This is a genomic window from Curtobacterium sp. ER1/6 (genome assembly GCF_001742745.1).
GTDB classification, from domain to species: Bacteria; Actinomycetota; Actinomycetes; order Actinomycetales; family Microbacteriaceae; genus Curtobacterium; species Curtobacterium citri.
This window is the reverse complement of sequence record NZ_MJAK01000014.1, coordinates 1-45,236: the sequence shown is the minus strand read 5'-3', so window position 1 is coordinate 45,236 and position 45,236 is coordinate 1. Positions and strand designations below refer to the sequence as shown.

Genomic DNA, 45,236 nt, shown 5'->3' with positions numbered 1-45,236 from the left:
GCGTCATCCAGGACGCCGCCGCGTTCACAGCGTTCGAGCGGTACGTTCTGCCCGGTCTCCGTGGCGCCGACCCTGCGGTGATGGACCGCATCGCCGCCGACTACGCATTGGATGCCCTGCCGGAGGAGCTCCATCCGGAACCGTTCACCGCTCCGGCCCTGCACCTGTTCGGTCGGCAGGACGACGTCGTCGGCTACGAGAACGGGCTCGCACTCCGGGACCACTACCCGCGAGGCAGCTTCGTCGTCCTCGACGGTGCTGGACACAACGTGCACCTCGAGCAACCCGGGATCACCGCCGCCCTGATCCGGGACTGGCTCGCGCGGATCGACCGATAGCCGATCGGTCACCGAACGCGCGCCGTGGTTAGCGTGTGACCATGCTCCCTCTCTCAGTCGCCCTGCGCCCAGGGGGTGGAGGCTCACTCCCTGTCTGGATTTGGATTCCGATCGTCGCGGTCGTGATCGTCGCCGCAGTCGTCCTGTTCCTCCGGAGGAGCCGCTGATGACGTCTCGGTAGCCGATCGCCTACCGGACAGTGAGTTCGGCTGCATCGGGTCGTATCCGCTTAGCTCCGTCACCCGGAAGGGGGTTGCAGGCGCGACCGGGTTGCTCGCTAGCTTCTAGCCAAGTTCACAACCTGGGGGTCTCGTGGGAAAAGCATCACTGGCTGTCGCTGCAGTAACGGTCATCGGTTGCGTCGTGGCCTTGAGCGTGCCGACTGCAGCATCAGCTGATCCGGCCGGTCCGCCGGCGATTCGCGTTGACGTGCAACATCCCGACCGATTCGTCGATGTTGACGGCGGCGAGTTGACCGTCAGCGAGGACTCGGGAACCGCGGCCAAGACGCGTGTGGTGACAGGTCACACCTCTGACGGTCTGCCATTCACCGAGACTCTGTACTACGGCGCGAACATCACGCACGCACAGGAGACTCCCGCTGATGATTCCGGCGACGCCGAATCGGACCCGGACCCCGAGATCAGTGTGCAGACAATCGTTGCTACCACGCCCACAACGTTGTCGATCTCCTGGAGAGCACAATCGGACGCAAGCAGGTTCGAGCTGTTCGTCGATGGGACGTCACAGGGCGTTCAGGATGACTCGTCCTTCGTCGTGACTGGGTTGGACGCGGATACGTCCTACGCGCTGCGGACCACTGCGACGACGGTCGCTCGCACGGTGACGGCGGACACCTTCGATCCGGAGGCCTGGGCGGACAAGATCAATGCAGAGACCGCCGCGGAGGAAGCTGGCACCTCTGCGGATCCGACGGGAGATCCGACGGCGGGAGCTCCGACGGCGGACCCAACCGCTGACCCGACCGGAGATCCGACGGCTGAGCCGACGGCTGAGCCGACCGCCGAGCCGACGGCTGATCCGACGGCTGATCCGACGGCTGATCCGACCGCGGAGCCGACCGCCGACCCAACCGCTGATCCGACCGCCGACCCAACCGCTGACCCGACCGCCGACCCAACCGCTGACCCGACCGCCGACCCAACCGCTGACCCGACCGGAGATCCGACGGCTGATCCGACCGCGGAGCCGACGGCTGATCCGACCGCGGAGCCGACGGCTGATCCGACGGCTGATCCGACGGCTGATCCGACGGCGGACCCCAGCCCCAATGAGGCGCAGACCCCTGAATTCTCGACGTCTCAGAACCTGTCGGTACGCACGCCCTCTGCCCCTGCCACAAACTCAGCGCGGAAGCTGAACAAGGCGGCGCGAGCAGCGGCGCCGACACCGGTCAGCACCACAGACTTCAAGTACCGCACCTTCATCCCTTGGTCCACAATCGAAGATGGTGGTGACTGGTCGGATCAGGCAATTCAGAAAGCGTGCATCGCGCAGTCCAACGTCCGACGGCACGCGAACGAGTCAGCGGCTGACGCTGCGCACGAGACCTTCCTGGGGGACAACCGGAGCTTCCAGCAGCCCGCTGACGACGACGATCACCCCTACCGCACACAGACTGCCGTGCACGTCGATTGGGGCGAAGGTCATGTCATCACCGACAAAGACACCGGATACACCCGGATCCTCGACGAGAACACTGGGAAGGTTGTCGCCACCCGCCAAGCCGGCACCGACCACATCACCTTCAAGGTCAATTCCGACTTCGCCGAGGGCTACGCCCACGTGAACATCAAGCACTTCGCCAACGATCCGTTCTGCCCGGCTGTCAAGCAGTTCGGCTCCATCTCGTACCACGCGTTCGTGGACTTCTATGTCACCGGACTCGTCCGCGTTGCTGGCTGGCAGTACACCATGCCCTCGCATGAGGCGTGGGTGCGATGGAACGGTACGCAGAACTGGTCGAACCTGTTCCACTCCAGCGCCACCCATCTGTACTGCCTCGTGGTCGGTGGCGCTGAAGTACCGGTCGTTATCGTCCGAGGCGGTCAGCCCAGTGAGCACCCGACGTGGTGCGCGCAGCCCCTGAAAGCATTGACGAACAGGTCGACAGACCGATGGGCGGACGTGCAAAACGGTATGGGGATCACCCGTTCGGGCCAGATCTGGGGAGTCGGCGACACCGGCGTCCTCGGCAAATACGCCTACTACGGCTGCTCCGTGAACACGCTGGTCAACCCGTTCCAAGTAAAGGGCCTGCAGAGCCCGAAGCTCACCAACGCCAGCCGCGCCGCCTACCTGCTCACCTCGAACGGGCAGCTGTACTCATGGGGTGGCTGGTACGGCATGAACGGGCACGACCCGGACAGTGGCACCCCAACGGACAGTCCGCAAGGCGTCGATGGATCCTGGCGGTACTTCGACGCTCCGAGTGACGGCCGAACCGCGATCGGAGTGACCGACGACGGAACGATCAAGGTCTGGGGCGCCAATCCGGACTACGACTATGACGGGTACCCAGCGGACCCGTACCAATTCACAACACCTACCGCGATTAGCTCCGGTATTGACTTCGTGCAGGCCGCCGTCTTCTACCACGACGTCATCGGGCTCGATAGCGCCGGCAACATTTGGCACCGCGTCGACAACTACGACGCCGACTACGACGGCCACGCACATCACTACACGTGGGAGCAGTACGACGTCGGCGGGAAGACCTTCGACGAGATCGCGCAGGGCAGCGGTCGTGGTTGGGCGTTGCGAGGGGACGGGGAGATCTACTCCTTCCCCGACACCGGGGGCGACGTCGACGACGTCCCCACCTACGACACGACCATCGATGGCGCCACCAACCTGCGGTCCTCGGGCTACTCCGTCTCCGTCCTCAGCGGCGACAGCATCTCGGGCTGGAGCAGCTGGAGCGCGCTCAACGACGACTCGTACTGGACGGATGCCGCTCCTAACGTGCCCGGCAAGCTGACGTCAGCGAATGACTTCCTCGCTTCCGATGGCGACTGGTACTCCTTCACGGTGGCCTATAACGACATCACTGGCGAGTCGGTCGGTAGCTGGAGCAACGTAGGACTTCCGCCCTCGAGCTCACTCGCTCCAGATGAGGCGACTTTCCCGTGCCCGGTCAATACGTGACGCCACTGCCCGCAGCCTCTGGTGCGCCGGCCGGGCTACCGCCCGCCCGGCGCACCATCGGCGATCTCGTCGCATGGCCACTGGCTGCGATCGCGACGGGGATGTGGGTTGGTGTGATGGCCACTGTTCTCGAGGGGCTGCGAGACTCGTCGTTCAGCTCCGCGACAATCGGCCGCGACATTGGTGATGCCCTGCAGGCCAGCCTGATCGCAGCGATCCTCCCTGGGAGCCTCATCGGTGCCGTCTTCGCCCTCTTCTTCGCTCCTGCAGGTTTTGCAGCGTTCGGTTTGTGGCAGGCCGTCCGCCATACGCAGTCTCGTCCTGGTCAGAGGTGGCTCGTCGCTGCGACCGTCGCCTGCTTCTGCATGCCCGCACTAGTCGGATCGATCGTCGAGAATGCCTTCGACGGTTTCGACACACAAGGATGGTTGATCGTCCTCCTCAGCGTCGCTGCGTCCGCAGCGGTCGCGGCGGGAACAGCGTTCCTCCGGCGACCTTGTCGCTGACGGGATGAAGAGACCGAGCGGTGCCAGCTAGTGCCCGACCTCGCGTCGTTCCTTCTGGGCTTGGTGAGAGGCCAGCAGCGGTACCTGTAGCCGGCTCCTCGTCGACCTGCGTCGACCTGCTAGTCACGTGCCCGGTCAACGACCGGCTGGCGGGCGCTCGACGGAGGGTCGTGTCAGGATGCTGTTCGTGACGACCGTTCGCGTTACCGCCCAGGCGGACTTCATCGACCGCCTCATCAGCACACCAAGGGTTGGGCTGCTCGAGTTGATCTGGAATGCCCTCGACTCGGACGCCTCGCGCGTCGTCGCGGATCTGCATTTCGGCGCGCTCGGAGGGGTCATGGCCGTGTCGGTGACCGACGATGGTGTTGGGCTTTCAGCGGACCGAGCCGAGGAAGAGTTCGGATCAGAAGTCCCAGTCCTCGTCCTCCGTCACGACGGCCTTACCGATGACGTACGACGAGCCCGACCCCGAGAAGAAGTCGTGGTTCTCGTCCGCGTTCGGCGACAGCGCCGACAGGATCGCCGGGTTCACGTCCGTCGTCTCCTTGGGGAACATCGGCTCGTAGCCCAGGTTCATCAGCGCCTTGTTGGCGTTGTAGTGCAGGAACTTCTTGACGTCCTCGGTCAGCCCGACACCGTCGTAGAGGTCCTGCGTGTACTGCACCTCGTTCTCGTAGAGCTCGAAGAGCAGGTTGAACGTGTAGTCCTTGATCTCCTGCTTGCGCTCCTCGGAAGCGCCCTCCAGGCCCTTCTGGAACTTGTAGCCGATGTAGTACCCGTGGACGGCTTCGTCGCGGATGATCAGGCGGATGAGGTCGGCAGTGTTGGTGAGCTTGGCGCGCGAGGACCAGTACATCGGCAGGTAGAAGCCGGAGTAGAACAGGAACGACTCGAGCAGCGTCGAGGCGACCTTGCGCTTCAGGGGGTCGTCACCGGTGTAGTAGTCGAGGACGATCTGGGCCTTCTTCTGCAGGTTCACGTTCTCGGTGGACCAGCGGAAGGCGTCGTCGATCTCGGGCGTCGAGGCGAGCGTCGAGAAGATCGACGAGTAGCTCTTCGCGTGCACCGACTCCATGAACGCGATGTTCGTGTAGACGGCCTCTTCGTGCGGGGTGATCGCGTCGGGGATCAGGCTGATCGCGCCGACGGTGCCCTGGATGGTGTCGAGCAGCGTCAGGCCGGTGAAGACCCGCATGGTGAGCTGCTGCTCCTCCGGCGTGAGCGTGTTCCACGACTGCACGTCGTTCGACAGCGGCACCTTCTCGGGCAGCCAGAAGTTGTTGACCAGACGGTTCCAGACCTCGACGTCCTTGTCGTCCTGGATGCGGTTCCAGTTGATGGCACTGACCGCGCTGATCAGCGGGATGGACTTGCCCGTGGCGTGGACCGGGTCGGTGAGGGTCATGGGATTGTCTTCCGGATTCGAGATGGTGGTCTGATGACGGACTGGAGGCGCGGGGCGGGGCCCGCCCCGCGCCTCCAGGAAGAGAGCAGCAGCTCTACAGCATGCAGCTGACGCAGCCCTCGACCTCGGTGCCCTCGAGGGCGAGCTGGCGCAGACGGATGTAGTAGATCGTCTTGATGCCCTTGCGCCATGCGTAGATCTGCGCCTTGTTGATGTCGCGCGTGGTGGCGGTGTCCTTGAAGAACAGCGTCAGCGACAGGCCCTGGTCGACGTGCTGCGTCGCCGCGGCGTACGTGTCGATGATCTTCTCGGCACCGATCTCGTACGCGTCCTGGTAGTAGTCCAGGTTGTCGTTCGTCATGAACGGCGCCGGGTAGTAGACGCGGCCGAGCTTGCCTTCCTTGCGGATCTCGATCTTCGACGCGATCGGGTGGATCGACGACGTCGAGTGGTTGATGTACGAGATCGAACCGGTCGGCGGGACGGCCTGCAGGTTCTGGTTGTAGATGCCGTGCTCCTGGATGGACGCCTTCAGCGCCTTCCAGTCGTCCTGCGTCGGGATCGCGATGTTCGCGTCGTCGAACAGCGAGGCGACGCGCTGGGTCGCCGGCGTCCACGCCTGCTCGGTGTACTTGTCGAAGAACTCACCCGACGCGTACTTCGAGTCACGGAAGCCGTCGAACGTCTCCCCCGTCTCGATCGCGATGTTGTTCGAGGCACGCAGGGCGTGGAACAGCACCGTGTAGAAGTAGATGTTCGTGAAGTCGATGCCCTCTTCGGAGCCGTAGTACACGCGCTCACGAGCGAGGTAGCCGTGCAGGTTCATCTGGCCGAGGCCGATGGCGTGCGACTTGTCGTTGCCGTCCTCGACCGAGCGGACCGACGAGATGTGCGACATCTGCGACACCGAGGTCAGGCCCCGGATCGCGGTCTCGATGGTCTTGCCGAAGTCCGGCGAGTCCATCGTCAGCGCGATGTTCAGCGAGCCGAGGTTGCAGGAGATGTCCTTGCCGATCTCCTTGTAGGACAGGTCCTCGTTGAAGGTCGTCGGGGTGTTGACCTGCAGGATCTCCGAGCACAGGTTGGACATGTTGATCCGACCCTTGATCGGGTTGGCCTTGTTCACCGTGTCCTCGAACACGATGTACGGGTAGCCCGACTCGAACTGGATCTCGGCGATCGTCGTGAAGAAGTCACGCGCCTTGATCTTCGTCTTCTTGATGCGCGGGTCGTCGACCATCGCGCGGTAGTTCTCGGAGATCGGGACGTCGCCGAAGGGGACGCCGTAGACCTTCTCGACGTCGTACGGCGAGAACAGGTACATGTCCTCGTTGTTCTTCGCGAGCTCGAACGTGATGTCCGGCACGACGACACCGAGCGACAGCGTCTTGATGCGGATCTTCTCGTCGGCGTTCTCGCGCTTGGTGTCGAGGAACTTCATGATGTCCGGGTGGTGCGCCGACAGGTAGACGGCGCCGGCACCCTGACGCGCACCGAGCTGGTTCGCGTAGGAGAAGGAGTCTTCCAGCAGCTTCATCACGGGGATGATGCCCGAGGACTGGTTCTCGATCTGCTTGATCGGGGCGCCGGCCTCGCGGATGTTGGAGAGGAGCAGGGCCACGCCGCCGCCGCGCTTCGAGAGCTGCAGCGAGGAGTTGATGCCGCGGGAGATCGACTCCATGTTGTCCTCGATGCGGAGGAGGAAGCAGGAGACGAGCTCGCCGCGCTGGGCCTTCGCGGTGTTGAGGAACGTCGGGGTCGCGGGCTGGAAGCGGCCGGCGACGATCTCCTCGACGAGGTCGATCGCGAGCTGCTCGTTGCCCTGCGCCAGGCCGAGGGCGGTCATGACGACGCGGTCCTCGAAGCGCTCGAGGTAGCGCTTGCCGTCGAACGTCTTGAGCGTGTAGCTCGTGTAGTACTTGAACGCACCGAGGAACGTCTGGAACCGGAACTTCTTCGAGTACGCCAGGTCGTTGAGCTGCTGGATGAACTCCAGCGAGTACATGTCGATCGTCTCGCGCTCGTAGTACTCGTTCTCGACCAGGTAGTCGAGCCGCTCCTTCAGGTTGTGGAAGAAGACGGTGTTCTGGTTGACGTGCTGCAGGAAGAACTGCTTGGCAGCCTCACGATCCTTGTCGAACTGGATGTTCCCGTTCGCGTCGTAGAGGTTGAGCATCGCGTTGAGGGAGTGGTAGTCCATCCCCGTCTGCGGCGACGTCAGATCGACGTCTGCAACTGCTGCGTCCAAAATGCATCCAATCCTTGGTTGACCGCCTGGACGTCGTCCGGCGTTCCGAAGAGTTCGAACCTGTAGAGCAGAGGGACGCCGCACTTCTGCGCGATGACGTCCCCGGCGAGCCCGTAGGCCTCGCCGAAGTTCGTGTTGCCCCCGACGATCACGCCACGGATGAGCGAGCGGTTGCGTTCGTCGTTGAGGAACTTGATGACCTGCTTGGGCACCGCGCCCTGCCCGTTGCCGCCCCCGTACGTCGGCAGGACGAGCACGTAGGGCCCGTCGGCCTGGAGGAACGGATCACGCGGGTGGAGCGGGATGCGGTCCGCTTCCCTGCCGAGCTTCTCGACGAAACGGGCCGTGTAGCCGGAAACGCTCGAGAAGTAGACGAGGCGACTCATGCGCGCGCTCCTTGGTAGAGGTGCGGACAGCAGATCGGGGGTGGCCCGTCGGAGGCGGTGTGTGCCTCCCGGCCGGCGGAGGTGCGGGTCCCGTGACGGGACCCGCACGCATCACGCGAGTTCGGCGCTGAGCGTCGCGATCTTGTCGGGACGGAAGCCCGACCAGTGGTCGTCGTCGGTGACGACGACGGGAGCCTGCATGTAGCCGAGGCTCTTGACGTGCTCGAGCGCTGCCTCGTCCGCGGAGACGTCGAGGACCTCGTACTGGATGCCCTTGTTGTCGAGGGCGCGGTACGTCGCGGTGCACTGGACGCAGGACGGCTTGGTGTAGACGGTGACGGCCATGATCTCCCCTGGTTCTTGCTGGGTGTTCCGTTGCTGTGGAGGTGGTGCTGATGCTTGTCCGCAGACACGGTCCGGGAGGGGCCGCTGCGATGACTCCACACTACATCTAGTGGCTGGCCGCCGCACCGACCACAAGAGGAAGTGTTACAGCCGTGTAGTTCTCCACAAGCTCTCCACAGTGTGAACACCTCGGGGAGGCCCGTGATTCCGCCAGTCTGGGGCCGACCACCGACACTTCCCCACACACGTGGACAGGTTCGATCCACATGTGTGGAATCCGACGATCGGCGTGTCGCGGAGGGCCCTCCGGAGGTCGCTCGTCCCCAGTGCCCCCGGACGGGTGACAGCCCCTTCCGTCCGGTCCGTACACTCGTCTCGTGAGTGCCTACGGACCCCTGCTGAAGACCCCCGGCGTCGGTCGCGTCATCGCTGCGCAGCTCACCGCCCGGTTCCCGTTCGGCATGCTGTCGCTCGCGTACCTGCTGCACGTCGAGCACATCTTCGGCTCGTACGGCGCCGCCGGTCTCGTGCTCGCGACGACCAGCATCGGCCAGGCGATCGCCGGACCGCTCACCAGCCGGTGGATGGGCAGCTGGGGCATGCGCCCGGTGCTCGTCCTGACCAGCGCGGTCGCGCTCGTGAGCATGGGCGTCGTCGCGTTCGTGCTCATGCCGCTCTGGGCCTACGTGGTCGTCGGGTTCCTCGGCGGCCTCGCGGTGCCGCCCGTGCAGCCCGCGGTGCGCACCATCTACCCGAAGATGGTGACGTCGTCGCAGCTCACGCCCCTCTTCTCCCTCGACGCGAGCGCGCAGGAGCTCATCTGGGTGGCCGGGCCCGTCATCACGACGTTCGTCGCGACGCAGATCGGGACCGTGCAGGCGATCGTCGTCGCGATGGTGTTCCTGGTCGTCGGCGGCGTGTGGTTCATCGCCTCCCCCGAGCTCGGCCGCGTCCGCATCCCCCGGTCCAAGCGCGCGTTCGGCGTCGTGCTCCGGCGGCCCTCGGTCGTCGTGGCGACCCTGACCGGCCTGCTGCTCATCGGCGCGTGCTCCGCGGTCGAGGCGAGCGTCACGAGCGTCTTCGGCGAGGGCAGCCCGAACGCCGGCATCGTCCTCGCCGTGTTCGCGGTCGGGTCGCTCGCGGGCGGGCTCGCGCTCGGACACCGCCCGATCTCGCGCAACACCCTCTGGGCCCGCATGTCGATCGTCTTCGTCGGCCTCGCCCTGGCGGTCGGCGGCACCGACTTCTGGTGGCTCTGCCTGGCGCTCGTGATCGCCGGCGCCGGCATCGCGCCCGCCCTCGCGGTCATGTTCGGCTCGGTGTCGGCGACGGTGAAGTTCTCCGACACCGCCGAGGCCTACGGCTGGATGGGAACCGGGCAGCTCATCGGCGCGGCCGGCGGCTCCGCGGTGGCCGGGTTCCTCATCGACGCGAACGGCCCCACCGGCGGCATGACCGTCGGCGCCGTGATGGCCGCGGCCGGGGTGCTGCTCCCGCTGTTCACGAAGCGGTGGCTGCCGGACCTGCGTGGTCGCGACGCGAGCCCCCTGCCGGACACCGAGCCGGTCACGCTGCCGAGCTGACGCGACACGCCGACGGGGCGGACGCGCGTGGTCGAACCGGGCGTACCTGGTCGAACCGGGCGTCCCTGGTCGGATGATCCGACCAGGTACGCCCGATTGCACCTGCCAAAGCAGGCGTCATGGGAAGGATCGGGCGTCCGGCCCGTCGTCGATCCCGGAGCGGCCCGGCGTCAGGCGCGCGTGGCGTAGAACGGCGTCCAGAGGTCGGCCATCGGCATCAAGGAGCCGAAGAAGTCCTCGCCGAAGCGCAGCGCGTAGTCCTGCGACGGGCGGTCGCCCTCGGTCGGGAAGCGGATCTCGAACGACCCGTCGGCGGCGACCGGCGCCTGCGTCTGGTACCCCTTGCCCGCCGCCGCCTGGACGGCCTGCGGCTTGTTCTCCTGCGTGACGACGCCGCGCACCAGCACCTCGTCGCCCTGGATGACGCTCGTGGTGATCGTCACGTTGCGGTAGGCGATCGTCGGGCCGGTGTGATCGGCCTGCGCGCCGGCGGCGGCGACGGTCGGCGCGGCCTCGTGGGCGGTCGCCGCGGTGGCCGGGGTGGCGGCCAGGAGCGAGGCGCCGAGCGCGAGGGCGACGCCGGCGGTCGTGGCGAGTCGGGCGGACTTCTGCATGGGGTACTCCTCCAGGGTGACGGCCCGCTCCGTCGGCGGGCCGGGACGATGATGGCGGGCAGCGACTGTGGGTACTTCGTATGTCATGTCTTCGAAGGAGGACGGTCCCAGCAGGTCCGGGCAGGATGGCGGGATGCTGCCCGCGATCACCCTCCGTGACGGCGCGACGATCCCCGCGATCGGGTTCGGCGTCTACAAGGTCGACGACACCGAGGCAGAGACGGCCGTCGGTCTCGCGCTCGATGCCGGGTACCGGCACGTCGACACCGCCGAGATGTACGGCAACGAGACGGGCGTCGGGAAGGCGATCCGTGCCTCCCGGCTGGACCGCGACGACGTCTTCGTCACCACCAAGGTGTGGAACGACCACCAGGGGCGCGACGCGACCCTGCGGGCGTTCGACGCCAGCCTGGGACGGCTGGGACTCGATGCGGTCGACCTCTACCTGATCCACTGGCCGGCGGCGGCGAACGACCGCTACGTCGAGACCTGGCGGACGCTCGTCGAACTGCGCGAACAGGGTCGGGCGCGGAGCGTCGGCGTCTCGAACTTCCAGGTGCCGCACCTGCAGCGGGTGATCGACGAGACCGGCGAGGTACCGGCCGTCAACCAGGTCGAGCGGCACCCGTGGCTGCCGCAGCGGGAGCTGATGGCGTTCCACGAGCAGCACGGCATCGTGACCGAGGCGTGGTCGCCGCTCGGACGCGGGCGGCTCGTCGACGACCCGGTGCTCAGCGGCATCGCGGCGGCACACGGGGTGAGCGTCGCGCAGGTCCTCGTGCGGTGGAACGTGCAGCAGGGGGTCGTGGTGCTGCCGAAGTCGGTCACGCCCGCGCGGATCCGGTCGAACCTCGACGTCGACGGCTTCGTGCTGACCGACGAGGACCTCGCGGCCATCGCGACGCTCGAGTCCGGCCAGCGCACGGGGTCGCACCCGGACGCCGTGTCCTGACGGGGCAGGACCGGCGCCGACGCGCCGGACCCTGACAGCGTCGAACCACGGACACGACTCCGAACCAGGCCGCGGGGGTGGTTCGACGTCGCTTCCGTGGTTCGACCCCGGATCGGCTCGGGCTGACGAGCGGCGTACGACCCGCGCCGGTCAGCCCTTCCGGTCCTCCTCGGACTGCCACGGCAGGTGCAGGTCACCGGGCTCGGGCTCGACGTCGCCGGCGTCGTCCGCACCGCCGGTGCCCGGCGCAGCGACGACCCGCGACGGGTCGATCCCGTCCTGCTCGAGGTCCTCGTCGCTGCGCTGCTGCGTCTGCGACGCGACGGTCTCCCGTTCGCTCGACGGGCTGTAGGAGGTGTCGGCGGCGCGCTGCTCGGACTCGTTCACGCCGTCGCGGTCGTCACTGTGCGCAGCGTCGCGCAGCGCGTCGTTGCGCGCGCGGTCGTCGGATGGCTCGGGGCCGCGGACGTCGGGGGTGTTGTCGCTCATGCCCCGCACAGTAGGCGTCGACCCTGGGGTACCGGTTCGGTCACGACGGCGCTGATCCGGTTCCCGTTCGGGTACTGCCGCCCCGACGAACGGTGACGTCCATGGGTCGGACGAGGACACGAGGCGCGACGGCCGTCGCACCCGGTGGGCGTGACCACGCTGCGGTTGACGGGCTGCTCGGTGTTCGGCGACGACGCACCGTTGCCGGCGCCCACCGGCCACGCGGCACCGAGCGCCTCCGCGACACCGGCTCCCGTCGACGGGTCGGCTGCCGCCGACGACACCGCTCAGCCCGTCGCGGCGCCGCAGGCGGTCCCGACCGGCACGGTGGTCGCGGAGACCGACGCCGTGTCGAAGTCCGGCGACACCGCGGTCCACGTCGAGGTCGTCGCGAACGACCACGGCACCTTCGACGCGGAGCTCTCCGGCTACCGCACCACGCAGCCGCAGCCGATGTCGGTGGAGTTCCGGCGCACGGCGCAGTACGGGGACGGCTACGACGGCCGCGCCGTGAGCACGACGAGGTGGGGCGCGCAGGCGCAGCCCCCGGCCGTCGTCAGCCTGTCCGCAGCAGGGGCGGATCCGGACTGGCTGCGCACCGTCGTCCTCGTGCCCGACCAGTCCGACGGTGACGACAGCGACCGCCCGTGGGTCCACAAGGTGCTCGCGATCGGCACGCTGTCGTGGTCAATCCCGGACCCGGAGCCGGATCTCCACGTCACGCTCGGTGAGGCTCGCCCGGGCGCCTACGGCTACGCGTTCGACGCCGCCGACGAGACCCTCCGCGGGACCACCGGCACGCCGGTCAGCTACCGCGTCAACCAGGGTGACGACCTGATCACGATCGCGAAGCGCTTCGGCGTCACCGTCGCCCAGTTGCGGTGGCTGAACCCGCAGATGGAGACGGAGGGTGACGACTGGGTGATCAAGGGGACCCTGCTCAACCTCGACCCCGCCACGCGCTGACACCGGGCGCGGGCGCTGGTCCGTTACGCTCGACGGGCAGTCCGCACCACCCAGGAGGTCCCACCGTGACGATCGTCGCAGCCGCAGACGGCTCCGCACTCGGCAACCCCGGCCCGGCCGGCTGGGCCTGGTACGTCGACGACGACCGGTGGGCAGCCGGCGGGTGGCCGAAGGCGACGAACAACATCGGTGAGCTCACGGCCGTGCTGCAGCTGCTCCTTGCCACGAAGGACACCGGCGAGCCGCTGCACATCCTGTGCGACAGCCAGTACGCGATCAAGGCGTGCACCGAGTGGCTCGCCGGGTGGAAGCGGAAGGGCTGGCGCAAGGCCGACGGCAAGCCCGTGCTGAACGTCGAGATCATCAAGGAGCTCGACGCCGAGCTGCAGGGCCGGAAGGTCACGTTCGAGTGGGTCCGCGGGCACGTCGGTCACGAGATGAACGAGGCGGCCGACGTCCGTGCCCGCGGCGCTGCGACGGCCTACCAGAACCGCACCGAGGTCCCGACGGGGCCGGGCTGGCCGGGCGTCGAGGTCACCGAGCCGTCCGCGCTCCCCGAGGCGACTCCGCCTGCGACGCTGTTCTGACGCGCACGATGGCGGTGCCCGGGTGGCGGTCGCTGACGACCCCGACCGTGGACTTGCTCGTCCCGGAGCAGTGGGAGACGGTCGACCCTCGCGGTGCGGTCCTCGCCGTGGCCGAGCCCGGCGTCCGACGAGGTCGAGTTCCGTGCGAGCGCCGTCCTGGACGTCCGTCGTGCTGACGAACCCGTCGAAGCACTCGGAGCACGAGCGATCCGCGAGGCGCTCGCCCGTCCGGGGTGGACGCACGTCGTCGCCGACCAACCCTGGCTGTACGCGGACGACAACGAGGGTCGCGTGCTCGAGGCCCTCTACGAGGACTGCGGCATCTGCGTCAACCTCACCCGGTTCCTCTTGTCGACCGGATCCGTCATCGTCGACCTGCAGATGCGTGCGTCCGTGCGCGATCGCTTCCGCGTGGAGTCGCTGTTCGAGATGATCGCGGGCAGCCTCTCTGTGCAGGAGGACCGGTGACGGAGATCGAGCTCGACGTCCGCGCCACACAGCGTCGTGGCGCTCCGCGCGAGGCCCTCGAGTGGACAGCGGCGCAGCAGCGGTACCCGCACACCGGACCGCGGGCATCCGCAGCCGGGTGGGAAGCCCTGTGGCGTGCCAGGAAGGGAAGGTTCTCTCGCGTGCGGCCGACGTCGCCGGTGTCGAACGAGCTGCGGGAAGCGGGCCTCGTCACCGATGCCGGCGCCCCCGGTGCAGCTGCCCGGACGTACCTCGATGTCCGCGAGCGCGGGGTCCTCGCGATCAGTGCCGTGGCGCAGAGCGGGGCAGTCACGAGCAGATGGTCGTGCTGGGTCGCGCCAGACCGCGCGCTCGTCCTCGCCGGGCCGCAGCTGACCTCGCTCGGACTCCCGGTCGACCACCGCGAGACCCTCACCCTCACGACCGAGTCCCTCGCGACCGGCCTCCTGGTCTCGTGGATGGGCGACGGCCCCACGTGGACGTTCGATCACGGAGCTGGTCCGGACACGTACCTCCGTCGTGCTGTGCAGGCCCGCGTGGCCGCGGTGACGACGTTGCCGGCGACACCGGAGCGCGCGAGTTGGAGTGTCCGGCGCGCGTGGCAGGAGGGCCGCTGGACGGAGTTCGACCTGGGCAGCCGTCGAGCCGGAGTGCGTCAGCGACTCATCCGCGCCGGCGACCTCGACTGGTTCCGACCGGTCGACCGCCGCGGCGGACTCGTCGAGCTGCAGACCACGGCATCGACCGACGTGATGCGCGAAGTCCTGGCCGTGTACGAGAGCGTGAGGGGCGTCAGTACGTCCCGTCCCGCCGGTCCTGCCGCGTGATCTGCTCCCCCGACGCCGGGTCGACGCCCGACCGGGTGGTGGTCGTGGTCCGACGTCCGCCGAAGCCGACGGCGAGACTGATGATGAGCAGCACGACCCCGGCCGCCATCAGGATGTAGCCGATCAGGCGCAGGTCGACGCCCGCCACCTGGAAGTCCAACGCGAACGCGACGATCGCGCCGATGACGATCAGGGCGATGCTCGAGCCGATGCGCATGGCAGGTCCTTCCGATGGTCCCGTCCGCCGGGTGGCTCGGGGGTTCCCACCGAACCTACCGAGAGTTCAGCAGGGACGTTCCCACAGGGCGACGGTGCTCCGCAGGTGGTCGTACCGGTACGGCTTCGTCTCCCCGGTCGGCTCGTAGCCGAGGGCCCGCCAGAACGGCTCGGCCACGGCCGCGTTCGTCGCGACGATCCCGAGCCGCAGCCGGGTCACCGTGGGTGCCGAGCGCGCCAGGTCCACCACGGCGTCGTGCATCCGACGACCGAGCCCCCGGCGGTGGTCACCGCCCCGCACGACGAGCAGGCCGACGAACGCGACGGCAGGGTCCGGGTACCCGACGAGCACGTCCGCGAACGCCACGAGCTCGTCCCCGTCCCACAGCCCGAGGCCGCGCTTGCCGGACGGGTCGAAGCCGTCGGGCACGGTGATCAGGGCACTCAGCCCGTCCGACCGCCCAGGCGGGTACCCGGTGATGCGCTCCGCGTACGACGGCACACTCTCGAGCAGGCCCTGCAACGCCTCGACGTCGTCGGGACCCAGCAGACGGAGCGACAGCGCCACGATCAGTCCACGTCCACCTCGGACCAGCCGTCGAAGCGGCCGATCTCGGTGACCCGCACGACCGCCTCGCCGGTCTCGTCCGACGCGTCGAGGTCGATGGTGGCGGAGAACCCGAAGTCCTTGTCCCCTGACGGGTCGGCGAAGATCTGCCGCGCCCGCCAGGTGCGCCCTGCTCCGTTCTCGTCGAGCACGAGGTACTGCATCGAGCGGGCGTCCCCGTCGGTGCCGATGGTGTCGTGCTCGTCGTAGTACTCCTCGAGCACGGCGTCCCACTCGTCCTGACCGAAGCCCGCTGCACCGTCGAGGGCGGCGAGCCCCGCGACGTCGTCCGCCGCCGCGAGCAGCACGCGCTGGAAGAGCGCGTTCCGCACGAGCACCCGGAACGCCCGCGGGTTGCCGGTGAGCCGAGCGGGCTGCGGCGGAGCGATCTCGTCGTGTTCCGCCGCCGCCTCCGCCACGTCGCCGTTGACCAGGGCCTCCCACTCGTCGACGAGCGATGAGTCGGTCTGCCGGACGACCTCACCGAGCCACTCGATCAGGTCGTCGAGTTCGGGGGTCCGCTGTTCCTCGGAGATGGTCTGCCGCATGGTCCGGTACGCGTCGGACAGGTAGCGGAGCACGAGTCCCTCGGAGCGGGTGAGCTGGTAGAACCGCACGAAGTCCCCGAAGGTCATCGCCCGCTCGTACACGTCGCGCACGACGGACTTCGGGGAGAGCCGGAAGTCGAGCACCCACGGCTGCTCGGCGGCGTACGCCTCGTAGGCGGCGGTGAGCAGCTCGTCGAGCGGCTTCGGCCACGTGACCTCCTCGAGCAACTCCATCCGCTCCTCGTACTCGATCCCCTCCTGCTTCATCCGGGCGACGGCCTCGCCGCGCTCCTTGAACTGCTGCTGGGCGAGGATCGCGCGCGGGTCGTCGAGGGTCGCCTCGACGATGGACACCATGTCGAGCGCGTACGTGGGCGACTCCGGGTCGAGCAGCTCGAACGCGGCGAGCGCGAACGGCGACAGCGGCTGGTTGAGGGCGAAGTTGACCGGCAGGTCGACCGTCATCCGGTACTGCCCGTCGATCTTCTCGATCACCCGGGCGTTCACGAGCGTCCGTGCGATGGACAACGCGCGTCGGGCCATGTCGAGCTGTCGTGCGCGCGGCTCGTGGTTGTCGAACACGAGCGAGCGCACCGACGCGAAGGAGTCGCCACCCCGCGCGACGACGGCGAGCACCATCGCGTGCGTGATCCGCATCCGCGACACCATCGGCTCGGGCTCGGCGGCGATGAGCCGGTCGAACGAGGCCGGCCCCCACGACACGAAGCCCTCGGGGGCTTTCTTCTTCTTGACCTTGTTCTTCTTCTTCGGGTCGTCCCCGGCCTTGGCAACGGCGCGGGCGTTCTCGATCTCGTGCTCGGGGGCCTCGGCGACGACGTCACCCTCGGTGTCGTACCCGGCACGGCCGGCGCGACCGGCGATCTGGTGGAACTCGCGCGCGGACAGCTGCCGCATACGGGAGCCGTCGAACTTCGTCAGCCCGGTGAGCAGCACGGCGCGGATCGGCACGTTGATCCCGACCCCGAGGGTGTCGGTGCCGCAGATCACGGGCAGCAGTCCCCGTTGCGCGAGCTGCTCGACGAGCCGCCGGTACTTCGGCAGCATCCCTGCGTGGTGCACGCCGATGCCGGCCCGGATGAGCCGCGACAGGGTCTGGCCGAACCCGGCGCTGAAGCGGAACCCGGCGATCGCGTCGGCGATCTGGTCACGTCGAGCGCGATCAGCAACGCGGACGGACATGAGCGCCTGCGCCCGCTCGAGCGCCGCCGCCTGGGCGAAGTGCACGATGTAGACGGGCGCCTTGCCCTCCTCGAGCAGCCGTTCGACCGTCTCCTGCACGGGCGTGAGCACGTACTCGTACGACAGCGGCACCGGCCGCGAGACCCCGGTCACGCGGGCCGTCGGACGTCCGGTCCGGCGCGACAGGTCGTCGGCGATGGTGGTGACGTCACCGAGGGTGGCGGACATGAGCAGGAACTGCGCCCGCTCGAGCACGAGCAACGGCACCTGCCAGGCCCACCCGCGGTCGGCGTCGCCGTAGAAGTGGAACTCGTCCATGACGACGACGTCGACCTCGGCGTCCGGGCCCTGCCGGAGCGCGGTGTTGGCGAGGATCTCGGCGGTGCAGCAGATGATCGGGGCGTCGGCGTTGACGCTCGAGTCACCGGTCACCATGCCGACGTTCTGCGCGCCGAACAGGTCGACGAGCTGGAAGAACTTCTCGGACACGAGCGCCTTGATCGGTGCCGTGTAGTAGCTGCGCTTCCCCTCGGCCATGGCCGCGAAGTGCGCACCCGCGGCCACGAGGGACTTGCCGGTGCCGGTCGGGGTGCTGAGCACGACGTTCGCACCCGACACGAGCTCGATGAGCGCTTCGTCCTGTGCCGGGTAGAGCGGTCGTCCGCCGGCCTCGGCCCAGTCCGCGAAGGCCTGGTAGACCGCGTCGGGGTCGACGACGCCGTCGACCGCCGCCGGCAGGGCGGCGACGAGCGGCGGGGCGGTGGTGACGTCGGTCATGGGTCCATCCTCCCAGGTGGGTGGTGACCGGGCGACGGACGGGAGGCACGGTGCGGCCCCGCCACGCGCCTCCCGGCCGACGCCCTGTCACCTTTCGATGCATTCGCATACGATCGAGGCGTGCGCGAACTCGGCTTCCTCTCCTTCGTCCCCAACCACGGCGGCACCGCGGGTGCGGCCGCAGCGCTGGAGGACGGCCTCCGCCTCTTCGCGACGGCCGAGTCGCTCGGCTACGGCACCGGCTGGGTGCGCGGGCGCCACTTCGAGCCGTTCCTGACGAGCCCGATGACCTTCTTCGCCGCCGCGGCGCAGCGCACGAGCACCATCGGGTTCGGCACCGCCGTGCTCGGCATGCGCTACGAGGACCCGGTGCGCCTCGCCGAGGACGCCAGCACGGTCGACCTGCTCAGCGGCGGCCGGGTGCAGCTCGGCATCAGCACCGGCATCGCGGGGTACGGACCGATCCTCGACCCGGTCTTCGGCGCGTCGGAGCGCAGTTTCCGCGACGAGGCCGAGGCCCGCGCGGCCCGTCTGCTCGAGGTCCTGCAGGGCGATCCGCTCGGCAGTGCCGGCAAGGGCTACGAGAGCATCCCGGCCGGCGCCGACCTCACGCTGCAGCCCCTGTCGCCGGGCCTGCGCGACCGCGTCTGGTGGGGTGGCGGCAGCCTGGGCACCGCACAGCGCACCGCCGAGAAGGGCCTGCTGCTGCACTGCTCGACGCTGAACACCGAGGACACCGGCGCCCCGTTCGCCGAGGCGCAGGCCGACCAGGTCCGGGCGTACCGCGAGCGCTTCGCCGAGCTGCACCCGTCCCGAACCCCGAAGGTGGCGGTCGGTCGGATCGTCGTCCCGCTGCTCGACGACCACGACCGACAGGTCCACGAGGAGTTCCTCACCGGCTACGCGAGCGGGATGGACGACGAGGGTCGCCCCCTGAGCGGGCCGCCGTTCCGGTTCAGCAAGGTCCTGTCCGGCGGCGTCGACGAGATCGTCGACGCACTGTCCGCGGACCCGGCGGTGCAGGCGACCGACGAGCTCGTCATCACCCTGCCGGCGAACGGCGACGCGGCATCGCACGAGCGGATCCTGCGGATCGTCGCCGACGAGATCGCTCCCCGCCTGGCCTGACACCCGTTCCCCGGAGGGCACCCAGCCGGGGCACTGGTGTGGTGAGGACCCGGTCCCCGGCCGGATGGCCATCCCGTTCCTGATCCGCACGGGATGGTCGTTCCACTCTCCCACCGAGTGGAGTGTTTGTCACTATCGGGAACCGGATAAATGAGGATCATTCGGAGGGTTGCCAGCCGGCTCACGGAGCGGGCGGCGCCGAGCGGTGAGCTGCGCCGGGACGACGAATGCGCCCCCGCGCGGACGCGGGGACGCATTCTGGACGCATCAGGACCGAAGGGGCTCCGCGACCGGATCAGGAGGCCACTTCGCACGCACGACGATCCCTCGATGATGCGCGCGCCGACGGTAACCAGCCGTCAGGCGCACAGCAATGGTACTGAACGAAACCCTTCGTGCGCGGAAACCGGATCACTCCAGTTCGAGGGGAGTCGAACCGACGATGTCCGTCACCGACGCCCCGACGTGGAGCTCGAAGGTGCCGGACTCGTACCGCCAGGCGCCGTCCCAGTGCGCGAACGCCCGTGCCGGCACCTCGATCGAGACCTCGGTCGACTCGCCGGCACCGAGCCGCACGGGCGCGAAGCCCACGAGCCACCGCACCGGCCGGTCCACCACGGACTCCGCACGCGAGGCGTAGACCTGCACGACGTGCTTGCCGGCGCGGTCCCCCGTGTTCGCGACCGTCGCGGTCACGATCGCGGCGTCCCCCTCGGTCACGGTCGGCGAGGCCGAGACCCCGTCGATCGTCCAGGTTGTGTAGCCGAGGCCGTGGCCGAACGGGTACGCGGGCTCGGTGCCGGCGCGGAGCCAGGCCCGGTAGCCGACGTGCACGCCCTCGTCGTACGCGACCTTGCCGTCCACCGGGGTCACGTCGAGCACCGGGACGTCGGCCATCGTCGCCGGCCAGGTGGTGGGCAGGCGCCCGCCGGGCTCGGCGGCACCGGTCAGCACGTCGGCGAGGGCGTTGCCGTACTCCTGCCCGCCGAACCAGGTCAGCAGCACCGCGGCGACGTCGTCCCGCCACGGCATCTCGACCGGCGACCCGGAGTTGACCACCACGACGGTGTTCGGGTTCGCCGCGGCGACGGCGCGCACCAGGTCGTCCTGGTGCCCGGGCAGCGCGAGCGACGAGCGGTCGTACCCCTCGGACTCCACCTTGCTGTTCGTCCCGACCACGACGATCGCGACGTCCGCGCCGGTGGCGGTGGCCACGGCCGCGTCGATGAGCGTCGCCGGGTCCTCGTCGCTCGGCTCGGTGCCGAACTGGTACGCGAGCACCCCGCCGAGCGCCTCGTCCTGCACGATGTCGTACTCGATGCGGATCGCGACCTGCTGGCCAGCCTCGACCGACACCGGCACCGAGCGCGCGGGCGGGTTGAGGAACGCGGCGCCGAGCTGGTCGCCCTCGTACGGCACCGTCTCGTCGAGCAGGAGCTCGCCGTCGATCCACAGGCGCGAGTGCCCCGCGGCACCGATGCCGATGCGCACCGTGCCGGTGGTCTCGGCGGTGTACGTGGTGGTGATGTCGAGCCGGTCGGCCTCACGGGTCGGGGCGTCGCCGCCGAACCAGAACAGCGCGGTGGCGCGACGGTCCTCGACGTACAGCTCCTCGCCGCCCTTGACGAAGGCGACCCGCGCGCCCGGCTCGCCGGTGGACGGGTTCGTGATGGCCGACAGCGGGAACTCCGCGATGCCCTCCTGCACCACCGCGCCGATGGCGTAGTCGACGGTCGCGCCGGGGAACGCGGCGCGGATGCCCTCGATCGGCGTGACCACGTGCTCCGGGACCACGGTCGCCGAACCGCCGCCCTGGGAGCGGGCCTGGTCGGCGTTGTGCCCGACGAGTGCGATCCGCGACACGGCGCCGGCGTCGATCGGCAGCGCTCCGGTGTTGCGGACGAGGACGGTGCCCTCGGCCTCGGCCTCGCGGACGAACGCGACGCCGTCCTCGACGTGCACGGGCTGCGCGGCGACCGGCTCGAAGCCCTCGAGCGCGCCGACGCGGGCCGCCAGCGTCAGGACGCGGCGCACCTTCCGGTCGATCGCCTCCACCGGGACCTCGCCCGACTCGACCGCCGCCAGCAGCGGGCCCTCGCTCCACCACGGGTTCGGCCCGGGCATGGCGACGTCCTGCGACGCCTTCGCCGAGTCGACCGAGCGCACGCCGGTCCAGTCCGACACGACGATGCCGTCGAAGCCCCACTCGGAGTTCAGCGGGGTCTCGAGCAGGTCGTTCTCCGACGCGGTGACGCCGTTGATCGCGTTGTACGACGACATGACCGCCCAGGCGTGCGCCTCGGTCACGGCCTTCTCGAACGCGAGCAGGTACAGCTCGCGGAGCGCACGGTCGGACACCTCGGTCGAGGCGGTGAAGCGGTCGGTCTCGTAGTCGTTCGCGATGTAGTGCTTCGGGGTCGCGGCGACGCCGTTCTCCTGCACGCCCGCGACGTAGGACGCCGCGAGGTCGCCGGTGAGCACCGGGTCCTCGCTGAACGCCTCGAAGTGGCGGCCGCCGAGCGGCGAGCGGTGCAGGTTGATGGTCGGGCCGAGCACGACGTCGACGCCCTTCCGACGGGCCTCGACCGCGGCGGCGGCGCCGTAGCGCTTCGCGATCGCGCGGTCCCAACTGGCGGACAGGGCCGTCGCGGACGGCAGGTTGAGCGAGGGGTCGCGCTCGTCCCACACCTCGCCGCGGACACCCGACGGGCCGTCGGACATGAGGATGCGGCGCAGCCCGATCTTCTCGATCGGCCAGGTCGTCCAGAAGTCACGGCCGGTCAGCAGCTGGACCTTCTCCTCGGTCGTCAGCTGCGCGAGGAGCGCCTCGATGCGCTCGGTCAGCGGCGCGGCGGTCGGCCGGGAGGCGCGGGTGGTGTCGTCCACGGTGGTCACGATGGTCGGTCCCTTCGTTGTGCGACGGGCGCCGGGGCATGACCTCCGCGCGCCATCGTCGGCGGCTGGCGTCAGCGTAGCAGGCAAAACCTATCGGAGGTAGGTTTCTTCGCCGACAGACAGGGCGGTACGCTCGCGCCATGACACGACGGGGTTCGTACGCGAAGGGCATCGCGAAGCGCGAGGAGATCCTCACGGTGGCGCTCGACCTCGTCGCCCGCCAGGGCTTCCGTCGGACGAGCATCAAGGACATCGCCGACGCGGTCGGACTGACCCAGGCCGGGCTCCTGCACTACTTCGACTCGAAGGACGACCTGTGGGTCGAGGTCCTCCGTCGCCGCGACGAGATCGACAACACGACGGAGTGGGACGCCGCGGACCCGGCGGAGCTCCTCGCCGCCATCGTGCGGCACAACGCCGAGGTCCCCGGCCTCGTGCAGATGTTCGTGAACCTGTCCGCCGCAGCCGCGACCGACCCCGAGCACCCCGCCCACGAGTACTTCCGGGAGCGCTACGCCAGCTCCCGCCGGAACCTCGCGGCGGATTTCCGGGTCATGCAGGAGGACGGCCGCCTGCGTCCCGACGTCGACGTCGAGCAGCTCACGAGCGTGCTCCTGGCGATCTCCGACGGCATGCAGATCCAGTGGCTGTACGACCCGTCCCGCGACATGGCCGAACACGTCGAACTCGTGGCCCAGCTCGCCATCGCCCGCGCGTCGAGCACGACGGCGCCCGCGCCCTCCTGACACTCCGACGCGCCCGCCGGACAGGTACCGCCAGTGCCTGGTCCCCTCCGAGCGTCGCGCGGCAGGATGGGACCCGGCCGACCAGGCCGTCCGACGACGATGTGGAGTGACGCGATGACGCGTGTTGTGGTGACCGGTGGCAGCGGCAAGCTCGGTCGGGCGGTCGTCCGCGACCTCGACGAGCACGGGTACGACGTGGTCCTGCTCGACCGCGTGCCGTCGCCGGACAAGCCGGAGCGGGTGCCCTTCGTGCGCGTCGACCTGAGCGACTACGGCCAGGTGCTCGGCTCGCTGACCGGCATCGACGACCGCTACGACGCGATCGACGCCGTCGTGCACCTCGCCGCCGTTCCCGCCCCCGGCCAGGTGCCGGACGTGGCGCTCATCACGAACAACGTCACCGCGTCGATCAACGTCTTCCACGCTGCCCGCGTGGCGGGGATCAGGAACGTGGTCTGGGCGTCGAGCGAGACCCTGCTCGGCATCCCGATGGGCGAGCACCACCCGCCCTACCTGCCCGTCGACGAGGAGTTCCCCGTCCGGCCGCAGTCGTCGTACTCCCTCGGCAAGGCCGTCGAGGAGGAGATGGCCCGCCACTTCACGCGCTGGGACCCGGAGCTGAAGATGATCGGTCTCCGGTTCTCGAACGTCATGGACGAGACCGACTACCCGTCGTTCCCGTGGGACGCCTCCTCCGAGGCCAAGACGTTCAACCTGTGGTCGTACATCGACTCCCGCGACGGCGCCCAGGCCGTGCGGAAGGCGCTCGAGGCCGACCTCACCGGGTTCGAGGCCTTCGTCATCGCGAGCCCGGACACCGTGATGGACACCCCGACGATCGAGCTCGTCGAGCGCTTCGTGCCGGACATCGAGCGGCGCACGGACATCGACGGCACGAGCTCGCTCCTGTCGTCCGACAAGGCCCGCGAGCTCCTGGGCTACGCCCCCGAGCACACGTGGCGGAACCACCGCACGTCCTGACCGCCGTCCCTCCGCAAGACGCAACTGTGGCGGTTGCTCGCAGCGGTACAGCGCTGCGAGCAACCGCCGACGTTGCGTCTTGCGAGTGGGCGACGGACGGGAGGCGCGGCTCGCCTCACGACGTCGGTGCGAGCAGCAGTCCGTCCAGCACCAGGTCCCGCACCCGCGGCAGCAGGTCGGCCGTCAGCGCGTCCTCGTCGACCCCGGTGATCTGCGCGATCGCCCCGACGATCGCGGCGACCGAGAGCTCCCCGTCGCAGGCCCCGACGAACGCGGCGAGCGCCGTGTCCGCGTCGACCCGTCGACCGAAGCCGCCGCCCTGCACCAGCGTCATCACCGTCGGGTCGTCGTTGCCGGGCCAGTAGTGGCGCTCCTCGGTGACGTCGCCAGCGACCCGCAGGTGTGCGGCGGCGAGCGCGGTGTCGTCGTGCGACGCGAGCCACTCGGCAGCGTCCAGCACCCGGGCGACCGTCGCGCCGAGCCCCGCGGGGTTGGACCCGAGCGCCTCGGGGACGCGCTCGACGCGACGGAGGCCGGCCGCGCCTCCCGTCCGTGCGCGCACCACGACGTAGCCGAAGCCGACCCCGGTCACGCGCCGCGTGGCGAAGTCGTCGAGCCAGGCGTCGACGAGCGTGTCGAACTCGGCCGTGCCCGGCTTCGTCCCGCCGTCCCGGATCCAGGTCTCGGCGTAGGCGGGCGGGTCCTCGCGCTCCCGCTCGACGACCCAGGTGTCCAGGCCGTCCGCGTCGTCGAACCAGGAGCGCACGCGGTCGAGGCCGTCGACGCCCCAGTGGTACTCCCAGTTGCCGAGCAGCTGCGCGGTCCCGCCGGGCTCGAGGTGGTCGGCCAGGCCGTGCAGGACCGTCTCGACGAGTGCGTCCCCGACCATCCCGCCGTCGCGGTACTCGTACGCGGGCACGCCCTCGCGCCGCGGGGTGATGACGAACGGTGGGTTCGACACGATCCGGTCGAACCGCTCCCCTGCCACCGGCTCGTAGAGCGAGCCGAGCCGGAACTCGATGCCGTCGATGCCGTTCAGCTGCGTGTTGAAGCGGGCGATGTCGAGGGCACGGCGGGAGATGTCGGTGGCGACGACCTCGTCCGCGAAGCGTCGGGCGTGCATGGCCTGGATGCCGCACCCGGTGCCGAGGTCCAGCACCCGGCGGACGGGCACGGGGACCTGCAGCCCGGACAGCGTGGTCGAGGCACCGCCGATGCCGAGCACGTGCTCCTCGCCGAGCGCGGTCCCGAGCGCGAGCTCCCCGAGGTCCGACACGATCCACCAGCTGCCGGCGCCGAGGTCGTCGACGAACGCGTAGGGCCGCAGGTCGACCGTCGGGTGCACCAGGACGTGGTCGGCGTCGGGCAGGCCGGTGTCGTCGCGGTCCTCGTCGATCCGGAGCAGGCCGGCGGCGAGCACCGCGTCGAGCCCCGCGGACGGGAACGCCCGCTCGGCGTCAGCGCGGTCGACGGGCAACCCGAGCACGAACAGCGTCGCGAGGGTCGTCAGCGGCGTGGTCTCCCGCGCGGCGAGGGCACGGAGCGCGGCCACCCGCGAGCCGCGGTGCAGCGACGCGGCGGCCTCGGTGCCCCAGAGCCCGTCGATGCGGTCCACGGTGAAGCCGGCGGCGTCGAGGTCCGCGGCGAGCGCCGTCGTCACCGCCGGTTCGGCGACGATCGTGGGCAGGGCGTGGGCGACGCTCACGCGGGGACCGCCTCGCGCATGATCGCGGCCGGCACCTGCCACGCCGCGACCAGGTCGAGGAGCCCGGGGAACCGCTGCTGCACGTCCTCGACGCGCACGCGGCTCGAGCGGGTCAGCCCCTCCTGGTGCTGCTCGAGCAGCCCGGCCTCGCGGAGCACGCGGAAGTGGTGGGTGAGCGTGGACTTCGGGCGGTCGATGCCGACCCACCCGCAGCTCCGGACCCCGCCGGCGGCGTCCACCAGGTAGCGGTGCAGGATCGCGAGGCGGATCGGGTCGCTCAGCGCATCGAGCACGACGGGCAGGTCCAGCTCGGCGACGGCGGGTTGGGGCAGCCGTTCCGGGGCGTCGACGTTCGCGGGCATGCCCGAGACGGTAGCACCGTTCCGGTCATGTACGACTTGCGTCGTACTGCGGAACTGCTGTACGAATGCTCTCGTACAGCAGCTCGTCGGACGGGAAGGTGCCACCATGCAGTCAGCACGCGGAGTCGCGGGGTTCTGGATCCTCGCCGCCATGCTCTTCGTCGCGATGGCCTCGTCCTCGGTGCCCTCGCCGATCTACCCCGTCTACGCCGCGGAGTGGCAGCTGACCCCGCTCATGCTGACGGCGGTGTTCGCGATCTACGTCGCGGGGCTCCTCGTCACCATGCTCGTGGCCGGCCGGCTGTCCGACCACGTCGGCCGGAAGCCCGTCCTCGTCGCCGGGGGCCTGTTGCTCGTGGTCTCGCTCGCGCTCTTCACCGGAGCGGACGGGTTCGTCGCGCTCGTCGTCGACCGGATCGTGCAGGGAGTCGCCGTCGGACTGCTCATCGGTGCCCTCGGCGCGGCGCTCATCGACAACTCGCTCGAGCGCCACCCGTCGCTCGCGGGCGTGCTGAACGGCGCCGTCCCGCCCTTCGCCCTGGCGACCGGCGCCGTGTCGAGCGGCGCGCTGGTCGAGTGGGGGCCGGCACCGGAGCAGCTCGTCTACGTGCTCTTCGGCGCACTCCTCCTGCTGCTCGTCGCCGCGCTGTTCGTCGTGCCCGAGCGGGTCACCCGACGGCCCGGCGCGCTCCGTTCCCTACGCCCGACGGTGTCCGTCCCACGGGCCTCGCAGACGCTCTTCCGCGGAGTCGCCGGCGCACTCGTCGCCAGCTGGGCGCTCGGTGGGCTCTTCCTGTCGCTCGTCCCGTCGGCGCTCGGTGCCGTGTTCGGCATCCACGACCACTTCGCGGCCGGTGCCCTGATCGCGGTCGTCACCGGGGTCGGTGGCCTCACCGGGCTCGCGATCCAGCGCCTCGACACGCGTCGGAGCCTGTTCCTCGGACTCGTTGCGCTGATCGTCGGACCGGTCGTGACCGTGTCGTTCGTGTTCGCGCACTCGCTGCCCGGGCTCGTCGTCGGCAGCGCCATCGCCGGGGTCGGCTTCGGCGCCGGGTTCCAGGCGCCCCTGCGGATGCTGCTCGCCACGGCGGCGCCGACCCACCGCGCGGGGCTGCTGTCGTCGGTCTACGTCGTCAGCTACCTGGCGTTCGGCGTCCCGGCCGTCGTGGCGGGGCTCGTTGAACCGGCCTTCGGCTTCGTGCCGGTACTCGCCGGCTACGGCGCGTTCATCGTCCTCGCGGCGGCGATCGCGCTGGTGCTGCAGCTCGTCGCACGCGACGCTGCAGCGGTCGAGGAGCGCGCCGCCGAGGCGGTCGAGCGGACCGCGACCGGCTCCGTCCGGACCGTCGCGGAGTAGCGCTGCGCGAGGGTCAGTGCCCGGGTCGTGCCCGGTTGGGGCGCTGTGCACGCACCCCGGTGCTGCGGTGCGCATCGGCGTGCGCGGCGTCCACGTCGGCCTTCCCGCGGTCGGCCGCCTTCCGCAGCCACTGCGGGCCGTGACGCTTCGCCCAGTCCCAGAAGCGGTGCAGCTGCGCGCGGAGCCACGTGATGATCCGGTGGAAGAAGTGGAACTCGCTCGCGAGGATCGTCAGCCCGATGAACACCACCAGCCACCCGGGCCCGGGCAGCGGCACGAGGATCAGCCCGATGACCACGACGAGCCCGCCGACGATGCCGACGAGCACCTTGTAGAACAGGTGCCAGCCCGGACGCGCGTGGATCCACGCACGCATGCGGCGGAACCAGCGGAAGCGCTGGGAGCGGTCCTCGCCGTCGGTTCCGGGGGCCTCGGTGTCGGCACGCACGACCGCGTCGGGTCGCTCGTGGGTGTCGTCCATGTCGGCACCGTAGGGCGCGCGGCTGGGAAACGGCGGCGCAACCGGTCCACGCCACGTGAGCGGCGGGGCGGGCGCCTGCCGCGCCTCCCGTCCGCCGTCCTGTCGAGACACCGCGGCCCCACCGAGACGGTCCCGGAAGCGGCGGCGTCTCAGGCGCCCCGCGGTGTCCCATGCAGACGGGCCCGTCGCGCGCGGCAGCGACGCCGCACCCGGCAGACCCGTCGGTCGGGAGGCGCGTCAGGCGTGGGCGACGCAGGTCGCCGCCCACGGGACGGCGGCCAGGCGGGCCTCGGGGATCGGTTCACCGCCGACGGCGCACCGCCCGTAGGTGCCGGCGTCGAGCCGCGCGAGCGCGGCGTCGACCATCCGGATGCGGTCGCGGGCGGCGTCGCGGACCGCGCCCAGCGACCCGCGTTCCCAGGCCAGCGTCGCGCCCTCCGGGTCGTGCTCGTCGTCGGAGTTGGCGTCCTGCCGCGCATCGCTCACGTCGCGCATGCTCCGCTCGACGTCGGCGAGCAGGCGCTCGTTGCGCTGCCGCTCCGTCGTCAACGCGCCACGGGGATCGTCCATGGGGACGACGGTAGTCGCAGCGTCGCGCCGGCCGGGCGGAATGGCGGCGCCGCAGCATGCGTTCGCATCGGCATGACGAAGATCGGGTTCCTGTCCTTCGGGCACTGGCGCGACGTACCGGGCTCGCGTGTCCGCAGCGGCCGCGAGGCCCTCGTGCAGGCGATCGACCTCGCCGTCGCCGCCGAGGAGGCCGGGGTGGACGGCGCGTACTTCCGCGTGCACCACTTCGCACCGCAGCAGGCCGCTCCGTTCCCGCTGCTCTCGGCGATCGCCGCCCGCACCAGCCGGATCGAGATCGGCACCGGTGTGATCGACATGCGCTACGAGAACCCGCTGTACATGGCGGAGGAGGCGGCCGCGACCGACCTGATCTCCGGCGGCCGACTGCAGCTCGGTGTCTCGCGCGGGTCACCCGAGACCGCCCTCGCCGGGTACCAGCAGTTCGGCTACGTGCCCGAGGCGCACGACCAGAACGGCGGCGACATGGCGCGTTCGCACACGGACGTGTTCCGCCGCGCGATCGCCGGCGAGCCGATGGCGCACGCGAACCCGCAGATGACCGGCTCGGCCGGGTCGCTCGCGGTGTCCCCGCTCTCGGACACGCTCGGTGACCGGATCTGGTGGGGCGCCGGTACCCGCGCCACCGCCGAGTGGACGGCGGAGCAGGGCATGAACCTCATGTCGTCGACGCTCCTCACCGAGGACACCGGTGTGCCGTTCGACGAGCTGCAGGCCGAGCAGATCCAGCGCTTCCGGTCGACCTGGGCCGAGATGGGCTGGGAACGCGAGCCCCGCGTCTCGGTCTCGCGCAGCATCATCCCGATCACGGACGACGAGTCACGCCACTACTTCGGCGTGCGTGCGCAGGTCGAGGGGCAGGACCAGGTCGGGCACCTCGACGGCGGTCTCGCCCGCTTCGGCCGTTCCTACATCGGGGAGCCGGAGCAGCTCGTGGCCGAGCTCGCCGCAGACGCCGCGGTGCGTGCCGCCGACACCGTGCTCGTCACGGTGCCGAACCAGTTGGGCGTTAATTTTTGTGTACGAATGCTGACCTCGATCGTGCGCGACATCGCGCCTGCGTTGGAGACGCGCCTTTAACCCCGAGGGGCGGCACCTGTCAGGTCTCACGCGGCTTTCGGGAGCGCCCAGTCGTCAGATCGGCGCGCTAGCCGCGAGGATAAACGATCGTGACTCCAAGATGCGCGGCAAGCCCGGCCGAGGTGAGACTGACGAGGCGGTTCAGGAAAGCTATGCACGCTTCCGCATCCTTGAGAACCAGAGTTGGGTTCGAAGTGACTCCGGCATTTCGAACCGAGTAGAGAGCTTGATTGACGGGAAGCTCTTCGTGGCCATGCGCCAGCGCGTGTCGTATCTTCAGCCACTCATTCAGCCTGACGGAAACCATGTGAGGTGTCCAAGTTGTGCGCGGCCTTCCTTGGCCGCCCGCGATGGTATATGTCCAGAGTGGCTTCGGATCGAAACCTGCACTGATCATCAGGCGCTGGGTATTTTCCGCGTTAGGGGTTGCGAAGTCGCTTATCGCTTTCCTGGCGAACCCGGTCAATGCGTTGTAACGCGCGATGTCGATGGGAGTCGGCCCCGTCGGCCGTGCAGTGTCTAGTAGCGCCGTAGTGAGGTCTTGAACCGCGGCCTGCCACGCCGCCACTGCGAGCACGATGACCGCTCGGTCGATGGAGACCTCTTGATAGCGGCGTCCGCGATTCACTCCACCGTGGCCACGGTGAACGGCAACCAGGTTGTCACAGTGGTTGAGCGCGTTGTTGAACTGGTCTACCGCCTGCTGGATGTCCACGCACTCCATCCTCATGCATGGCGAACTACTTGAGCAACCTTCGAAGCCGAAGAGGCTGTCACGAGCCAACCACACCTTGGGCAAACGCAACACGGTGATGGCCAGCAGCGACACTTATGCACTGCGCTCACCATCTTCGGGATCGGCACCTTCTCGGCGCTGGCCTGATCCAGCCAAGTAACGATCTACGCCTGTCTCCGTGCTCACCTCCGGGAGCGTCGGGGCGACGCCTACGACTCGCTGGCTCCGGTCTTCACCAAGACCGATTTGCCCCGGCTCCGCCGAACCAGTTTTTTGTGTTGATTTTTGTGTGGGAATGCTGACGTCGATCGTGCGCGACATCGTTCCCGCGTTGGGCAAGCGCGTCTAAGCGACAAACGCACCCCCACAACGCGGCCGATTTGTCGGCGAAGTACCGATGCCCAACTCCATCGGTCAGCTCGCGACCATGCAGCCGACCTCGCGGCGCCTCCCGCAGGCGTTGCCAGCACCGACCCAGGGGTCAGCAGGAGAACAGCTCTCTGAAGTTCTTAACTGCGCCGACGGTCTCGTGAATCAGCTCTCGAGTTCGTCCAGAGCAAGGGATACATCATGCAACTCTTCTTCGATCGCTCGCACTCGCCGTTCCCAGAGGGCAGTCATCCGTTCGTCTCGTGGTGAGCGCTGCCTGATGCCACGCTCCAGGGTCTCTCTCCGTTTGGCCAAGTGCGCCAGTCGGGTCTCCACAGCGGCGCGCTCTTCATAGGTCGCAGTGACTTGGTGCATGTGCGCCTCGTCCCTGTAACTCGGGTCAACCTCGTCTACTTCATTGACGAGGCTCCGCCCTCGTGCTTCCAGGACCTGCCGCTGCGCCTCCAGGAACCGCTGCTCCTCGGTCAGGATTTCGAGCTCTGAATGCATGTCCGCCAGCTGTCTCAGGGGTTGGCCATCGGGGCGGTGCCGCTCGAGGTTCCGCAACTGGGCCTCTCGAAGGTGGACGAGCTGCTCTCGCCGCTCGTGCAGCACTCGTCGCGCCCGCTCGTTACCACTCGACACCTCCTCGACCTCATCCAGGGAGTTGTCGCTCACCGCGATCTGCGTTCGCTCTTTCGCATGCTTGAGGAACTGAAGCGGTTCATACAGGTGGATGCGCTGTTCAGCGGACGCCCAATACTCATCGATGAGTTCGGGCCGCGCGCCCTGCGTCTTCCCTCGCTCAATGAGCCACCAATCTTCCTTGGCGTCGTCGGTTACGAAGATGACTGGCTTCTTCATGCGCTCGCCGAGGCTCAGGATCTCCTTCCAGATGATGAGATCCCCGTACTCGTTGCCGTTTGTCTTGTTCGCGTCCTTGTACCCCGGCGGCACCTTGTTCTCGTAGCGTTGCTTGCCGTCATCCTTGATGGCGTCCAGCTCCTCGCGGGTGAACCCTTGCCCAACCCGCTGGTCATAGAGGTCACTGATACGGAAGAAGGTCTTTTCGGGATCGCCATCGCCCGCGATCCATTTCTCATGCTGTTCCGCCTGGGCGTCAACCTTCGCCGAGAAGCGTTCGAAGAGCTTGTCCAGCTCCCTTGTTAACTCATTGCGGTTGAGCGACGGGTGATGCTTGTACTCGTTGAGCTTGTTGTTGACGGCATTCTTTGCCGTGTCAACGGACGCCTTGATCTTCGAAAAGGCGTCAGCGGTATTGCTGATGACTTCGAGTCTTCGCCGCTGGAACTCAAGGCCGACCTGATGCGGAATCCAAAGTGAAGCGCGAAGGCTTTCTAGTACGCTCAAGAACTCGTCACGGGTACTTGGCGTGTAGCGGAAGAAGTTCAATAGCGTATTGGTATCCAGCACGATGATGCCCTCGGTCCAGAGAGCATCAAGTTCGTCGCCGGCGGGCGCATAATACGCCCTGAACACATCCCGCATGGTCATCCCTCCACCGCTGAGCGTTGCTCATCCTAGCGGTCCTGCACCGGCCGCCCGGACGGCTGGCGTTGGAGGCGACTGCGGATGGGCGGCACACCGCTACTCGGCGAAGGGATTGGTTTCCATGCTGACAACGGCTGTCTGTGTGCTGATCCTTGCTGGGGCGACTGTAGCTACTGCGCTGAGGGCCAGTACCGATTCGAGGATGAGCCGACGGGTGAACAGCCTCTGGAACTTCCACGGTTGTGGCGCAACTGCGCGGACGCTTCCGACACGCTCCGAACCAGCTCGGTGTCGACTTCAACGCCCGGCTGCTCGCGGCGACGAAGGCCGTGATGGACGAGGTGGACGCCGCGCCGGTCCCCGCCTGAGTCAGCCGACGGCGGGCGCTCCCGGCCAGAGCAGGCGGAAACGCTCGCACAGCACGGGCATGTCCGGCTCGTAGCCGCGAGGGTTCTCGGAGTGCTCGCGCCAGTAGCGCTCTTGGACGGCGCGCCAGTGCGCCAGCGTGCGGTCCCCCTCGCCCTCGGCTCGGGCGTGCTCCTCGCCGACCTGGTCGAACGGCACGACCCGCAGGTCCGTCGTCTCGATGACGGCACACGGCTCGCCCAGACCGTCGAGGATCACGCTGAGGTCGCCGACCCGGGGCAGCGGATCGCCGGTCGCCTCGTAGTCCCACATCGACGATGCCGTGCCGTCCTTGACCCCGCGGAGGACCAGGTCCAGCAGACCGTCCGCGTGCTCGGGCGTCGCGCCGAACGCCCACGCCTCCGGTACGGCCTCGGGAAGCTCCGGTGACTCGTCCCTGCGGGCCTCCCAGAAGGCGGACAGGGACGACGATGCGGTGATCATCCGACGACGTTAGCGCCGGGGTGGACCGGCGTCCCCCTTGTTGCCGACACCCGCTGTGGGACTGTGGACGGGCCTCCCGTCCGCGTAGCGTCGTCGTGCACCATCCACCGCACCCTCCAGGAGCACCCCGTGACGCTGCCGGCAGCCGGCTGGTTCCCGGACCCGCAGGACACCCACCGCCTGCGGTGGTGGGACGGGCACGCCTGGGGTGGCGAGACGCGGGTCCTGCAGGAGCGGACCGAGCCCGTCTCCCCCGCGGTCGTCGCGCCGGCCGGTCCGTCGTTCTCGGTCGAGGGTGCACCCGTGCACGCGGCGTCCTGGGCGTCCGGCAGCACGGTGCAGCGCGTCGGCGTCACGGCTGTCGCCGCGGTGCTGCTCGCGGTCCTGTCCGTGGTGTGGAACCCGGAGGGCGTGGCGAGTGCAGCGACCCTCGTCGCCGCCGTCGTCGGCATCGTGCGACCCGGGGCCACGGGTGGGTGGCGGGTGCTCGCGCGGAGCGCTGCGGCGAGCGCCCTCGTGGTCGCGGTCGCGACGGCGGCGGTCGCTGCCTCGCTGCAGTTCCACCTGTTCTGACGCTGCCGGCGCCGAGCGCCCAGCGCCCCAGCGCTCGTCGTCCGTCGTCCGCACAACGGGGAGCACCTCGCGCCACGCGATCACGTGGCGCGACGTGCTCCCCGTTGTGCACGGGCACCCCGCACCGCCCCGCGCCCGCGCCGGCGCTACCGCCGCGCCCTCGGGTGCGCCGTCTGGTACACGTCCCGCAGCATGTCCGCCGTGACGAGCGTGTAGATCTGCGTCGTCGCGACGCTCGCGTGCCCGAGCAGCTCCTGCACGACACGGACGTCCGCCCCGCCCTCGAGCAGGTGCGTCGCGAACGAGTGCCGGAACGTGTGCGGCGACACGTGCGCGGCCAGTCCGGCACGATCCGCCGCCGCCTGGATCACGAGCCAGGCGCTCTGCCGCGACAGTCTCGCTCCCCGTGCGCCGAGGAACAGCGCCGGCGTCGAGGCCCCCCGCGCGGCGAACACCGGTCGCGCCCGCACCAGGTAGGCGTCGACCGCGGCCCGCGCGGAGCTGCCGAGCGGCACGACGCGCTGCTTGTTCCCCTTGCCCGTGACCCGGACCACGGCGAGCCCGTCGCCGCCGTCGTCCTCGTCCTCGTCCTGGGGATCGGACAGCGTCGTGACGTCGTCGACCGACAGCCCCACCGCCTCCGAGATGCGCGCACCCGTGGCGTACAGCAGCTCGAGGAGCGCCCGGTCCCGCAGCTGCACGGGGTCGTCGTCCGCCGTCCCCGCGGCACCCAGCAACCGCTCCATGTCGTGCACCGAGATCGCCTTCGGTAGCCGCGACGGCGCCTTCGGCGGGCGGACGGCGGTGCCCGGGTCCAGGGGCAGCCACCCCTCGGCGGCGGCGAACGCGGTGAAGGACCGCACCGAGCTGAGCATCCGGGCGACCGACCGCGGAGCGAGGGGCTGCTCCGGACGGGTGGTCAGGTGTGCGACGAAGCCGGCGACGTCCGCACGGGCGAGGCGCCCGACGTCGGCGAGCGCTGCCGCTCCCCCGGCGCGGTCGGCACCGTCGGACCCGACCGCCGGCGTCGACGCGAGCCACTCCGCGAAGACCGCGAGGTCCCGTCGGTACGCCGCGACGGTGTGCTGCGAGAGTCCCCGCTCGACCGCGACGTGCCGCAGGTAGGTGTCGACGGCACGACTGAGCGGGATCACCCCACAACGCTATCCGCGCCGACGCCCGGGCACGCCACTCAGTGCAGTGACTCGTCCGGCTCCCCGAACCGGCACCCCGTGAAGGACACGGTGAGCCCGGACCGTGTCGGCGCCGCGCAGAACAGCCCGGCGGCGACCACCGCACCGGGGTCGAGGTGCGCGACCCGGACGAGCCGGGGCTCCTCGCCGTCGGCCCACGCCCGGATCGTCACGGCGTCGCCCGAGCGGCTCGCCCGCACCGTCACCGTGCGGCCCGTCCACGCCGGCACCGGTCCGACCGACCAGTCCGACGTGCCGTGCGTGACCACGGCGCCGACCTGCGGCACACCGTCGGACCGTTCGACGCCTGCCTTGACCCACTCCCGCTCGTCGACGCGCAGGAAGAGCCCGGCCTGGTCGAACTGCTCCGTGAAGTCGAGGACGAAGGACACCTCGACGGAGAACGCCCTGTCGGTCGGGCGGAGCAGCGCGTGCTCGGAGTCGTGCACGAACCCGTACGAGGTGGTCCGCCAGGCGTCGCTGCCCTCGACCGCGGTGACGCGCAGGACGTCGCCGTCGAGCTCGGCCGCCGCCGGCTCGTGCGTCCACCGACCGTCCGTCAGCAGCGCGTCGAGCCCGGAGGCACTCACCGGCCGGCGCGCCGTTCGATCGCCTCGACCGCGAGCGTCGCCGCGACCAGGGCGGAGTTGTGCAGCCGTCCGTCGAGGATCGCGTCGACCAGTTCCTCGCGCGGCACCCAGCGGGTCACGATGTCGGCCTCCTCGGCCTCGCGCTCGAACGCGCTCTCCGTTGACCGGACCCCGCGTGCACGGAAGATCTCGATGAACTCGTCGCTGCCGCCGGACGACGTGTTGTACGTCAGGAGCGGCTCCCAGTGGTCCGCCGCCAGGTCTGCCTCCTCGCCGAGCTCCCGCTGTGCTGCGGTGAGGTGGTCCTCGCCCTCCTGGTCGAGCAGCCCGGCCGGCAGCTCCCAGTCGCGCAGCCCCACCGGGTGCCGGTACTGCTGGATGACGAGCACACGGCCCTCGTCGTCCTCGGCGTAGACCGCGACGGCGCCGGTGTGGTCGACGTACTCGCGGACCATGTCGTGCCCGTTGTAGTCGACGTGGTCGCGGCGGATGTCCCACACCACGCCCTCGTACACGACGGTGGACTCGGTGACCTCGTAGGAGGCCGATTCGTCGGCGATGGGGGCGTCAGCGTCAGTCACGTCCCCATCCAAGCACGCGTCGCCCGCAACGCACCCGCAACGGACGGGAGGCGCGGTGCCAGCCGGCACCGCGCCTCCCGTCCGCGACGGCGAGCGTCAGACGACGACCTCCGCCGACTCCTCGGCCGGGTCGAAGAGGCTGGACGCCTCGTGCCGCGCGATGGCCGCGTCGACGAGCCCCGCGAACAGCGGGTGCGCGTCCGTCGGCCGCGAGCGCAGCTCGGGGTGCGCCTGCGTGGCGATGTAGAACGGGTGCACGTCGCGCGGCAGCTCCACGTACTCGACGAGCGTGCCGTCGGGCGAGGTGCCCGAGAAGACGAGCCCGGCGTCCGCGATCTGCTGCCGGTAGGTGTTGTTCACCTCGTAGCGGTGACGGTGACGCTCGGAGGCCTCGGACGCGCCGTACAGCTCGGCCGCGAGGGACCCGTCGGAGAAGTGCGCCGGGTACAGACCGAGGCGCATCGTGCCACCCATGTCGCCGCCGGCGATGATGTCCACCTGCTCCGCCATGGTCGCGATGACCGGCGTCGAGGTCTCCGGGTCGAACTCGGTGCTCGACGCGTCGGTCAGACCGGCCTCGTGGCGGGCGTACTCGATGACCATGCACTGCAGGCCGAGGCACAGGCCGAGCGTCGGGATGCCCTGCTCACGCGCGAACCTGAGCGCGCCGAGCTTGCCCTCGATGCCGCGCACGCCGAACCCGCCGGGCACGCAGATGCCGTCGACGTCGCCGAGCTGCTTCGCGGCGCCCTCGGGCGTGGTGCAGTCGTCCGACACGACCCACTTCAGCGTGACCTTGGCGCTGTGGGCGAAGCCGCCGGCGCGCAGGGCCTCGGTGACCGACAGGTACGCGTCGGGCAGGTCGATGTACTTGCCGACGAGGGCGATCGTGACGGCCTTCTTCGGCTCGTGCACGGCGTCCAGCACCGGGTTCCACGCCGACCAGTCGACGTCGTGGGCGTCGAGCTTCAGGGCGTCGATGATGACCTGGTCGAGGCCCTGGTCGTGCAGCAGCGTCGGGAGGTCGTAGATCGACGGCACGTCCACGGCGTTCACCACGGCGTCCTCGTCGACGTCGCACATCAGGGCGATCTTGCGCTTGTTCGAGTCCGACACCGGGCGGTCCGACCGGAGCACCAGGGCGTCCGGCTGGATGCCGATCGAGCGGAGCGCGGCGACGCTGTGCTGCGTCGGCTTCGTCTTCTGCTCCCCCGAGGCGCTCATGAACGGCACGAGCGACACGTGCACGAAGAACACGTTGTTGCGGCCGAGCTCGTGGCGCACCTGCCGCGCCGACTCGATGAACGGCTGGGACTCGATGTCGCCGACCGTGCCGCCGACCTCGGTGATGATGACGTCGGGCTGCGGGTCGTTCTCGGCCTGCTCGCGCATCCGACGCTTGATCTCGTCGGTGATGTGCGGGATGACCTGCACGGTGTCGCCGAGGTACTCGCCGCGACGCTCCTTGGCGATGACGCTCGAGTAGACCTGGCCGGTGGTCACGTTGGCGGCCTGCGACAGGTTGATGTCGAGGAAGCGCTCGTAGTGGCCGATGTCGAGGTCCGTCTCGGCACCGTCGTCGGTCACGAAGACCTCGCCGTGCTGGAACGGGTTCATGGTGCCCGGGTCCACGTTGAGGTACGGGTCGAGCTTCTGCATGACGACCTTGAGGCCGCGCGCCGTGAGCAGGTTGCCGAGGCTCGCCGCCGTCAGGCCCTTGCCGAGGGACGAGACGACCCCGCCGGTCACGAAGATCTGCTTCGTGACCTTCGGGGTCGAGGTCGAAGAATTGGTTCCGCCGCTGAGAGTGTCCGCCACGGGATTCCATCGTACGTCAGAACGGCCGGGAGGCGCGACCCGCGTTCGCCGCGGGCGTTGCGTCCGGCACTGACGTCGGACGGGAGGCGCGTGGCGGGCCCGCCACGCGCCTCCCGTCCGGTCCGCGGATGCTCGATGTCTACGCGCGCTGGCCGGCGACGTCGAGGAGCTCGCGCGCGTGCTCGATGCCGCTCGCGCTGTCGCCGAGGCCGGACAGGAGCCGGGCCATCTCCTGTAGGCGGTCCTCACCCTCGAGCCGGCGCACGCTCGACGAGGTGACCGCGCCGCTGGCGTCCTTGACGACGTTCAGGTGGTTGTTCGCGAAGGCCGCGACCTGGGCGAGGTGCGTGACGACGATGACCTGCGTGCGCTCCGCGAGCTTGGCGAGCCGGCGCCCGATCTCGATGGCAGCCGCACCGCCGACGCCCGCGTCCACCTCGTCGAAGACGAAGGTGGGGACGGTCGTGCTGCCGGCCATGACGACCTCGATCGCGAGCATCACCCGGCTCAGCTCGCCACCGGATGCCCCCTTGCCGATGGGACGGGGGTCCGTGCCCGAGTGCGGCTGCAGCAGGATCGCCACCTGGTCGCGGCCGTGCCGGCGGTACTCGCCGGCGTCGGTGACCTCGACCACGAGGGTCGCCCCGGCCATCGCGAGGGTCCGCAGCTCGGCGGTGACCCGCTTCGCCAGGTCCGTCGCTGCCCTCGTCCGGGCGGTCGTGAGGGCCGAAGCGGCCTCTTCGAGCGCCTGTTCGTCCTGCTCGACGGCCTGCTGCAGGCCGGCGATGCGGTCGTCGTCACCGTCGAGCTCGAGCAGCCGGTCGCTCGCCCGCTGCCCGTACGCGATGACGTCGTCGACGGTGTCGCCGTACTTGCGGGTGAGGTTCGCCAGCAGCGCGCGACGCTCGTTGATCAGCTCGAGGTCGTGTCCCGCATCGGGCTCGAGCGAGCCGAGGTAGCTCGACAGGCTCGCCGAGGCCTCCGACGCCTGGATGCCGAGTTCGGTGAGCTGCTCGAGGACGGGCTGCAGCGCGGCGTCCGAACCGGCGACGCGTTCGACCGCGCGGCGGGCGGACTCGACGAGCCCGATCACGTCCGGGCTGTCGTCGAGCGACTCGCTCGACAGCGCCTCGTGCGCCAGCCCCGCGGACAGCCGGAGCTCCTCGAGGTTGCCGAGCCGTTCCGCACGCTCCGCGAGCTCGACGTCCTCACCCGGCTGCGGGTCGGCCGCCTCGATCTCGTCCGATGCCGCGCGGATCCGCTCGGCCTCGGCGACGCGGTCGTCCCGGTCGCGCACGAGCGTCTCGAGCTCGCCCGTGTGCGCCTGCCACGTGTCGTACGCGGCGACGTACCGCGCGAGTGCCTTCGCGAGCGCCGCACCGCCGAAGCCGTCGAGCGCCGCACGCTGCGCCGACGCCGAGGTCAGTCGGATCTGGTCGGACTGCCCGTGCACCGTGACGAGCTGGTCGGCGAGTTCGCCGAGCACCGCGACGGGCGCGCTGCGGCCACCGACGGTCGCTCGGCTGCGTCCCTCGGCAGAGACCGTGCGCGTGAGGATGAGCTCGCCGTCCTCGACCGTGCCGCCGGCGTCCTCGACGCGTTCCGCGACGGCGTCGTGCTCAGGCACGTGCCAGCGGCCCTCGACCACGGCGCTCGGCGCACCGCGGCGGACCGAACCGGCGTCCGCACGCGCGCCGAGCAGCAGCCCCAGCGCGGTGACGATCATCGTCTTGCCTGCACCGGTCTCACCAGTGACGACGGTGAATCCCGGCCCGAGCTCGAGCGTGGTCTCGCCGATGACGCCGAGGTCGGAGATGACGATCTCCTCGATCATGCGTCGTCCTCGACGGCGGGTCCGCGCCAGCCCGCGACCGGCAGCTGGAACTTCGCGACGAGACGATCGGCGAACGGGGCGTCCTTCAGCCGCGCGACCCGCACGGGGTCGGACGACCGACGGACCTCGACCCGGGCGCCGGGCGGGAGGTCGTGCGTGCGGCGGCCGTCGCACCACAGCACGCCGACACCGCTCGTGCGGCGGAGGACCTCGACCGCGAGGGTGCAGTCCGGTCCGACGACGATCGGCCGGGCGAACAGGGCGTGGGCGCTCAGCGGCACCATGAGCAGGGCGTCGACGTCGGGCCACACGATGGGTCCGCCGCCGGAGAACGAGTACGCGGTCGACCCCGTGGGCGTGGCGATCACGACACCGTCGCAGCCGAACGAGGACAGCGGCCGGCCGTCGACCTCGGTGACGACCTCGAGCATGCGCTCCCGCGACGCCTTCTCGATGGTGGCTTCGTTGAGCGCCCACGACGTGTAGACGACCTGGTGCCCGACGACGACGTCGACCTGCAGGGTCACCCGCTCCTCGACCTTGTAGTCACCGCTCAGGGCACGTTCGACGGTCGCATGCAGGCCGTCGCGCTCGCTCTCGGCGAGGAAGCCCACGTGCCCGAGGTTCACGCCCACGATCGGTGCGCCCGTCCCGCGGACGAGCTCAGCCGCACGGAGGATCGTGCCGTCGCCGCCGAGGACGATGACGATCTCGAGCTGGTCCGCCTGCACGTCCACGCCGAGGATGTCGACCTGCCCGACCGAGGCCTCGGCCCGGCGGACGTCCGCGTACTCGTCGAACGGCATGACCGGGGTCAGCCCGGCTGCGTGCAGGAGGTCGCAGACCTCGACCGCAGCGTCGATCGAGTCCTGTCGGCCGGTGTGGGACACGAGCAGGATGTGCCGGTCGTCGCTCATGCGAGTCCTTCGGTGAGTTCGGTGGCCCGACCGATCCAGACCGTCGGGTTCCCCCATCCTGCCGGATCACCCCCGACACGACGCTGGAAGTGGGCGAGGTACTCGTGGTTGCCGTGCGTCCCCACGATCGGTGACGACGCCAACCCGACCGTGCCGAGCCCGGCATCCCAGGCGGACCACAGCACGTTCATGAGCGCGTCGTTCCGGAGTCCGGCGTCGCGCACGATGCCCTCGCGCACGCCGCCCCGACCGACCTCGAACTGCGGCTTGACCAGCAGCACGAACTCGTCGGCGGGCACGGCCTCGGCGAGGACGGGCAGCACGAGGCGCAGCGAGATGAACGACAGGTCGCCGACGACCAGGCTCGTGCGGGGTGCCGCGACGTCGAGTGCCGCGTAGGCCTCCGGGGTGAGCTCCCGGGCGTTGCACCCCTCGACCACGCGCACGCGGTCGTCCAGGGCGAGCACCGGGTCGAGCTGCCCGTGCCCGACGTCGAGCGCGATCACCCGCTCGGCGCCGTGGTGCAGGAGGACCTGGGTGAACCCGCCCGTGCTCGCGCCCACGTCGAGCACGACCCGACCGCCCGGGTCGACGCCGAACACCTCGAGGGCGCTGACGAGCTTGCGCGCCGCCCGCGAGACCCACTCGTCCTCCGTGTCGACGACGAGCTCGGCGTCCGGGGCGACCGCGGTCGACGGCTTCACGACCGCGGTGCCGGACACGGTCACCCGGCCGGCCTGGACGAGCTTGGCGGCCGCGGTGCGGGACCGGACGAGCCCGCGGGCCGCCAGCAGGGCGTCGAGGCGCACCGGTGCACCCGCGCCGTCAGGGAGGCCGGCTTCAGGCACGGGGTCCGCCGTCGCGACGACCGCTGCCCCACACCTGGCCGGCGCCGGCAGCGCGGTCCGACCTGTGCCCGGTGGTGCGTCCTGCCGGCGGTGCCTGGCCGCTCTCGAGGCGGGTGCGCAGCTCGTCGTGCAGCGCGGCGAAGGCGTCGGCCCGTTCGGGCAGCGGCAGGTCCTCCGCCGCAGCGGTGCGAGCGGCGAAGTCGTCCGGGCCGAGCTGCTCCTGGTCCTGCACCCGCTCTGCCGGCGCCTGGTCCTGGTCCTGCACCCGCTCTGCCGGCGCCTGGTCCTGGTCCTGCGCCTGCTCCGTCTGCTCCTCTGGCACGTCGGTCAGGCTACTCGCCGCCGTACAGCGTCGGATCGACGTCGAGCCCGTAGATCGCCAGGCCCGACTCCCAGATCAGCGCGGCACCCGCACGGAGCCGGTCGATCGGTTCGCCGCGGTCCAGCACGCGGACGACGTGCCCGTGCATCGCGACGGTGGCGTCGCCGACGGAGACGTACCGGGTGCCGTCCGGGTCCTGCCGTCGGACCGTCACCGGGTAGGGCGCCGAGAGCCCGCGCAGGTCCTGCAGCAGGTACGTCGGACGCGACCGCTGGTCCGCGGCGAGCACCTGCTTCGCCTGGTCGATCCCGGTGAGCACGAGCACGCTCGGGATACCGGCGTCGTTGGCGCCCTTGATGTCGGTGTCGAGCCGGTCGCCGATGAACAGCGGGTGGTCTCCGCCGAAGCGGGCGATCGCCGCGTCGAAGATCGGTCGCTCGGGCTTGCCCGCCACCACCGGCATCCTGCCGACCGCCTGGTGCACGGCGGACACGAGCGTGCCGTTCCCGGGCGCGATGCCGCGCTCGACCGGGATCGACCAGTCCATGTTCGTCGCCACCCACGGCACGTCGGGGTCGGCGAGGGCGAACGAGGCCTCGGCGAGGTGGGTCCACCCGAGGTCCGGCGAGAACCCCTGGATGACCGCTGCCGGTGCGTCCTCGGCGCTCGTCGTCACCGTGAAGCCGGCCTCCTCGACGATGCTCGTGAGCCCCAGTCCGCCGGTGACCAGGACGGTGGAGCCGGCCGGCACCAGGGTCTCGAGCAACCGGACGCCCGCCTGCGACGAGGTGACGACGTCGTCGGCGGACACCTCGAGCCCGTAGCGCTCGAGGTGCTCCGCCACGTCGGCGGGACGGCGCGACGCGTTGTTCGTGATGTAGCCAACGCGCGCGTGCAGAGAGGCGCGCGTCAGCGCCTCCACGGCGTGCGGGATGGCGTTCCGGCCGCGGTAGACGACGCCGTCGAGGTCGGTGAGGACGACGTCCACACCGTCCGTCGGCGCCTTGGGCGTGTCAGCCGGCTGCGGAGCCGTCGATGTCGCGGGGGTTGTCGTCGTCGATCTCGCCGAGGTCGTCGTCGGGGTCGTCGCCGCCGAGCTGGTCGGTGTCGTCGAGTCCGTCGGCCCCGTGCTCGGGAGCGCCGAGCTCGTCCGCGCTGGGCTCGTCGGGCTCGTCGCTGCCGCGCTCGTCGTGTCCTTCGACTTCTTCCTCGACCACATCAACAGTCTCCCATGCGTTCTCGTCGGCGACCTCGGCGAGTGCTGCGGCCGCACGGTCGACCCGTGCCCACCACTCGTCGGCCTCGTCCTGGCGGCCGAGCTCCTCGAGCGTGGCCGCGTAAGCACTGTAGAGCGCCGGGGACCAGCTGTAGGCCGTGGTCGGGTCGAGCTGTGGGATCTCGAGTTCCCCCAGCGCCGCCGTGGGGTTCCCCAGGTCGAGGCGGGCGCCCGACATCGCGATCGCGAGCTCCACCTGCACCGCGGTGTCCAGCGCGGCACGGTCGATCGACCGCCCGAGCTCGAGCGCACGCTCCGGACGGCCCAGGCCGCGCTCGCAGTCCACCATCATCGGCAGCTGGTCGTTCTTGCCGGCGATGCGCCGGTACGTCCGCAGCTCCCGCAGCGCCGTCGCGAAGTCACCCGTGCGGTAGGCCGTGATCGCGGCGGTCTCCCGCACGACGGCCACACGACCGGCACGACGAGCGGCGCTCAGGGCGTGCTGGTTCGCCGTCTCCGGGTCGTCGTCGACGAGCAGCGCGGCCATGACGAGGTGCTTCGCGACCCAGTCCGCGTTGTCCTTGCTGAGCGTCTTGAGCTCGGCACGGGCGGCCGGGTCGAGGTCGCGCGCCGAGACGCTCTCGTCGATCTCGGGGTCCTCGTGCCGAGGGCGGATCGACTTGGTGCCGTACGGGTCACGGTCCTCCCAGTCGTCGCGCGCCGACTCACCGAAGCGAGCGCCGGCGTGCCGGGAGCCGTCACCGAAGCGGGGCCGCGCGCCGCGGTCGTCGTCGCGACGGGGCCGGTCGTCGCCGCGGAAGGAACGACGCTCACCGTCACGCTGCGGACGACGGTCGTCACCACCTGAGCGGTACGGACGGTCCCCGTCACGCGGGGGACGACGGTCATCGCCACCGCTGCGGAAGGGACGACGCTCCCCGTCACGAGGCGGACGACGGTCGTCAGCACCGGAACGGTACGGACGGTCGCCGTCACGGGGCGGACGTCGGTCGTCACCACCAGAGCGGAAGGGACGACGCTCGCCGTCACGCGCGGGACGACGGTCATCGGCACCGCTGCGGAAGGGACGCCGCTCCCCGTCACGAGGCGGACGACGGTCGTCACCACCGGAACGGTACGGACGGTCGCCATCGCGCGGCGGACGACGGTCGTCACCACCAGGGCGGAAGGGACGACGCTCCCCGTCACGAGGCGGACGACGGTCGTCACCACCGGAACGGTACGGACGACCCCCGTCACGCTGCGGACGACGGTCATCACCACCTGAACGGTACGGACGGTCGCCGTCACGCTGCGGACGACGGTCGTCACCACCGCGGTACGGACGATCCCCGTCGCGATGAGGACGGTCGGCACCACGCGGACCGTCACCCCGAGGAGGACGCGAACCACCGGAGCGGTCACCTTGGCCGGCCGGGCGCCGCCCACCGTCGCCGAACGACCGGTCCCCGTCGCGGAACGACCGACGCTCGTCACGAGCAGGACGGTCGCCGTCCCGACGCGGACGGTCGGCCTCGCGCCGTTCGAAGTCTCGAGGACCGGAGGACCAGCGACCGCCTTCGCGACGAGGGCCCCGGTCTCCGCCCCGATCGGGACGACTTGCGCGATCTCGGTCGTTGCGCTGCTGCTCGTCGTCGTTCGCCACCGTTGCTCCTCATCGCGTGCCCGTGCCGAGAGGCCGGGCTGTCGTCCGCTGTGTCGTTGTGGGGGGTACTGCGCGGTCGATCGCGCCCGTCATCAAGTCCATCACGAACCAGACCGCGCGTCGAGCGACCCACAGCACAAACAGATATGGCCACCAACCCACCCCGAGAACGAGGGTCTCCCCTACGAGTTCTCGATGGAGGGCCGATGGCCACATCACTTACGTTGAGTCCGGCGGCGTCCTACTCTCCCACAAGGTCCCCCTTGCAGTACCATCGGCGCTGAGAGGCTTAGCTTCCGGGTTCGGAATGTGACCGGGCGTTTCCCTCTCGCTATGACCACCGGAACATGTTCGACCCAAACCTGGATCCGAACCTTGTTCCTTCAAGCCGTTGCTGAAGTATTCAGTTCGATTCCCGATCGTCTGTCGGGAACCACAAAGTGGACGCGAGCCCCACACCCGAAGGTGTGGGAAATAGTTGTGTTGTCAAGTCTTCGGCTTATTAGTACCGGTCAGCTCCACGGGTCGTTAGTCCCCGCTTCCACATCCGGCCTATCAACCCAGTAGTCTGCTGGGAGCCTCTCACACTCAAGGTGCATGGAAATCTCATCTCGAAGACGGCTTCCCGCTTAGATGCTTTCAGCGGTTATCCGGTC

General features: G+C 69.8%; 44 protein-coding genes and 2 rRNA genes. 17 read left to right on the top strand and 29 right to left on the bottom strand.

Translation table 11 applies throughout. From position 1 onward, the window contains the following. From Cus16_RS15265 to Cus16_RS15255, 3 genes are all read left to right on the top strand, one after another. On the top strand, nt 1-338 hold a 338-nt coding region (locus Cus16_RS15265; RefSeq protein ID WP_223246647.1), incomplete at its 5' end, for an alpha/beta fold hydrolase. A 363-nt stretch (nt 339-701) separates the two neighbouring features. After that, on the top strand, nt 702-3,506 hold the full coding sequence (locus Cus16_RS15260; protein ID WP_141719023.1) for a hypothetical protein: 2,805 nt from the start codon (nt 702-704) through the stop codon (nt 3,504-3,506). Continuing rightward, nucleotides 3,503-4,012, top strand: a complete 510-nt coding sequence (locus Cus16_RS15255; RefSeq protein WP_189319616.1) for a hypothetical protein — start codon at nt 3,503-3,505, stop codon at nt 4,010-4,012. The genes Cus16_RS15260 and Cus16_RS15255 overlap by 4 nt, the downstream gene beginning before the upstream one ends. A gap of 406 nt (nt 4,013-4,418) precedes the next feature. Here Cus16_RS15255 and nrdF read toward each other — a convergent pair whose 3' ends face one another. The 4 genes from nrdF to nrdH form a co-directional block, all read right to left on the bottom strand. Beyond that, a complete protein-coding gene (nrdF, locus tag Cus16_RS15250; RefSeq protein WP_065963154.1) occupies nt 4,419-5,420 on the bottom strand; it encodes a class 1b ribonucleoside-diphosphate reductase subunit beta in 1,002 nt (333 codons plus the stop codon). Between the two features lie 94 nt (nt 5,421-5,514). After that, nucleotides 5,515-7,620 carry a class 1b ribonucleoside-diphosphate reductase subunit alpha gene (gene nrdE, locus Cus16_RS15245; RefSeq protein WP_141719021.1) on the bottom strand — a complete coding sequence of 702 codons (2,106 nt, stop codon included), beginning with the start codon at nt 7,618-7,620 and terminating at the stop codon, nt 5,515-5,517. A gap of 17 nt (nt 7,621-7,637) precedes the next feature. Beyond that, a complete protein-coding gene (gene nrdI / locus Cus16_RS15240) occupies nt 7,638-8,054 on the bottom strand; it encodes a class Ib ribonucleoside-diphosphate reductase assembly flavoprotein NrdI (protein WP_069713516.1) in 417 nt (138 codons plus the stop codon). A 111-nt stretch (nt 8,055-8,165) separates the two neighbouring features. Beyond that, the gene (nrdH, locus tag Cus16_RS15235; protein WP_058727719.1) at nt 8,166-8,399 is read right to left on the bottom strand and encodes a glutaredoxin-like protein NrdH; all 234 of its coding nucleotides are present in this window, start codon (nt 8,397-8,399) and stop codon (nt 8,166-8,168) included. A 377-nt stretch (nt 8,400-8,776) separates the two neighbouring features. On the opposite strand from nrdH, the gene Cus16_RS15230 reads away from it, so the two are divergent. After that, a complete protein-coding gene (locus Cus16_RS15230; RefSeq protein ID WP_069713515.1) occupies nt 8,777-9,982 on the top strand; it encodes an MFS transporter in 1,206 nt (401 codons plus the stop codon). Between the two features lie 170 nt (nt 9,983-10,152). Here the strand turns inward: Cus16_RS15230 and Cus16_RS15225 are convergent, their stop codons facing one another. Further along, on the bottom strand, nt 10,153-10,596 hold the full coding sequence (locus Cus16_RS15225) for a hypothetical protein (RefSeq protein ID WP_069713514.1): 444 nt from the start codon (nt 10,594-10,596) through the stop codon (nt 10,153-10,155). Between the two features lie 133 nt (nt 10,597-10,729). Between Cus16_RS15225 and Cus16_RS15220 the strand changes: the two genes are divergently transcribed. Further along, complete coding sequence (locus tag Cus16_RS15220) at nt 10,730-11,548, top strand: aldo/keto reductase (protein WP_069713513.1); 819 nt, start codon at nt 10,730-10,732, stop codon at nt 11,546-11,548. A 150-nt stretch (nt 11,549-11,698) separates the two neighbouring features. On the opposite strand, the gene Cus16_RS15215 is transcribed toward Cus16_RS15220, so the two are convergent. Then, nucleotides 11,699-12,037 carry a hypothetical protein gene (locus Cus16_RS15215; protein WP_141719020.1) on the bottom strand — a complete coding sequence of 113 codons (339 nt, stop codon included), beginning with the start codon at nt 12,035-12,037 and terminating at the stop codon, nt 11,699-11,701. A 150-nt stretch (nt 12,038-12,187) separates the two neighbouring features. Here Cus16_RS15215 and Cus16_RS15210 point away from each other — a divergent pair, with 150 nt between their 5' ends. The 4 genes from Cus16_RS15210 (at nt 12,188) to Cus16_RS15195 (ending at nt 14,885) form a co-directional block, all read left to right on the top strand. Continuing rightward, nucleotides 12,188-13,003, top strand: coding sequence for a LysM peptidoglycan-binding domain-containing protein (locus Cus16_RS15210; RefSeq protein ID WP_141719019.1), 816 nt, complete (start codon nt 12,188-12,190; stop codon nt 13,001-13,003). Nucleotides 13,004-13,068: 65 nt separating this feature from the next. Next, on the top strand, nt 13,069-13,590 hold the full coding sequence (locus tag Cus16_RS15205) for an RNase H family protein (RefSeq protein ID WP_069713510.1): 522 nt from the start codon (nt 13,069-13,071) through the stop codon (nt 13,588-13,590). 93 nt (nt 13,591-13,683) lie between these two features. Beyond that, nucleotides 13,684-14,058, top strand: coding sequence for a hypothetical protein (locus tag Cus16_RS15200; RefSeq protein ID WP_069713509.1), 375 nt, complete (start codon nt 13,684-13,686; stop codon nt 14,056-14,058). Next, the gene (locus Cus16_RS15195) at nt 14,055-14,885 is read left to right on the top strand and encodes a hypothetical protein (protein WP_141719018.1); all 831 of its coding nucleotides are present in this window, start codon (nt 14,055-14,057) and stop codon (nt 14,883-14,885) included. The genes Cus16_RS15200 and Cus16_RS15195 overlap by 4 nt, the downstream gene beginning before the upstream one ends. Here the strand turns inward: Cus16_RS15195 and Cus16_RS15190 are convergent. The 3 genes from Cus16_RS15190 to Cus16_RS15180 form a co-directional block, all read right to left on the bottom strand. Next, nucleotides 14,851-15,102 (bottom strand): DUF6458 family protein, encoded by a 252-nt coding sequence (locus tag Cus16_RS15190; RefSeq protein ID WP_069713507.1) that lies wholly within the window; start codon nt 15,100-15,102, stop codon nt 14,851-14,853. The two genes, Cus16_RS15195 and Cus16_RS15190, sit on opposite strands and share 35 nt — an antisense overlap. A gap of 66 nt (nt 15,103-15,168) precedes the next feature. Then, the gene (locus tag Cus16_RS16765) at nt 15,169-15,669 is read right to left on the bottom strand and encodes a GNAT family N-acetyltransferase (protein WP_083264042.1); all 501 of its coding nucleotides are present in this window, start codon (nt 15,667-15,669) and stop codon (nt 15,169-15,171) included. Between the two features lie 2 nt (nt 15,670-15,671). Further along, a complete protein-coding gene (locus Cus16_RS15180) occupies nt 15,672-18,233 on the bottom strand; it encodes a DEAD/DEAH box helicase (RefSeq protein ID WP_069713506.1) in 2,562 nt (853 codons plus the stop codon). 120 nt (nt 18,234-18,353) lie between these two features. Here Cus16_RS15180 and Cus16_RS15175 point away from each other — a divergent pair, with 120 nt between their 5' ends. Continuing rightward, nucleotides 18,354-19,361, top strand: coding sequence for an LLM class flavin-dependent oxidoreductase (locus Cus16_RS15175; protein ID WP_189319615.1), 1,008 nt, complete (start codon nt 18,354-18,356; stop codon nt 19,359-19,361). A gap of 411 nt (nt 19,362-19,772) precedes the next feature. On the opposite strand, the gene Cus16_RS15170 is transcribed toward Cus16_RS15175, so the two are convergent. Next, entirely contained in the window at nt 19,773-22,256 is a 2,484-nt protein-coding gene (locus tag Cus16_RS15170) for a glycoside hydrolase family 3 protein (protein ID WP_083264041.1), read from the bottom strand. 140 nt (nt 22,257-22,396) lie between these two features. Between Cus16_RS15170 and Cus16_RS15165 the strand changes: the two genes are divergently transcribed. Beyond that, nucleotides 22,397-23,002, top strand: coding sequence for a TetR/AcrR family transcriptional regulator (locus Cus16_RS15165; RefSeq protein ID WP_069713504.1), 606 nt, complete (start codon nt 22,397-22,399; stop codon nt 23,000-23,002). 114 nt (nt 23,003-23,116) lie between these two features. Continuing rightward, complete coding sequence (locus Cus16_RS15160) at nt 23,117-23,983, top strand: NAD-dependent epimerase/dehydratase family protein (RefSeq protein ID WP_069713523.1); 867 nt, start codon at nt 23,117-23,119, stop codon at nt 23,981-23,983. Between the two features lie 115 nt (nt 23,984-24,098). On the opposite strand, the gene Cus16_RS15155 is transcribed toward Cus16_RS15160, so the two are convergent. Next, nucleotides 24,099-25,688 (bottom strand): methyltransferase, encoded by a 1,590-nt coding sequence (locus Cus16_RS15155; protein ID WP_223246646.1) that lies wholly within the window; start codon nt 25,686-25,688, stop codon nt 24,099-24,101. Beyond that, nucleotides 25,685-26,050, bottom strand: coding sequence for an ArsR/SmtB family transcription factor (locus Cus16_RS15150; RefSeq protein ID WP_069713503.1), 366 nt, complete (start codon nt 26,048-26,050; stop codon nt 25,685-25,687). The genes Cus16_RS15155 and Cus16_RS15150 overlap by 4 nt, the downstream gene beginning before the upstream one ends. Before the next feature lie 106 nt (nt 26,051-26,156). On the opposite strand from Cus16_RS15150, the gene Cus16_RS15145 reads away from it, so the two are divergent. Then, a complete protein-coding gene (locus Cus16_RS15145; protein WP_069713502.1) occupies nt 26,157-27,407 on the top strand; it encodes an MFS transporter in 1,251 nt (416 codons plus the stop codon). A 13-nt stretch (nt 27,408-27,420) separates the two neighbouring features. Here Cus16_RS15145 and Cus16_RS15140 read toward each other — a convergent pair whose 3' ends face one another. Then, on the bottom strand, nt 27,421-27,888 hold the full coding sequence (locus Cus16_RS15140) for a TIGR02611 family protein (protein ID WP_069713501.1): 468 nt from the start codon (nt 27,886-27,888) through the stop codon (nt 27,421-27,423). 237 nt (nt 27,889-28,125) lie between these two features. Beyond that, nucleotides 28,126-28,458 carry a TraR/DksA family transcriptional regulator gene (locus Cus16_RS15135; protein WP_069713521.1) on the bottom strand — a complete coding sequence of 111 codons (333 nt, stop codon included), beginning with the start codon at nt 28,456-28,458 and terminating at the stop codon, nt 28,126-28,128. A gap of 72 nt (nt 28,459-28,530) precedes the next feature. Between Cus16_RS15135 and Cus16_RS15130 the strand changes: the two genes are divergently transcribed. Further along, nucleotides 28,531-29,556, top strand: a complete 1,026-nt coding sequence (locus tag Cus16_RS15130) for an LLM class flavin-dependent oxidoreductase (RefSeq protein WP_411266613.1) — start codon at nt 28,531-28,533, stop codon at nt 29,554-29,556. Nucleotides 29,557-29,623: 67 nt separating this feature from the next. Here the strand turns inward: Cus16_RS15130 and Cus16_RS16460 are convergent, their stop codons facing one another. Together Cus16_RS16460 and Cus16_RS15125 are read right to left on the bottom strand one after the other, a co-directional pair. After that, nucleotides 29,624-30,271, bottom strand: a complete 648-nt coding sequence (locus tag Cus16_RS16460; protein WP_141719016.1) for a hypothetical protein — start codon at nt 30,269-30,271, stop codon at nt 29,624-29,626. Between the two features lie 555 nt (nt 30,272-30,826). Further along, the gene (locus Cus16_RS15125) at nt 30,827-32,170 is read right to left on the bottom strand and encodes a PIN-like domain-containing protein (RefSeq protein ID WP_141719015.1); all 1,344 of its coding nucleotides are present in this window, start codon (nt 32,168-32,170) and stop codon (nt 30,827-30,829) included. A gap of 245 nt (nt 32,171-32,415) precedes the next feature. On the opposite strand from Cus16_RS15125, the gene Cus16_RS17040 reads away from it, so the two are divergent. Next, entirely contained in the window at nt 32,416-32,541 is a 126-nt protein-coding gene (locus tag Cus16_RS17040) for a hypothetical protein (RefSeq protein ID WP_262982041.1), read from the top strand. 1 nt (nt 32,542) lies between these two features. Here Cus16_RS17040 and Cus16_RS15120 read toward each other — a convergent pair whose 3' ends face one another. Further along, on the bottom strand, nt 32,543-33,022 hold the full coding sequence (locus Cus16_RS15120) for an ASCH domain-containing protein (protein ID WP_069713499.1): 480 nt from the start codon (nt 33,020-33,022) through the stop codon (nt 32,543-32,545). Nucleotides 33,023-33,151: 129 nt separating this feature from the next. Here Cus16_RS15120 and Cus16_RS15115 point away from each other — a divergent pair, with 129 nt between their 5' ends. After that, nucleotides 33,152-33,595 carry a DUF2510 domain-containing protein gene (locus Cus16_RS15115; RefSeq protein ID WP_069713498.1) on the top strand — a complete coding sequence of 148 codons (444 nt, stop codon included), beginning with the start codon at nt 33,152-33,154 and terminating at the stop codon, nt 33,593-33,595. 146 nt (nt 33,596-33,741) lie between these two features. Here the strand turns inward: Cus16_RS15115 and Cus16_RS15110 are convergent, their stop codons facing one another. The 10 genes from Cus16_RS15110 to Cus16_RS15065 form a co-directional block, all read right to left on the bottom strand. After that, nucleotides 33,742-34,746: a site-specific tyrosine recombinase XerD gene (locus Cus16_RS15110; protein ID WP_069713519.1), complete on the bottom strand. Its 1,005-nt coding sequence runs from the start codon at nt 34,744-34,746 to the stop codon at nt 33,742-33,744. A gap of 41 nt (nt 34,747-34,787) precedes the next feature. Continuing rightward, entirely contained in the window at nt 34,788-35,378 is a 591-nt protein-coding gene (locus Cus16_RS15105) for a DUF1349 domain-containing protein (RefSeq protein ID WP_069713497.1), read from the bottom strand. Next, a complete protein-coding gene (locus Cus16_RS15100; protein ID WP_069713496.1) occupies nt 35,375-35,959 on the bottom strand; it encodes an NUDIX domain-containing protein in 585 nt (194 codons plus the stop codon). The genes Cus16_RS15105 and Cus16_RS15100 overlap by 4 nt, the downstream gene beginning before the upstream one ends. A gap of 96 nt (nt 35,960-36,055) precedes the next feature. Continuing rightward, nucleotides 36,056-37,777, bottom strand: a complete 1,722-nt coding sequence (locus Cus16_RS15095; protein ID WP_069713495.1) for a CTP synthase — start codon at nt 37,775-37,777, stop codon at nt 36,056-36,058. Between the two features lie 139 nt (nt 37,778-37,916). After that, nucleotides 37,917-39,611 (bottom strand): DNA repair protein RecN, encoded by a 1,695-nt coding sequence (gene recN, locus Cus16_RS15090; RefSeq protein WP_069713494.1) that lies wholly within the window; start codon nt 39,609-39,611, stop codon nt 37,917-37,919. Further along, entirely contained in the window at nt 39,608-40,528 is a 921-nt protein-coding gene (locus tag Cus16_RS15085; RefSeq protein ID WP_069713493.1) for an NAD kinase, read from the bottom strand. Before Cus16_RS15085 ends, recN begins: the two co-directional genes overlap by 4 nt. Then, complete coding sequence (locus Cus16_RS15080; protein ID WP_083264039.1) at nt 40,525-41,337, bottom strand: TlyA family RNA methyltransferase; 813 nt, start codon at nt 41,335-41,337, stop codon at nt 40,525-40,527. The genes Cus16_RS15085 and Cus16_RS15080 overlap by 4 nt, the downstream gene beginning before the upstream one ends. Before the next feature lie 31 nt (nt 41,338-41,368). After that, on the bottom strand, nt 41,369-41,698 hold the full coding sequence (locus Cus16_RS16760) for a hypothetical protein (protein WP_069713491.1): 330 nt from the start codon (nt 41,696-41,698) through the stop codon (nt 41,369-41,371). Nucleotides 41,699-41,708: 10 nt separating this feature from the next. After that, nucleotides 41,709-42,686, bottom strand: coding sequence for an HAD-IIA family hydrolase (locus Cus16_RS15070; protein ID WP_069713490.1), 978 nt, complete (start codon nt 42,684-42,686; stop codon nt 41,709-41,711). 25 nt (nt 42,687-42,711) lie between these two features. Beyond that, nucleotides 42,712-43,461 (bottom strand): hypothetical protein, encoded by a 750-nt coding sequence (locus tag Cus16_RS15065; protein ID WP_069713489.1) that lies wholly within the window; start codon nt 43,459-43,461, stop codon nt 42,712-42,714. 198 nt (nt 43,462-43,659) lie between these two features. Here Cus16_RS15065 and Cus16_RS17035 point away from each other — a divergent pair, with 198 nt between their 5' ends. Further along, nucleotides 43,660-43,782 (top strand): hypothetical protein, encoded by a 123-nt coding sequence (locus tag Cus16_RS17035; protein ID WP_262982040.1) that lies wholly within the window; start codon nt 43,660-43,662, stop codon nt 43,780-43,782. 1,026 nt (nt 43,783-44,808) lie between these two features. Here Cus16_RS17035 and rrf read toward each other — a convergent pair. Then, a 5S ribosomal RNA gene (gene rrf, locus Cus16_RS15055) occupies nt 44,809-44,925 on the bottom strand. A gap of 137 nt (nt 44,926-45,062) precedes the next feature. After that, nucleotides 45,063-45,236, bottom strand: a 23S ribosomal RNA gene (locus Cus16_RS15050); the annotation flags it as partial.

What these genes read in the sequence shown, in the direction of transcription:
- nrdF (WP_065963154.1), bottom strand. Translation starts at nt 5,420, where the DNA reads ATGACCCTCACCGACCCGGTCCACGCCACGGGCAAGTCCATCCCGCTG.
- nrdE (WP_141719021.1), bottom strand. Translation starts at nt 7,620, where the DNA reads ATGGACTACCACTCCCTCAACGCGATGCTCAACCTCTACGACGCGAAC.
- nrdI (WP_069713516.1), bottom strand. Translation starts at nt 8,054, where the DNA reads ATGAGTCGCCTCGTCTACTTCTCGAGCGTTTCCGGCTACACGGCCCGT.
- nrdH (WP_058727719.1), bottom strand. Translation starts at nt 8,399, where the DNA reads ATGGCCGTCACCGTCTACACCAAGCCGTCCTGCGTCCAGTGCACCGCG.
- Cus16_RS15225 (WP_069713514.1), bottom strand. Translation starts at nt 10,596, where the DNA reads ATGCAGAAGTCCGCCCGACTCGCCACGACCGCCGGCGTCGCCCTCGCG.
- Cus16_RS15220 (WP_069713513.1), top strand. Translation starts at nt 10,730, where the DNA reads ATGCTGCCCGCGATCACCCTCCGTGACGGCGCGACGATCCCCGCGATC.
- Cus16_RS15215 (WP_141719020.1), bottom strand. Translation starts at nt 12,037, where the DNA reads ATGAGCGACAACACCCCCGACGTCCGCGGCCCCGAGCCATCCGACGAC.
- Cus16_RS15190 (WP_069713507.1), bottom strand. Translation starts at nt 15,102, where the DNA reads ATGCGCATCGGCTCGAGCATCGCCCTGATCGTCATCGGCGCGATCGTC.
- Cus16_RS15180 (WP_069713506.1), bottom strand. Translation starts at nt 18,233, where the DNA reads ATGACCGACGTCACCACCGCCCCGCCGCTCGTCGCCGCCCTGCCGGCG.
- Cus16_RS15165 (WP_069713504.1), top strand. Translation starts at nt 22,397, where the DNA reads ATGACACGACGGGGTTCGTACGCGAAGGGCATCGCGAAGCGCGAGGAG.
- Cus16_RS15160 (WP_069713523.1), top strand. Translation starts at nt 23,117, where the DNA reads ATGACGCGTGTTGTGGTGACCGGTGGCAGCGGCAAGCTCGGTCGGGCG.
- Cus16_RS15150 (WP_069713503.1), bottom strand. Translation starts at nt 26,050, where the DNA reads ATGCCCGCGAACGTCGACGCCCCGGAACGGCTGCCCCAACCCGCCGTC.
- Cus16_RS15145 (WP_069713502.1), top strand. Translation starts at nt 26,157, where the DNA reads ATGCAGTCAGCACGCGGAGTCGCGGGGTTCTGGATCCTCGCCGCCATG.
- Cus16_RS15140 (WP_069713501.1), bottom strand. Translation starts at nt 27,888, where the DNA reads ATGGACGACACCCACGAGCGACCCGACGCGGTCGTGCGTGCCGACACC.
- Cus16_RS15135 (WP_069713521.1), bottom strand. Translation starts at nt 28,458, where the DNA reads ATGGACGATCCCCGTGGCGCGTTGACGACGGAGCGGCAGCGCAACGAG.
- Cus16_RS15130 (WP_411266613.1), top strand. Translation starts at nt 28,531, where the DNA reads ATGACGAAGATCGGGTTCCTGTCCTTCGGGCACTGGCGCGACGTACCG.
- Cus16_RS15125 (WP_141719015.1), bottom strand. Translation starts at nt 32,170, where the DNA reads ATGCGGGATGTGTTCAGGGCGTATTATGCGCCCGCCGGCGACGAACTT.
- Cus16_RS15120 (WP_069713499.1), bottom strand. Translation starts at nt 33,022, where the DNA reads ATGATCACCGCATCGTCGTCCCTGTCCGCCTTCTGGGAGGCCCGCAGG.
- recN (WP_069713494.1), bottom strand. Translation starts at nt 39,611, where the DNA reads ATGATCGAGGAGATCGTCATCTCCGACCTCGGCGTCATCGGCGAGACC.
- Cus16_RS15085 (WP_069713493.1), bottom strand. Translation starts at nt 40,528, where the DNA reads ATGAGCGACGACCGGCACATCCTGCTCGTGTCCCACACCGGCCGACAG.
- Cus16_RS15065 (WP_069713489.1), bottom strand. Translation starts at nt 43,461, where the DNA reads ATGGCCGCGCTGCTCGTCGACGACGACCCGGAGACGGCGAACCAGCAC.